The 57,671-nt window shown below is 69.7% G+C and carries 46 protein-coding genes and 1 tRNA gene (2 of these 47 cut by a window edge); 23 read left to right on the forward strand and 24 right to left on the reverse strand.

The window, feature by feature from the left end:
• From OWM54_RS33010 to OWM54_RS33025, 4 genes are all read right to left on the reverse strand, one after another.
• Positions 1–751, reverse strand: the 5' portion of a protein-coding gene (locus OWM54_RS33010; RefSeq protein WP_267700047.1) for an Hsp70 family protein. 2,027 nt of this gene lie to the left of the window's left edge; the window shows 751 of its 2,778 coding nt (coding positions 1–751); it begins with the start codon at positions 749–751; its stop codon lies beyond the left edge, outside the window.
• A 25-nt stretch (positions 752–776) separates the two neighbouring features.
• Positions 777–2,639, reverse strand: a complete 1,863-nt coding sequence (locus tag OWM54_RS33015) for an Hsp70 family protein (RefSeq protein WP_223781952.1) — start codon at positions 2,637–2,639, stop codon at positions 777–779.
• A gap of 61 nt (positions 2,640–2,700) precedes the next feature.
• On the reverse strand, positions 2,701–3,309 hold the full coding sequence (locus OWM54_RS33020) for a DUF2760 domain-containing protein (RefSeq protein WP_223745380.1): 609 nt from the start codon (positions 3,307–3,309) through the stop codon (positions 2,701–2,703).
• A gap of 106 nt (positions 3,310–3,415) precedes the next feature.
• A tRNA-Ala gene (locus OWM54_RS33025) sits at positions 3,416–3,491 on the reverse strand.
• Positions 3,492–3,684: 193 nt separating this feature from the next.
• On the opposite strand from OWM54_RS33025, the gene OWM54_RS33030 reads away from it, so the two are divergent.
• From OWM54_RS33030 to OWM54_RS33050, 5 genes are all read left to right on the forward strand, one after another.
• Entirely contained in the window at positions 3,685–6,048 is a 2,364-nt protein-coding gene (locus tag OWM54_RS33030) for a tetratricopeptide repeat protein (protein WP_267700048.1), read from the forward strand.
• Between the two features lie 289 nt (positions 6,049–6,337).
• Positions 6,338–7,222 (forward strand): heme o synthase, encoded by an 885-nt coding sequence (gene cyoE, locus OWM54_RS33035; RefSeq protein ID WP_223745382.1) that lies wholly within the window; start codon positions 6,338–6,340, stop codon positions 7,220–7,222.
• Between the two features lie 31 nt (positions 7,223–7,253).
• A complete protein-coding gene (locus OWM54_RS33040) occupies positions 7,254–8,243 on the forward strand; it encodes an ABC transporter ATP-binding protein (protein WP_223745383.1) in 990 nt (329 codons plus the stop codon).
• Positions 8,240–9,097, forward strand: a complete 858-nt coding sequence (locus OWM54_RS33045) for an ABC transporter permease (RefSeq protein WP_223745384.1) — start codon at positions 8,240–8,242, stop codon at positions 9,095–9,097. The genes OWM54_RS33040 and OWM54_RS33045 overlap by 4 nt, the downstream gene beginning before the upstream one ends.
• Before the next feature lie 83 nt (positions 9,098–9,180).
• Complete coding sequence (locus OWM54_RS33050) at positions 9,181–10,020, forward strand: carboxypeptidase regulatory-like domain-containing protein (protein WP_267700049.1); 840 nt, start codon at positions 9,181–9,183, stop codon at positions 10,018–10,020.
• 117 nt (positions 10,021–10,137) lie between these two features.
• Here OWM54_RS33050 and OWM54_RS33055 read toward each other — a convergent pair whose 3' ends face one another.
• Genes OWM54_RS33055 through OWM54_RS33070 form a run of 4 tightly spaced genes read right to left on the reverse strand, consistent with a single transcriptional unit; the run spans position 10,138 to position 13,222 of the window.
• Positions 10,138–11,733 (reverse strand): sensor histidine kinase, encoded by a 1,596-nt coding sequence (locus OWM54_RS33055; RefSeq protein ID WP_324289158.1) that lies wholly within the window; start codon positions 11,731–11,733, stop codon positions 10,138–10,140.
• On the reverse strand, positions 11,733–12,413 hold the full coding sequence (locus OWM54_RS33060; protein WP_046715302.1) for a response regulator transcription factor: 681 nt from the start codon (positions 12,411–12,413) through the stop codon (positions 11,733–11,735). The genes OWM54_RS33055 and OWM54_RS33060 overlap by 1 nt, the downstream gene beginning before the upstream one ends.
• 14 nt (positions 12,414–12,427) lie before the next feature.
• Positions 12,428–12,670: a hypothetical protein gene (locus tag OWM54_RS33065; RefSeq protein ID WP_267700050.1), complete on the reverse strand. Its 243-nt coding sequence runs from the start codon at positions 12,668–12,670 to the stop codon at positions 12,428–12,430.
• 36 nt (positions 12,671–12,706) lie between these two features.
• Entirely contained in the window at positions 12,707–13,222 is a 516-nt protein-coding gene (locus OWM54_RS33070; RefSeq protein WP_267700051.1) for a periplasmic heavy metal sensor, read from the reverse strand.
• Between the two features lie 351 nt (positions 13,223–13,573).
• Here OWM54_RS33070 and OWM54_RS33075 point away from each other — a divergent pair, with 351 nt between their 5' ends.
• Positions 13,574–13,777 carry a cold-shock protein gene (locus OWM54_RS33075; protein ID WP_046715299.1) on the forward strand — a complete coding sequence of 68 codons (204 nt, stop codon included), beginning with the start codon at positions 13,574–13,576 and terminating at the stop codon, positions 13,775–13,777.
• Positions 13,778–13,980: 203 nt separating this feature from the next.
• Complete coding sequence (locus OWM54_RS33080) at positions 13,981–14,349, forward strand: cupin domain-containing protein (RefSeq protein ID WP_267700052.1); 369 nt, start codon at positions 13,981–13,983, stop codon at positions 14,347–14,349.
• A 9-nt stretch (positions 14,350–14,358) separates the two neighbouring features.
• Here the strand turns inward: OWM54_RS33080 and OWM54_RS33085 are convergent, their stop codons facing one another.
• Positions 14,359–14,787: a hypothetical protein gene (locus OWM54_RS33085; RefSeq protein ID WP_267700053.1), complete on the reverse strand. Its 429-nt coding sequence runs from the start codon at positions 14,785–14,787 to the stop codon at positions 14,359–14,361.
• A 166-nt stretch (positions 14,788–14,953) separates the two neighbouring features.
• Here OWM54_RS33085 and OWM54_RS33090 point away from each other — a divergent pair, with 166 nt between their 5' ends.
• Complete coding sequence (locus OWM54_RS33090; protein WP_267700054.1) at positions 14,954–16,087, forward strand: hypothetical protein; 1,134 nt, start codon at positions 14,954–14,956, stop codon at positions 16,085–16,087.
• 21 nt (positions 16,088–16,108) lie between these two features.
• Here the strand turns inward: OWM54_RS33090 and OWM54_RS33095 are convergent, their stop codons facing one another.
• A complete protein-coding gene (locus OWM54_RS33095) occupies positions 16,109–18,343 on the reverse strand; it encodes a hypothetical protein (protein ID WP_267700055.1) in 2,235 nt (744 codons plus the stop codon).
• Positions 18,340–19,086: a hypothetical protein gene (locus OWM54_RS33100; protein ID WP_267700056.1), complete on the reverse strand. Its 747-nt coding sequence runs from the start codon at positions 19,084–19,086 to the stop codon at positions 18,340–18,342. Before OWM54_RS33100 ends, OWM54_RS33095 begins: the two co-directional genes overlap by 4 nt.
• Before the next feature lie 149 nt (positions 19,087–19,235).
• Between OWM54_RS33100 and OWM54_RS33105 the strand changes: the two genes are divergently transcribed.
• A complete protein-coding gene (locus tag OWM54_RS33105; RefSeq protein WP_223781956.1) occupies positions 19,236–20,144 on the forward strand; it encodes a hypothetical protein in 909 nt (302 codons plus the stop codon).
• 267 nt (positions 20,145–20,411) lie between these two features.
• Positions 20,412–20,768, forward strand: coding sequence for a putative metal-binding motif-containing protein (locus OWM54_RS43445; protein ID WP_223745393.1), 357 nt, complete (start codon positions 20,412–20,414; stop codon positions 20,766–20,768).
• Between the two features lie 62 nt (positions 20,769–20,830).
• On the opposite strand, the gene OWM54_RS33110 is transcribed toward OWM54_RS43445, so the two are convergent.
• On the reverse strand, positions 20,831–25,936 hold the full coding sequence (locus OWM54_RS33110) for a CARDB domain-containing protein (protein WP_267700057.1): 5,106 nt from the start codon (positions 25,934–25,936) through the stop codon (positions 20,831–20,833).
• Positions 25,937–26,063: 127 nt separating this feature from the next.
• Positions 26,064–27,605 (reverse strand): gliding motility protein, encoded by a 1,542-nt coding sequence (locus OWM54_RS33115; protein WP_267700058.1) that lies wholly within the window; start codon positions 27,603–27,605, stop codon positions 26,064–26,066.
• A 183-nt stretch (positions 27,606–27,788) separates the two neighbouring features.
• Here OWM54_RS33115 and OWM54_RS33120 point away from each other — a divergent pair, with 183 nt between their 5' ends.
• From OWM54_RS33120 to OWM54_RS33130, 3 genes are all read left to right on the forward strand, one after another.
• Entirely contained in the window at positions 27,789–28,070 is a 282-nt protein-coding gene (locus OWM54_RS33120; RefSeq protein WP_223745396.1) for a hypothetical protein, read from the forward strand.
• 211 nt (positions 28,071–28,281) lie between these two features.
• Entirely contained in the window at positions 28,282–28,629 is a 348-nt protein-coding gene (locus OWM54_RS33125) for a hypothetical protein (RefSeq protein WP_223745397.1), read from the forward strand.
• 129 nt (positions 28,630–28,758) lie between these two features.
• On the forward strand, positions 28,759–29,091 hold the full coding sequence (locus OWM54_RS33130; protein ID WP_267700059.1) for a hypothetical protein: 333 nt from the start codon (positions 28,759–28,761) through the stop codon (positions 29,089–29,091).
• Between the two features lie 17 nt (positions 29,092–29,108).
• On the opposite strand, the gene OWM54_RS33135 is transcribed toward OWM54_RS33130, so the two are convergent.
• Positions 29,109–29,393: a hypothetical protein gene (locus OWM54_RS33135; RefSeq protein WP_267700060.1), complete on the reverse strand. Its 285-nt coding sequence runs from the start codon at positions 29,391–29,393 to the stop codon at positions 29,109–29,111.
• A gap of 235 nt (positions 29,394–29,628) precedes the next feature.
• Between OWM54_RS33135 and OWM54_RS33140 the strand changes: the two genes are divergently transcribed.
• The 6 genes from OWM54_RS33140 to OWM54_RS33165 all read left to right on the forward strand — a co-directional run bounded on the left by OWM54_RS33140 (position 29,629) and on the right by OWM54_RS33165 (position 37,410).
• A complete protein-coding gene (locus OWM54_RS33140; RefSeq protein WP_267700061.1) occupies positions 29,629–30,345 on the forward strand; it encodes a hypothetical protein in 717 nt (238 codons plus the stop codon).
• 154 nt (positions 30,346–30,499) lie between these two features.
• Positions 30,500–30,991 (forward strand): hypothetical protein, encoded by a 492-nt coding sequence (locus tag OWM54_RS33145; RefSeq protein ID WP_267700062.1) that lies wholly within the window; start codon positions 30,500–30,502, stop codon positions 30,989–30,991.
• Positions 30,992–31,078: 87 nt separating this feature from the next.
• Entirely contained in the window at positions 31,079–32,710 is a 1,632-nt protein-coding gene (locus OWM54_RS33150; protein ID WP_267700063.1) for an LVIVD repeat-containing protein, read from the forward strand.
• 228 nt (positions 32,711–32,938) lie between these two features.
• Positions 32,939–34,777 carry a DUF1549 domain-containing protein gene (locus tag OWM54_RS33155; RefSeq protein ID WP_267700064.1) on the forward strand — a complete coding sequence of 613 codons (1,839 nt, stop codon included), beginning with the start codon at positions 32,939–32,941 and terminating at the stop codon, positions 34,775–34,777.
• Entirely contained in the window at positions 34,777–35,820 is a 1,044-nt protein-coding gene (locus OWM54_RS33160) for a hypothetical protein (RefSeq protein ID WP_223745404.1), read from the forward strand. Before OWM54_RS33155 ends, OWM54_RS33160 begins: the two co-directional genes overlap by 1 nt.
• Before the next feature lie 12 nt (positions 35,821–35,832).
• On the forward strand, positions 35,833–37,410 hold the full coding sequence (locus tag OWM54_RS33165) for a DUF1501 domain-containing protein (protein WP_267700065.1): 1,578 nt from the start codon (positions 35,833–35,835) through the stop codon (positions 37,408–37,410).
• On the opposite strand, the gene OWM54_RS33170 is transcribed toward OWM54_RS33165, so the two are convergent.
• From OWM54_RS33170 to OWM54_RS33180, 3 genes are all read right to left on the reverse strand, one after another.
• Positions 37,377–38,267 carry an alpha/beta fold hydrolase gene (locus tag OWM54_RS33170; protein WP_223781963.1) on the reverse strand — a complete coding sequence of 297 codons (891 nt, stop codon included), beginning with the start codon at positions 38,265–38,267 and terminating at the stop codon, positions 37,377–37,379. The genes OWM54_RS33165 and OWM54_RS33170 overlap by 34 nt on opposite strands.
• Before the next feature lie 42 nt (positions 38,268–38,309).
• Positions 38,310–39,434, reverse strand: coding sequence for a hypothetical protein (locus tag OWM54_RS33175; RefSeq protein ID WP_267700066.1), 1,125 nt, complete (start codon positions 39,432–39,434; stop codon positions 38,310–38,312).
• 100 nt (positions 39,435–39,534) lie between these two features.
• A complete protein-coding gene (locus tag OWM54_RS33180; RefSeq protein WP_267700067.1) occupies positions 39,535–41,376 on the reverse strand; it encodes a bifunctional metallophosphatase/5'-nucleotidase in 1,842 nt (613 codons plus the stop codon).
• Between the two features lie 159 nt (positions 41,377–41,535).
• Here OWM54_RS33180 and OWM54_RS33185 point away from each other — a divergent pair, with 159 nt between their 5' ends.
• Positions 41,536–42,528 (forward strand): S1 family peptidase, encoded by a 993-nt coding sequence (locus OWM54_RS33185; protein WP_267700068.1) that lies wholly within the window; start codon positions 41,536–41,538, stop codon positions 42,526–42,528.
• A gap of 538 nt (positions 42,529–43,066) precedes the next feature.
• Here the strand turns inward: OWM54_RS33185 and OWM54_RS33190 are convergent.
• Both OWM54_RS33190 and OWM54_RS33195 read right to left on the reverse strand, forming a co-directional pair.
• Entirely contained in the window at positions 43,067–45,871 is a 2,805-nt protein-coding gene (locus OWM54_RS33190; protein ID WP_267700069.1) for a TonB-dependent receptor, read from the reverse strand.
• 29 nt (positions 45,872–45,900) lie between these two features.
• Entirely contained in the window at positions 45,901–46,842 is a 942-nt protein-coding gene (locus OWM54_RS33195; RefSeq protein WP_223745409.1) for a hypothetical protein, read from the reverse strand.
• A 200-nt stretch (positions 46,843–47,042) separates the two neighbouring features.
• Here OWM54_RS33195 and OWM54_RS33200 point away from each other — a divergent pair, with 200 nt between their 5' ends.
• Positions 47,043–47,777, forward strand: coding sequence for a PaxA (locus OWM54_RS33200; RefSeq protein WP_223745410.1), 735 nt, complete (start codon positions 47,043–47,045; stop codon positions 47,775–47,777).
• 23 nt (positions 47,778–47,800) lie between these two features.
• Here OWM54_RS33200 and OWM54_RS33205 read toward each other — a convergent pair whose 3' ends face one another.
• Complete coding sequence (locus OWM54_RS33205; protein WP_223745411.1) at positions 47,801–49,552, reverse strand: NBR1-Ig-like domain-containing protein; 1,752 nt, start codon at positions 49,550–49,552, stop codon at positions 47,801–47,803.
• 212 nt (positions 49,553–49,764) lie between these two features.
• Between OWM54_RS33205 and OWM54_RS33210 the strand changes: the two genes are divergently transcribed.
• Positions 49,765–50,811 (forward strand): type IV pilus twitching motility protein PilT, encoded by a 1,047-nt coding sequence (locus tag OWM54_RS33210; RefSeq protein ID WP_223745852.1) that lies wholly within the window; start codon positions 49,765–49,767, stop codon positions 50,809–50,811.
• 54 nt (positions 50,812–50,865) lie between these two features.
• On the opposite strand, the gene OWM54_RS33215 is transcribed toward OWM54_RS33210, so the two are convergent.
• Positions 50,866–51,531, reverse strand: a complete 666-nt coding sequence (locus OWM54_RS33215) for a hypothetical protein (RefSeq protein ID WP_267700070.1) — start codon at positions 51,529–51,531, stop codon at positions 50,866–50,868.
• A 398-nt stretch (positions 51,532–51,929) separates the two neighbouring features.
• Here OWM54_RS33215 and OWM54_RS43285 point away from each other — a divergent pair, with 398 nt between their 5' ends.
• Positions 51,930–54,032, forward strand: coding sequence for a S8 family peptidase (locus OWM54_RS43285; RefSeq protein WP_324289159.1), 2,103 nt, complete (start codon positions 51,930–51,932; stop codon positions 54,030–54,032).
• 58 nt (positions 54,033–54,090) lie between these two features.
• On the opposite strand, the gene OWM54_RS33225 is transcribed toward OWM54_RS43285, so the two are convergent.
• The 3 genes from OWM54_RS33225 to OWM54_RS33235 all read right to left on the reverse strand — a co-directional run.
• The gene (locus OWM54_RS33225; RefSeq protein WP_223745413.1) at positions 54,091–55,674 is read right to left on the reverse strand and encodes a hypothetical protein; all 1,584 of its coding nucleotides are present in this window, start codon (positions 55,672–55,674) and stop codon (positions 54,091–54,093) included.
• Between the two features lie 100 nt (positions 55,675–55,774).
• Positions 55,775–56,905 (reverse strand): cysteine desulfurase family protein, encoded by a 1,131-nt coding sequence (locus OWM54_RS33230; protein WP_267700071.1) that lies wholly within the window; start codon positions 56,903–56,905, stop codon positions 55,775–55,777.
• Positions 56,906–56,933: 28 nt separating this feature from the next.
• Positions 56,934–57,671: the 3' end of a hypothetical protein gene (locus OWM54_RS33235; RefSeq protein WP_267700072.1), read on the reverse strand. The gene runs 1,059 nt beyond the window's last position; the window shows 738 of its 1,797 coding nt (coding positions 1,060–1,797); its start codon lies off the right edge, out of view; the stop codon is at positions 56,934–56,936.

Consider the following 57,671-nt stretch of genomic DNA (forward strand, 5'->3'; position numbering starts at 1 on the left):
GCATCAGGTGGTCGCCCACGGCGAGTCGCCGCAGCATGGGGCCCTCGGGCGACACGCCCGCGTGCACCAGCGTGAAGTCCGTGGTGCCGCCGCCCACGTCCACCACCAGCACCAGCCGGACGTGGGAGAGCGTCTGCTCCAGGTCCGAGCGGTGGCGCGCGGTGTAGTCGTAGAAGGCCGCCTGGGGCTCCTCCAACAACGTGAACTTCTCCAGCCCCGCCTTGCGAGCCGCGCTCACCGTGAGCGCGCGCGCGGCCTCGTCGAACGAGGCGGGGACCGTAATCACCACCTCCTGCCGCGACAGCGGCGCTTCCGGGTGCGCGAAGTCCCACGCGCGCGCCAGGTGCGTGAGCAGGAGCGCGCTGGCGTCCACGGGGGACAGCTTCGCCACGTCGGCCGGCGCGCCCCACGGGAGGATGGGCGCGGAGCGGTCCACACCCGGGTGGCACAGCCAGCTCTTCGCGCTGGCAATCAGCCGGCCCGGCACGCGCGAGCCCTGCCAGCGCGCCAGCTCTCCCACCACCCACGGCCCGCCGTCGTCACCCCAGGGCAGGCGCAGCGACTCGGCGCTCAGCTCGTGGCCCGCGGGCACGTACACGGTGGAGGGAAGCAGCGCGCGCGGCGCCACCTCCCCCTGTCGGACGAGCTGCGAGACGGGGAAGTCCTCCACGGGCGCGCTCGCGCCCCGGGCGGGGTCCACGGACGCCACCGCGCAGTGGGTGGTGCCCAGGTCGATGCCGACGATTCGCATACACCTCCGGTTGCCGGTCGGCGTTCTACTCCTTCATGCGGACGTTGAGCTCCAGCTTCCAACGCCCGTCGCCACCTTTCTCCAGGCACCGCAGCTCCAGCGTCCCCACCTCCGTCACCGCCGCCTGCAGATTGACGGGCGTCAGGTCGCCGAAGGCCGCGGGCTGTCCGGGCATGGTGGTCTCGATGGGGGCCAGCTCCTCCATCTCCCCCTTCGCCAGCTCGTCCGCCACGTCCTCCACCATCGTGCCGACGCGGTCGTCGCGCCGCATCGAGGAGGAGAAGAAGCGGAAGCTCGTGGGCTCCCCCGTGACGAGCCCGAACTCCTGCGGCGGCACGTCCGCCTGCGTGCCCTCCTCCATGCCGAAGGGCGCCACGCACAGCGCCTTCACCGGAGGCTCGAAGCCCGGCACCGCCGGCATCGACGACTCCACGCCCACGTAGTACGCGCGCGCCGTGCCGCCGCGGATGCGCAGGCCGTTCCCCTGCCGCACCCAGCCGTAGTACGCCGCGCCGCGCGCCACCGACAGGTCCAGGTCCGCGCCCTCCAGCTCCTTCGCCGGCTCGCCGCCGTCCGCCCTCAACCACAGGTTGAGCACCTCCATGACGCGCGCCTTGAGCGGCCCGGCCTTGAAGACGCCACCGTTGAAGAGCACCGCCGTCGGGTGCAGGAAGGACTTGTCGCCGACGTCCACCGGCGCGTCGTGGCTGGACTTCAGCGCCTGCGCCTGCCGGGTGAGGAACGCCGCCAGGTGCCGCGACACGCCCGCGTCCTGCGCGTAGGGCAGCGCCATCTGCGCCAGGCCCGTGCGCCGCGCCGTGCGAGGCAGCTCCGACAGCGGCGTCACCGGGAAGAAGCCGTCGGTGAGGACCCGGTCCAGCTCCTCGCGCGTCAGCTCCGTGCGCAGCGTGCCGCCGATGAGCGACGAGCCCCGGCTGGGGATGGAGATGGGCACCTTGTCCAGCGAGGTGTCCGCGTACAGCGTCTCCTTCGCCTGCCGGCATCCATGGGTGAGGGCGTTGAACTGCCACGGGTCCAGCTTCTTGCCCTCGGCCGCCAGGCGCTGGTTGAGCGTGTGCGCCAGCGCCAGGTCCATGTTGTCGCCGCCCAGCAGGATGTGGTCGCCCACCGCCACGCGCAAAAGCTCCACCTCGCCGTCCCGGTCCTTCACGGTGATGACGGAGAAGTCGGACGTGCCGCCGCCCACGTCCACCACCAGGATGACCTCGCCGGGCTTCACCTGCTGGCGGAACGTCTCGCCCATCGCCTCCAGCCACGCGTACAGCGCGGCCTGCGGCTCCTCCAACAAGGTGAGGTGCTCGATTCCCGCCGCCTTGGCCGCCTCCAGCGTCAGCTCGCGCGCCGCCGCGTCGAACGAGGCGGGGACGGTGACGATGACGTCCTGACGGGCCAACTGGTTGTCGGCCTCCTCGCGCCCCGGGGCGAAGGTGGAGTCCCACGCCTCCTTGAGGTGGCGCAGGAACCGGGCGGACGCATCCAGCGGGGACACGCGCTGCACGTCCTCCGGCGCCTGCCAGGGCAACAGCGGCGAGCGCCGGTCCACGCCCGGGTGCGACAGCCAGCTCTTGGGCGAGGACACCAGCCGCGTGGGCACCTTGGCCCCGTGCGAGCGCGCCAGCTCTCCAATGACCGAGGACGCGTCCGGGTTCCACGGCAGCGCGAGGCTCCCTGGCGGGAACTCCTGCGCCGCGGGCAGATACAAGAAGGAGGGCAGCAGCGGACGGGCCTCGAGGGTGCCGGGCGCCGTCAGTTGCGGGATGGGCAGCATGGACTGCGAGCGGCCCCGAGGCTTGCCGTCCTCGAGGTTGAAGTACGACACCGCCGAGTGGGTGGTGCCAAGGTCGATGCCGATGGAATAGCGGGCCATATCGGGCTTGAACTCCTGGGGGGCTCCCTTTTGTCCGGTCTGCCTGTCCGCCGGGTGACGCTCAGGCGAGCTCGACTTCCGCCGGGGCAAGCACTCGCGGGTCCATGGCGGTGCTCACCGCCGGGAACTTCACTTCCGTCGTCACCCAACCATGGTGGCGCAGCGTCCCGTGGTGGGGCGGGGTGCCCGTCACGTTTCCGGTGAGGCGGATGCGCTGGGCGTCGAAGCCCGCGGGCACCGTCACCGACGCGCCCTCCGACTCGGGCAGCACCGGCTTCACCGTGAAGTACTGGCCGAGCACCTTGCGGCACCCCTCATGGACGGTGCGGCACGCGGCCCCCACCTCGGCGTCCGAGTAGGCGGCCACGTTCTCCTGGAGGAAGTCCACCAGCCGACCCTCCCGCTGCAGCATCGCCAGCAGCGTCAGGGCGCTGGCGTGCTCGCGCTCGGGCGGCAGGGCAGGGGGCGGCTCGGGGGGCTTCACCGCCGGGGGCGGGGTGGCGGGCGTGGCCTCACCGGAGGGGAGCAGGTTCAGCTGCCCGGCGTCGTAGGCCCGGCTGGCCGGCAGAACCGCGCGGGCGAAGTCTCCGGAGACGAGGCAGCGCCAGAAGCAGAGCCAGGCGAGCCAGAACCGCGCGAAGAACGACAGGGAGGCGGACGGGTCAGTCATCGGCTCCGGATAACAAAGCCCGCCTGCTTTGCAATTCGGCAGTTGCTCGAAAAGCCCCAAATGCAAAGGGCCTCACGGTTTCCCGTGAGGCCCTTCGTTTGCTGCATGGTGGAGGTGGACGGGATCGAACCGACGACCTTCGCATTGCGAACGCGACGCTCTCCCAACTGAGCTACACCCCCACAAATGGCCCTGCGTGCTGCGCCCCGGCGTTTTGGGCCGCCGAAGGTGAACGGGCTAGTACCGGACCCCTTCCCTGCTGTCAAGCGCAAGCCTTCAGGTCTCATCCGTGCGATTGACGTGCCGCGCAGCGGATGCCATAAAAACCCCTCTTCTCAGGCGTACCCTTTCCGCCCGGTGTCCCTCCCCCCGGTAATGTCTACCTCCCCTTCGAAGACGTTGAGCCCGGCCGAGCTCGCGAAGCTCGAACACGCGTTCGCTTCCGACCCCTCGTCCGCCGCCTACAAGCCTCTAGCCGAAGCGTACCTGAGCATGGGTCGCTTCATGGAGGCGATGGTCGTCTGCAAGAAGGGCGTCAAGGCGCATCCGAACGCCGCCGACCCTCGCTTGTTGCTCGCCCGTGTGTACGCGGAGCAGGGCAAGGACAAGAAGGCCCTGGAGGAGGCGCTCGGCGCGCTCCAGGTCCAGCCCGAGGACAAGGGCGCGTTGCGCATGGCCGGCGCCCTGCAGCTGAAGACGGGCGAAGCCGAGCCCGGCAAGGCGAACCTCCTCAAGGCGTACAGCGTGGACCCGGGAGACCCGGACACCGTCACGCTGCTGCAGCAGCACAAGATCGACCCGCCGCGGCCGGCCGCGCCCCAGGCGCCCGTCGCCGCGCCGCCGGTGCTCGCGCCCAGCGCCACGCAGCAGTCCGCCGCGTCGCTGGCCAGCGGTGTCGCCGCCACGGCCGAGCCTGTCTCCGCGCCCAAGCCCGCGGCCACGCCGCGCGCGCCCTCGGGCTCCTCGGCCCCGGTGCGTGCCGAGTCGCCCGCGCAGCGTCCGGCCCCCGCCCAGCCCCGCCGCCCCCAGCCGGTGGTGGTGGATGAGGTGGAGGACGACGACGAGGACGACTCGCCCCGCGGCCGTCGCAATTCGTCTCAGGGTGGGGGACGCGGCAAGTGGGTGACGGTGGCGCTGCTGGGCGCCCTGGTCCTCTTCATCCCCGGCTACATGATGTACACGCGGCACACGCGCAACGTGGCCCGGGAGCTGAAGAAGCACCTGGAGGCGTCCGCGGAGCTGCTCAAGCGCGACTCCTTCGACAGCTACAAGAAGGCGTGTGAGGCGGCCGACAAGGCGCTGGAGGTGAACTCCGACTCCGGCCTGGCCCACGGCTACCTGGCGTACGCCTACGCCATCCGTTGGGGTGAGCACGGCGGCGGTGACGACGCGCGCCGCCGCGCCGAGGAGCACCTGGCCGCGGGCATGAAGGCGGGCGACGTCAGCTCGCACCTCATCGCCGCGGAGGCGCTGGTGCAGACCTACGGCGGCAAGGGCAAGGAGGCCCTGGGCAAGCTGGAGGAGACGGTGAAGGGCCTGGACGCCCAGGGGCGCTCCAGCTCGCTGCTCTACCTGACGCTCGGCCTCATCCAGATGAACGCGGGTGACCTGGACCGCGGCCGCGACTCGCTGGAGCGCGCCCAGGTGCTCGCGCCCGACGACCCGCGCATCTACTCGGGCCTGGGCGCGGTGTACCGCCGGCTGGGCCAGGACAACACGGCCTGGAAGAACTACGACCTGGCCCTGCGCTACGAGAAGGACCACCCGGAGTCGCTCCTGGGCCGCTCCCTCCTGATGCTCGACCAGGACTCGCCCAACTACCCCCTGGTCCAGTCCATGCTGAAGAAGCTGCTGGACGCCGAGCCCCCGCCCTCGCCCCGTCAGCTGGCCGCCGCGCACCTGGCGCGCTCGCTCCTGGTCAGCCGCGTCTCCGCGTCGCTGCCCAACGAGAAGCCGGACATGCAGCAGAAGCTGGTGGAGGCCACGGGCGTGCCGCTGGACGCCCAGAAGGCGCGCGCGGAGATGCTCAAGAGCGAGGAGACGGGCTTCACGCTCGACAAGCAGAACCCGGACCTGCACCTCATCAAGGGCCGCCGGCTCTTGACCGAGGGCAGCTTCGACCAGGCCGCCGAGGAGATCCGCAAGGCCATCCGCGTGGACGGCTCGCGCGCGCAGTTCCACGTCGAGCTGGCCAAGGCCCTGATGGGCAAGCAGGGCGGCGAGAAGGAGGCCGCCGAGGCGCTCCAGACGGCCCTCAAGACGATGGGCGACAGCCCCAAGCTGGTCGTCATGCTGGGCAACGCCTACCGCCGCCAGGGCAAGCTGGATGAGGCCCTCAAGCAGTACGAGCGCGCGGTGAAGGACCCCAAGGCGAAGAACCCCGAGGCCCGCCTGGCCATGGGTGCCATCTACCGCGAGCGCTCCGACTGGACGAACGCGCAGACGCAGCTGGAGAAGGCGAGCCAGGAGTTCGTCGGCCAGCCCGAGCGCTCGGCCATCGCGCTCACGGAGCTGGCGCGCGTCTACCAGGGCAAGGGCGACGCGGCGAAGGCGGACGAGACCTACCAGCGCGCCCTCAACGCCGACGAGGCCTTCTCCCCGGCCTACTACTTCTACGCCACGCTGCTCTCCAAGGACGCCAAGCAGGGCCCCAAGGCGAAGATGCTGGCGCAGGAGTACCTCAAGCGCGACCCGAGCGGCGAGCACGCCACCGCGGCGCGCACCCTCACCGGGGGCTGAGCAGGTCGGACAAGTGGGGCTGATGCGCGCGGCCAGCAGGGCGCGCACGGCCCCGGCCCCCCCCGGGTTGATGGCCCCCGCGAGTGGGGCTATGCCCCGGGTGTTTGCCTTCCCGAACCCTTCAAGACACGAGGACGCGAGCCCGAGCCACGGTGTGGGGCCGGGCGGGCGGCCGTTCGTGGCCGGCGCGTCGTGGTGACGTGTCCTTGCCCACCCCCCGGTGGTGCCTGTATGGGAGGGCGGTTCCCGCGTCGGCAGCGTCCCTGTCACGCTCTCCCCTGGAGTCCGCTTGAGCGCGCGTGCCGAGTCCGTGTCGACGACCGCGTCCGACCTGATCTCCCTGATGAAGCCCCGGCTCTCCAGCCTGGTCCTCATCACCACGGCCGGCGGCATGTGGCTGGCCCCAGGTCCCCTGTCCACGGGCCATGCCCTGGTGACGCTGCTGGCCACGGCCGGCACGGTGGGCGCGGCCAACGCGCTCAACTGCTACTGGGAGCGCCACAGCGACAAGTTCATGGCGCGCACGCAGAACCGGCCGCTGCCCTCCGGACGCATGGAGCCGGCGGTGGCGCTGTGGTTCGGCATCTCCCTGGCGGCGGTGTCCCTGCCGGCGCTGGCCCTGGGCGCCAACCTCCTGACGGCGGCGCTGGGCCTGCTCGCGCTGCTCAGCTACGTGCTGGCGTACACGCCGCTCAAGGCGCGCACCTCGGCGGCCATGCTGGTGGGCGCCGTCCCCGGCGCGCTGCCCCCGCTGATGGGGTGGACGGCGGTGACGGACCGCATCGACGCGGGCGGCTTCGCGCTCTTCGCCATCCTCTTCCTGTGGCAGATGCCGCACTTCATCGCCATCGCCCTGTTCCGCAAGGAGGAGTACGCGGCGGCGGGCCTCAAGTCCGTGCCGATTGAGCGCGGCGACGAGTCCAGCCGCGCGCAGATCGTCCTCTACCTGGTGGCGCTGGTGCCCATGACGCTGCTGCCCTTCCAGCTCCACATCGCCGGCTCCTGGTACCTGGCGGCCGCGGTGGGCCTGGGGCTGAGCTTCCTGGGAGTGGGGGCGTGGGGGTTCTTCCGCCGGCTGGGGAAGCCCTGGGCGCGCCAGACGTTCATCTTCTCGTTGATCTACCTCACCGGATTGTTCGCGGCGCTGAGCCTGGACCGCGTTCCCCGCGGCTAGGCGCGCGGGGCAGCCGGCGGAAAGCCCGCCCATGCCTGATACCTCGGTTCACACCCCTCCACCCGCGCTGCTCCACCTCGAGGGGCTGACCCGACGCTTCAAGGACCGCGTGGCCGTGGACGGCCTCACGCTGTCGGTGCGGCCCGGCGAAATCCTGGGCCTGTTGGGCCCGAACGGCGCCGGCAAGTCCACCACCTTCCAGATCCTGGCGGGCCTGCTCGCGCCCGACGCGGGGCAGGTGCGCTTCGCCGGCCGCGAGCTGTCCCTGAGCGACCCGGCGCTGCGCCGGCAGATGGGCATCATCTTCCAGCGCGGCAGCCTGGATGACCTGCTCACCGCGCGGGAGAACCTGATGCTCGGGGCCCGGCTGTACGGGCTGACGGGCGAGCGGGCCCGCGAGCGCGTGGAGTCCATGCTGGGGCTCATCGGCCTGCTGGACCGGGGCGACGAGCGGGTGGGCACGTGGTCCGGGGGCATGCGCCGCCGGCTGGAGCTGGCCCGCGCGCTGGTGCACCAGCCCCGCGTGGTGTTGATGGACGAGCCCACGCAGGGCCTGGACGAGGCCGCCTTCCGCACCTTCTGGGCGCACCTGAAGCGGTTGCGCGACGCGGAGGGGCTGACGGTGCTGCTCACCACGCACCGGGCCGACGAGGCCGAGGTCTGCGACAGGCTGGCGGTGCTCGACGCGGGGAAGCTGGTCGCGTGTGACACGCCGGCCGCGCTGGCCGCGCGCATGGGCGGGGACCTCCTCACGGTGGAGGCGCCCGAGCCGGAGACGCTGGCCCGGGAGGTCCGCGAGAAGCTGGGCGTGGACGCGAAGGTGGTGGAGGGGCGGGTGCAGGTGGAGGCCCGGCAGGGCCACGCGCTGGTGCCCCGGTTGGTGGAGTCCTTCCCGGCGGGGCGGATGACGTCCGTCGCGCTGCGCCGCCCCACGTTGGCGGATGTGTTCCTGCAGCTCACCGGGCGCGCGCTGGGCGCCGACGTGCCGGCCGTGGAGGCCGCGCCGAGGAGACGCCGATGAACGCCGAGGTTTCCACCGCGCAGCCGCCCCCCGTGGCCGAGGACGCGCGGGCACCGGGCGCGCCGGGCACGCTGGCGCTGCAGTGGGCGACGGTGCGGGTGCTGATGGCGCGCGACGTGGTGCGCTTCTTCCGTCAGCCCAGCCGCGTGGTGGGCGCGCTGGCGCAGCCCATCCTGTTCTGGTTCGTCATCGGCTCGGGCTTCGCGGGCTCGTTCCGCGTCGAGGGCGCGCAGGGGCTGGGCTACCAGCAGTTCTTCTTCCCGGGCGTCGTCACCATGGTGCTGTTGTTCAGCGCCATCTTCGCCACGATTACGGTCATCGAGGACCGCCGCGAGGGCTTCCTCCAGGCGGTGCTCGCGGGGCCGGGCTCCCGGCTGGCGGTGGTGCTGGGCAAGGCGCTGGGCTCGTCCGCGATTGCCCTGATGCAGGCGTCCTTGTTCCTGCTGCTGGCGCCGCTCGCCGGCGTGAGCGCGGCCACCCTGGACCTGCCGCTGCTCGTGGCGGTGATGGTGCTGTCGGCGCTGGCGCTGACGGGCATGGGCATGTCGCTGGCGTGGTGGGTTCGCTCGAGCGCGGGCTACCACGCGGTGATGAGCATCGTGATGCTGCCCATGTGGGTGCTGTCCGGGGCCATGTTCCCGCTGAAGGGCGCGGACACCTGGCTGTCGTGGGTGATGGTGCTCAACCCGATGCGCTTCTCCGTGGAGGGCGTGCGGCGCGCGCTGTACGGCGCCGAGGCGTCCGTGGCGGTGGGCTCGCCCCTGTCCGGCGCGGGCTGGGAGGTGCCGGTGCTGCTGGCGTTCGCGGCGGTGTTCCTGGGGCTGGCGGCGGCGAGCGTCAGCCGGCGCGAATAGCGCGGACGGGCCGTTGGACAGGTCCGCGTCCTTTGACTACGAGGGAGCGCGGACGAAGTACCGGTTCACCGAGGAGATTGCACATGACGCTGCGCACGCTCGGCCTGTCGATGCTGGGAGCCGCGGGGCTGTTGGCCCTGCCCGCTTGCAAGAAGGAGGAGGCCCCGGCCACGCCTCCGCCCGCCGCGCCCGCCCAGGCGGCTCGCGCGCCCGAGGAGAAGGCGCCGCACGCCGCCACGCCCATCCAGGCGCCGGGGCAGACGACGAACGTCCCCGTGGGCAAGGGCGAGGTGAAGGGCACGGTGACCTTCACGGGCACGGCGCCCGCCGCGGCGGACCTGCCGCCCAGCGCGGACCCTGCCTGTGAGGGGCGGGCGTCGAAGGACGAGGCGGTGCTGGTGAAGGACGGCAAGCTGCGCAACGTGCTGGTGCGCGTGCGAGGCGCCGTGCCGGGGGCCTCCACGGTGCCGAGCGAGCCGGTGGTGGTGGACCAGTCGAAGTGCACCTACGTGCCGCGGGTGCAGGGCGCGGTGGCGGGGCAGCCCGTCGTCTTCAAGAACAGCGACGGCACGCTGCACAACGTGCGCGGCGTGGTGGGCACCAAGTCGGCCTTCAACGTGGCCCAGCCGCCCTCGGGCGCGCCGGTGCAGAAGTCCGTGCCCGCCGCGGATGACGTGCTGAAGCTCAAGTGTGACGTGCACCCGTGGATGACCGCGTTCGTGGTGAGCAACCCGAACCCGTTCTTCGCCACCACGGGAGAGGACGGCACCTTCGCCATCCAGGGCCTGCCCGCGGGCACGTACACCCTGGAGGCGTGGCACGAGACGCTCGGCACCAAGAGCGCCGAAGTCACGGTGAAGGACGACGCGCCGGCCACCGTCGCCTTCGCGTTCACCGCCGAGGACGCGTCCGCGAAGAAGTAGGGGTGGCAGGGGCGCCTTCCGCGAGACGAAAGGCCCCTCGCGGCGCGGGCCTCGCGCACGACGCAGGGTCCGCTTCGATGGAAAGGGCTCCTCGCCACGTTCGCGAGGAGGCCCCGCCTACGCCGCGGGCTGCTCCAGCGAGCCCGGCGGCCCCGCCTTCTTCACCGTGAAGCCCACGCGGGCGCCACCGCCCTCGCGGTTCTCCGCGAACGTCTCGCCACCGTGGGCCTTCGCGATGCGCTGCACCAGCGCGAGCCCCAGTCCCAGTGAGCCCGCCTCGCGGGCCTCGCCGCCCCGGTCCTTCCGGTAGAAGGGCTGGAAGATGCGCTCCTCCTCACCCTGGAGGAGCCCCGGACCCCGGTCCTCCACGCAGAAGCACATGTCCTCCTCGCGCTCCTCCACCCGCAGCGTGCTCGCGCCGCCGCCGTGCTTGCGCGCGTTGTCCAGCAGGTTGACCAGCGCGCGCCCCAGCAGCGTCGCGTCGCCCACCAGCACCGCCTCCGGCAGCTCCGAGTCGAGCAGCTCGGGCGGCAGCCCCGCGCGCTCCAGCGCCTGACTCGCCAGCGTGCGCCCATCCAGTACCCGGGGCGTGAGCTGTCCGAAGTCCAGCCGCGAGCTCGCCAGCAGCTCGCCCACCAGCGCGTCCAGCTCCACCACCTCGCGGTCCACCTGGTCCAGCGTCTTGGGATTCCCGCCGCCGTCGCGCAACAGCTCCGTCAGCACGCGCATCCGCGCCAGCGGCGTGCGCAGCTCGTGCGACACCGCCGCGAGCAGCTCGCGCTGGTCCGCCACCTGCTTCTCGATGCGCCCCGCCATGTCGTTGAAGGCGACCGCCAGCACGGTGAACTCACCCGTCGCGTGGGGGAGGACCTCGGCGCGAGCGTCGAGCCGTCCGGCGCCCAGCGCCTTGGTGGCCTGCACCAGCGCATCCACGGGCTTGGCCAGCCTGCGCGCCATCTTCCCCGAGGCCATCCACAGCATGAGGCACGCGGCGACCAGCGGGAGGATCAACTTCATCTTGTTCTTGGCGCGCTCGCTCCCGTAGCACAGCCGCACCTGCCCCAGCGTGGTGTCTCCGCGCACCACCGGGAGGGACATCTCGGTGCTGTTGCACAGCCCTCCGGCCAGCACGAGCAGCTTGCCCGACGCGTCCTTCAGCTCCACGTCGATGTCCAGGTCCCGCGCCACCGACTGCGCCAGCGCCTCCCTGCGCGCGGGCTCGTCCCAGACCTCCTCGAAGCGGTGGCTCGCGAAGTTCTTGAGCCGGACCATCTCCTGCTTCCAGGTGGTGCCTCCGACGATGTTGAACACCAGGCCCACGACCAGGCCCGTCAGGGAGATGGTCAACCCGAACCACATGAACAGGCGCCGGTGCAGCCGGGAACGCACGAAGTGGCCCAACCGGCTCATGCGCCAGTGACTCCATCGCGCCTGATGGTGTCGCCGCCACCGCTCGATGTGCTCGTGCCGGGGATGCTTCCCCCAACCCCCGGAACGTCGTCCCCAGCCCGGACGCTTGTCCGACGAGGAGTCGTCGTTCGCCCACTGTCCACCTTGTCCCTGGGCCCGTGCCTCCTCCTCCTCGCGGTGGAGCCAGCGTGAGAACTCCTCGGCCTCCTCGCAGCTCAAGTCCCACGGGCCGCAGTCGTCGCGGCGCCAGGGGGAGGAGCGCCTCGGCTCGCCCTTGCCACCCTTGTCGTCCCGGTGGCCCATCAGAGGCCCTCTTTGGCGAAGACGTAGCCCACGCCGCGCACCGTCTTGATGAGCCGCGTGCCGATGTCGCCCAGCTTCTGCCTCAAGTGGGAGATGTGCACGTCGACCGTGCGCTCGCCCACCACCGTGTCGCTGCGCCCCGCCTCACCCAGCAGCGCGTCCCGGGGGATGACGCGGCCCGCGCGGCGCACCAGCGCCACCAGCAGGTCGAACTCCAGCCCCGTCAGGTCCACCAGCTTGCCCTCCGCTCGCACCTCGCGCCCGGCCACGTCGATGGACAATCCGCCCGCCTCCAACCGGTCCGCCACCGCCGACGGCTGCGAGCGCCGCAGCACCGCCCTCAAGCGCGCCAGCAGCTCCCGGGGACTGAAGGGCTTGGGAAGATAATCGTCCGCGCCCAGCTCCAACCCCACCACGCGGTCCGTCTCGTCACCCTTCGCGGTGAGCATGACGACGGGGATGCGGCTCTTGGCGCGGATGCGCTTGCACACCTCGAGGCCGTCCATGCCCGGCATCATCACGTCCAGCAGCACCGCGTCGTAGGCACTGGCCTCCAACGCGGCGAGCCCCCGCCCCCCATCCGGGGCATGCGTCACACTGACGCCGTTCTGCCCGAGGTACTGCGCGAGCAGTTCATACATGCGGGTGTCATCGTCGATGAGCAGGACGCGTGTGGACATGGACGGAGTCGATACTAACGCGGCCCGGGCGCTGGAGCCTGGGTCGTGGGGGAGGACGGCGAGCCGGCGGTCGCGGTGGCGTCCGGGGGGCACTCGGGCCCGTTGGCCGCAGGCGCTCGACGTCCCCAGCGCTCCGCGCCCCTGTCGCCGGGACAGGGACCGTGGTGGCGCGAGAGGCTCTGGAAGCCGGAGATGAAGCCTCCGATGACTCCCAGGGTGAGGACGACGATGAGGATGCCGCGGCGGGGTCGCATCATGAACATGGGGTTCCTCGATTCGTGTGTGAGAGGGTTTCAGACCATCGGGTGGTCATCGCCTCGCCAGCCCTGGTGCCCGCCGCAGCGGCGCCCGTGCCACCCGGGGCCCGCGCCGTGGCCATGGCCCCAGCCGTGCTCGAGCACGTCCGCCAACTCACGGCGCTGGCGCGGGTCCAGTGCCTCGTGCACCTGCGACAGCGCGCCCTGGAGCGTCTTGCGCGCGTTGTCCACCGCGACGTCGTGGCGAGCGAAGAGCTCCCGCAGCGCGGCGCCGTCGAAGTGCTCCCCCCTGAGCGCGGTGCCAATCGCGGCGCGGCTGGGGCGCACCTCGTCACGCAGCTTGTCGAAGGCCTCGGTGAGCTCCTCGGTCGCCTGGACGATGACCTTCTCCTGGCCCGGAGAGGTCTCCAGCCGCTCGAACAGCCAGCGCAGGCGCATCCGCCAGCCGAAGCGACCTCCCCGCCGAGGTCCATGCTGGCGCCAGCCTCGGCCACCCCGCACGGTGTAGATGAGGCCGGCCAGACAGGCCGAGCCGAACAGAAATCCGAACATGAAGGTCCTGCTCCTTCCCAGCGGAGCGGGCCGGGATGGCGCGCCTCCGTCTTGGATGGGCAGGAAGGTAGAGGGCGGGTGTGAAGCCAACGCCCGGGGCCCCGTGAAGAAACGTGAAGGGCTTTCGCACCGTCCCGGGATGAAGGGGCGAATGTGGCCTGTTGACCTCTGGAGCGATTTTCAGCCCCTGGGACTGTCCTCTGGCCGACGACCGCCTGCCCGCTGGGTGGGGGTCGGGTGGACAAAACGGTCCTTGAGGTAGATTCTCGCTTCAGTGTCGGAGCGATGTCCGCCCCGCACTGGCGGTCCGGCTGGTCCCGGGTCGCCGTCTAGCAGAAAGAAGAAGGTCACATGGCATTCGGTACTGTGAAGTGGTTCAACGACGCCAAGGGTTTCGGCTTCATCGCGCAGGACAGCGGTGAGGACGTGTTCTGCCACCACACCGCCATCAACATGGATGGCTTCCGCACCCTGCAGGAGGGGCAGAAGGTGGAGTTCGAGGTGACCCGTGGCCCCAAGGGGCTGCAGGCCCAGAACGTCCGCGCGGCGGGCTAATCGCGTCATCCTGGCCACCCTTGAGTGAGCCCGAGGCCCGGTCTTCCCTAGGGGAGGCTGGGCCTTCGTCTTTGCGGGCTCAGGGCCGCGGGGCAGGCGGGCGTGGGCGCCAGCCGCGTCGGGCCGGGCGTCGGGGCTTACCTTCGACGGGAACGCGCGGCGCATCCGCCGCCAGACGCCCGAGGGCGAAGGGGACGCGAGCCATGGGGGATACCAGCGTGAAGAAGGTGGAGAGCCGGCACTCGCCCCGGGGAGAGATGGGGCAGAAGTACCTGGCCTCCGGCGTGCGGCTGTCCATGCGGCTGTGGGAGGACGAGCCGCCAGGGGAGCCCAAGCCCGCCGCGCCGCGTGACTACGAGACGGTGGGCTTCGTGCTGAAGGGCCGCGCGGAGCTGCATCTGGAGGGGCAGCTCATCCTGCTCAACCCCGGTGACTCGTGGCTCGTGCCGCGCGGCGCCAGCCACACGTACAAGATTCTGGAGACCTTCTCCGCGGTGGAGGCCACCAGCCCTCCGGCCGCCGTGCATGGCCGCGACGAGGGCGCGCACGAGCAGAAGCCCGCGAAGGCGTGACGGAGGGGCTCAGGGGCCTGGCGGGGCCTCCTCGAGGGGCACCGCCGCCTCCAGCGCCACATCCGAGGTCGCCCGCGCGGCGTCGCCGCACTGGATGGTGCCCTTCACCCAGTGCCGCCGGTTCACGGGCGAATCCGTGACGATGATGGACGTACTGGAGCTCTTCCCGACGAAAAGGAGCGGCCCGCCCTGGCTCCCCGTGTCGAAGGACCAGTCGTACTCGCGCCCCCCACAGAGCTCCGCGGCCCGCCGGTGGAAGTAGCCTTGCAGCGTGCCCAGGTGTGTCTGCGGATTGCCGCGCACCTCAATCTGGATGACGCCCGGGGCCACCTCCATGTCGTGATAGCCGCCCGAGCCCGTCATCGGCTGGTAGGGCGTGACGCAGCCCGCGCAGAGCAGCGGCACGCAGGCGGTGAGGACTCGGCGCGAGAGGGGCATCCCCTGTCTATTCGGAAGCAGCCTCGCTTCCTGGTCGTGCACCGCTTCTTCGGAGGTGCTGCTCCAGGAGGGAGAGGATGCGCGTGAAGGTCCTCGCGCCGTAGCGGTTCCAAGGATTGTATCCTCGCGCCGAGGCGGGGTCCCCCAACCGCCACCTGGAGACCCCATGCATCCGAAGAGGCGTCATCGATGGTCTGCTCGCTGCGCGGTGCTCGGCTTGAGCGTCGCGCTCATCGTCGCGCCGGGCTGCTCGAGCGACGACTCGCCCGGCGTGGATGTCCCAAACCCGCTGACCAATCCCAAGGACGGTCCGCCGGCCGGCAACCCGAACGCGGAGGCCACCTGCGGCGTGCCCGCGGAGGCGGGGCTCGCGGATGTCTCCAGGCCCACCACCGTCGTCGGCACGGGCACGCCCGCGAGCTGCACGAGCGCCGCGTTCATCGACGCCGTGGCCAAGGGCGGCGTCATCACCTTCGACTGTGGGCCGGAGCCGGTGACGCTCACGCTCGACCGGACGGCGAAGGTCTTCAACGACAAGGGGCCGGACATCGTCATCGACGGAAAGGGATTGGTGACGCTCAGCGGCGCGGGCCGGCACCGCATCCTGTACATGAACACCTGTGACAGGAATCAGGTCTGGACCACCGCGCACTGCGACAACCAGGACCACCCCCGGCTGACGCTCCAGAACCTCACCTTCATCGACGCCAGCTCCAAGAGCGAGACGGAGTTCGACGGCGGCGGCGCGGTCTGGGTTCGCGGTGGCCGCGTGAAGGTCATCAACTCCCGCTTCTTCAACAACGCATGCGCGGATGTCGGCCCCGACGTGGGCGGCGCCGCGCTGCGGGTGTTCGACCAGTACAATGACTTGCCCGTGTACGTGGTGAACACGACCTTCGGAGGCAAGGCGGGCTATGGCGGGGCCTGCTCGAACGGCGGCGGCATCAGCAGCATCGGCGTGTCATGGACCGTCATCAACAGCCTGTTCTCCCACAACCGGGCCATCGGCAACGGCGCCAATCCCTCGCGTCCGGGGACGCCGGGTGGCGGCAGCGGCGGCGCCATCTACAACGACGGCAACAGGATGACGCTGTCCCTGTGCGGCACGCGAATCGAGCACAACGAGGTCAACGCGCACGGCAGCGCCATCTTCTTCGTCAGCAATGACCACTCGGGCGACATCCGCATCGACCGCTCGGTCATCCAGAACAACCTGGGCGGCTCCTGGTACGTGACGCACCCCCAGATTTCGAATCACTCGGACACGCCCATCACCGTCACCAACTCCACGATTCAGTGACGGACCGGCCGTGACGGGGCGCTAATAGACATAGGGCACCTGCTGGGCCCAGGTGCTCTTGCCGTAGTGCCGGTGCAGATGACGGAAGGCGGCCATGGCCTCGGGGGTGTTCTGGTTGCAGACCCGCTTGCTGGCGCGCACGGCGCGGTACAGGGCGATGGGCGAGCGAGGGTCCTTCGGGTGCTCCTTGGCCCATGCGAGCGCGACCTTCGAGAAGTACACCACGGCGCTCCCCGCCTCGACAATCCGTTGCCATTCCGAGACCGCCGTCACGCGCTCCTCCTCACTCACGAAGGAGAACGGTGTCGCCTGCACCGGGTACAGTGTGCACCACCAGTTGTCCTTCCCGGAGGTGAAGGTGGTGAGGCCGGGGTGCCAGATGCGCCTCGGGTCGGTCACCAGGGTGACCGAGAGCACGGGCAGCCCCATCACGAGCAGCCGCGCCTCGAACATCCGCTCCTCGACGGTCGTCCTGCCGAGCATCGCGCGCAGCTCGCTCCGGGCGGTGGGCTCCGACTCGGCCAGCATTGTCGCCAGGGCCTGGAGGGTCTCATCATCGCCCAGGATGGCGGCTCGCACGAAGGCGGTCCATCGCAGTTGCTGGCGATGGGCCGGGGGCACCCGCTCGTCAGAGCTCAGCGCGACCAGGCGACGCGCGGTGATGGGCGTGTTGAGGAGGGAGAGCGCCGCGTAGCTGAAGGCCGCGGGCTGCTCCAGCCGACCGTCGGCCAGGGTGGGGCGGGTCCACGGTGCTTCCTCGGCGACGCGCTCCAGGGCGATGCCCAGGAAGGCCTCCCAGCTCGTGGCGAGCAGGAGCCGCTCAGCGTGGACGAACTTGTTGCTCGTGGGACGTGCCCGCACCTGCTCGAGTGGCACGGCGGCCAGGCGCTCGCGTGCCGCGTCCAGCAATCGCTGCTCCCGCAGCAGCCTCACGGTGTGCAGCGCGAGGGTCAGCCCTTGGGGGGCGGAGAGGGGCACCCGGGCCGCCGCGACGAGCAGCGCGCCCACCTCCGGAGAGTCTCCCCGCGCCTTGAGCATCGCGGCGACGAGCCAGGGGGCGAGGTGGGTCTGCTTCCATCTCGCGAGCGCCACGACATAGGCCTCCCGCTTCTGCTGCTCCTGCTCCGGGGTCCAGGTCTCGGCGGCCTGCTGCATGACGTGAATCCACTGGAGCAGCTCCTGGGTGGGCGCGGGGCTCGACGGACACTTGCGACCCGGCTCGAACGACAGGTCGAAGTCGCCCAGCTCCGCCGCGAGCGCGGACCCCGTGCCGGGCTGGAGCACGAGCGTCGGCAGCGTGCAGGCCCACGCCTCGCGTTGCGTGCGGGAGCGGACGAGGCTGCGCAGGCGCCGGGTCTGCGCATGGACGGCGCGCAGTCGGGGCCTCGCGAGGATGCGGGTGATGGTCGCATCCGCCTCGTCGAGGCGAGCCATGAAGCGGGCTTGCTCCTCGGGCTGTCCGCTGCCCCAGGGGCTGTGCTCCTTGAGGGCCCGGCGCACCTGCGTGCGGGCCACGAGATACGCGGCGCGGGCCCGGTAGGGGGTGTCGCGGTGTCCCTCGATGGCCTGGAACGCGGCGAGGGCCTCGTCGAAGCGGCTGCAATACAGGTGCGAGGCGGCGACCTGGTAGTCGCGCTCGGCCTGCCGGCGGGCCTGCACCGACGCGGAGGGTTTAACGGGGCGCCCGACGTCATCGAGGTCCCCGGCGCTCAGCGCGGGCAGGGGCTGGCAGGAGCCCGCGAAGATTGCGTTCTGGGCGTCGACCCACTCGAGCAGCAGCGCCGGGTGCTTTCGCCACAGCCGGGACAAGGTCCCCACGGTCTCCGCGGCGCGCTCGAACGCGTCGCCGTGGATGTGACGTTCCTCCTCCGGGATGTCGGAGCGGGGGGATGTGAGTCTCGCGGAGTCCAGGCCGAGGGAGTGCAGGGCCAGCGACCTGGCCTCGTTCCAGACCCCCTGCTCCTTCGAGGTGTCACCGCGCTCCAGCTCGCCTTCCATGCGCTTCCAGGTGTCCACCACCGCGCGCTGTTCCTCGGGCGTGGTGGGCACCCCCATCATCCAACGCCACGCATAGGCGAGGTGCATGGGGTGGTGTGTGCCCGCGAGCATCTCCAGGTGCCCCGCGGCGAAGCGCTCGAAGGGGGCGTCGGGATGCGAGTACATGCTGGCCTGATCACCCCCGGGACCACATGCCTCGGCCGGAGGGGCGGGCCACAACAGGAGGAGCCACAGGCAGAGCGCGAGGAGGGGCTTCATGGCGTCAGGTCCTTCAGGGCCTGGGCGAGCGACTCCGACGTCCAGGGGCGGGGGTTGAAGAGGTAGAGCGTGTCCACGCCGGAGGGCGCGCGGTGTCGCTCGTCGAGCGCGAGGCCCACGCTTCGGCCACACGGCGCCGCGCCGCCGCGCGCGAACCGGGCGCGCCACGTGGGCCCCTCCGGGCCCATGCGGAACAGCTGGGGGACGACCTCGTCCACGGGGGCCTGCTCCAACCAGCTCCCCTGCGTGCACCACGAGGCGAGCCCGGTGATGGACAAGGGACGCGAGGCGCCCAGCAGCTCGCGCGTCTGGCGCAGCAACGCCAGATACGCCGCCTGCTCCGACTCGCGGGCGTCGAAGTCGATCTGGAGCATGGACACGTCCCGGGCGCGGGCCAGGTCGACCAGGCGCTGGGCCACCCCGCGCAACTGGGCGGGCGAGTAGTGCGCCAGTGAGGCGCCGTCGCGCATCTCCAGGCGGATGGTGCCGCGAGGGCGCTTGCCGGCCGGAAGCCGGATGGGCTGTTGGCGCGAGTGGGTGCGCCATCGCGACGCACGCAGCTCCAGCGTCGCCAGGAGGACGGACACCTCGACGGAGGGATTCGCGAGGAAGCTCAAGTCCTCGGGGCGCTCCCACGCCCACAGGACGACGCGGGGGGCGAGTGGGGGCGTCGGCTGGAGCGGACACGACACGGCCAGGCCCAGGAGCAGGAGCAGGGCGGCGAGACTGCCACGGCGTGGCATTGAGGCCTCATGCGGGATGGGGGAATGACGGGCGAGCGTGGCCACGGGACCGCGCCCCTCACAATAAAGCAATGCCAGTGCCAGACGGCGGCGAGGCTCGTGGCGGGCGGGGCTATCGAAAACACCCGCGCACGCTTGATGATGGTGTCATGCCCAGGTCTCTGGAATGCCGCGTCACGTTGCTGGTCGCCCTGTCCATGCTGGTGCCAGGGTGGGCCGTCGCGGCGTCCCCGACCGGGGGGAGCGCGCCGGTGACGCTCCGCTGGAAGGTGCCGCCGTCCTCGCTCGGCTATTCGTACACGATGGACACGATGTCCCCGAAGTCGAGCACCATGAAGGTGGACATCTCCGGCGTCCGGCTGCGGGGCGAGCCCGCCGGCAAGCGCAAGAAGCTCTTCGAGATGGCGCAGCCGACCCAGTCCGCCATGGCGCTCGTGCTGTCCCCGAAGCCCTCGGGTGACGTGGCCGCGCGGGTGGTGGTGACGAAGATGGAGATTCCCAAGACGAAGCGCGCGTCGAAGGAGGCCAAGGAGCTGGCCCGGCAGCTGAAGGCCATGGAGGGCGGCGTGCAGATTCGGGCCACCCTCACGCCCTCGGGACTGGTCACCAGCGACTTGAAGCGCGAGCACCGCAACCTGGTGGCCTTCATGGTGGAGCTGCCGTCGCGCCCGGTGTCCGTGGGCGACGTGTGGACCCACAGCGCCGACCTGGTCGACATGGGGAAGAACTGGAACGGCGAGAGCGACGCCATCAACCGCGTGGAGCTGGTGTCCCTGGAGCGCGAGGCCGAGGGCACCACGGTGGCCGTCATCGACTTCACCGTCGCGGAGCGCCACGCCGGCCGCTACGAGAACCCCGCGCTGGCCAAACCCATCCCCGCCACCATGGAGATGTCCTATGTGGGGCGCGGCGAGTTCCTTGTCGAGGAGGGCCGCTGGCGCCGCGTCGCGGGGGAGATGGCCACCCTTGCCAAGGGCGTGGTCTCCGTGGACTCCGCGCAGCGCTTCGTCATGGTGCCGCTGGAGCCCATCCCTCCGGAAGTCCTCTCGGCCCAGTAGCGCGCCTCGGCGCTCCTTCCACACCGGGTCATTCGGAACTGGGGGACTGACACCTGGCTCGGGTGTCACGGCTCACCCGTGTTTCATTGTTGATGCTTGGGTTACGGTCACCGGCCCTCCCATGTCTTGATTCCCCCACGGATACCCCGGTCTCGGGAGGAAGGCCGAGGTGTGTCAGGAGTGGCGCTCTTGAAACGCAGACAGTGGCAGCAGGACCCCCAGGGTTCCGCTGGTGTCGGGCGGCCTTGTTGGCATTGGGGATGGGTTGTGGCGAGACGCTGCCCATCGACGCGTCGGAGTCGGAGTCGCGGACCCAGCGCGGTTCGCTCGCGGGCGGGCAGTCGGTGGCGCGGGTCGCGGCGGGGGCGTACCACTCGCTACCAGGACGGGGACGGCTACGGGCACGGCGGCCATTGGCAGTACGCGTGCAACCGTCCGAGGGGCTACACGAACAACGGCATCGACTGCCACGACAGCAATGCGTCCATCAACCCGGGACAGGCGGAGTCCTGCTGGGACACCATCGACAACAACTGCGATGGGTACATCGCCCCGTACTGCGGCGGGCCGACGAACCCCAATCCCAACCCGTGCAATGGCGACCCCTTGTGCCATGAGCCCTGAGTGAGACCCTCCGCCGGGCATCCCGTGTCGTGGGATGCCCGGCGGTGCTTCAGTGTCGCGCGCTACGGGGTGACGATGAGCCCGGTGACGCGGGTGTTGTTGTCCTCACGCAGCTCGTGCAGTGACTCGGTGGCATCCACGAATGCGCCCAGGTGGTAGGCGCCGGCCAGTCCCATCGCGCCGGGCGGGAGGTTGGCCGACACGGTCAGCGGCTGGGTGCTGCAGCTGTTCGGGTTCAGCGAGTTGAGGCTCGCGACCCCGAGGAGGGCCTGGTCCGGCGCGGGCTGCACCGAGTCCGGGGTGAGCACCGTGCCGAGCGAGGTGTAGAGGTGCACGCTGCTCGGGTCGCTGGGCTGGGTGCCCTGGTTGCAGACCGTCACCGTGGCGGTGAAGGAGTTCCCCATCCGGACGAAGGAGGGACCCGTCAGCGCGGTGACCACCAGGTCCGCCTTGTTGCCGACGCCCACGAGCCCCTTGATGAAGATGTTGTTGTCCTCGCGCAGCTCCTGGACGTTCGCGTCCTCGTCGACGATGGCGCCCACGTAGTAGGCGCCCTCGGTGTTGTAGGCGTCCGGAGGCAGATGGGGCGTGAGCTGGGTGGACACCGTGGTGCAGTTCCCAGGGAGGAGCGAGGGCACGGGGACGTAGCCCAGCGGCGACTGGTCCATCGGCGGATAGGGCGGCGAGTTGGCGCCCATCGCCGTCAGCGCGTCGTCCATGGACAGGTACAGCTGCACGTGGCTCGGCGTGCTGCCCTCCGTGCCCTGGTTGCACACCGTCACGGTGCCCGTCACGGTCTGCGAAGGGAACCCGTCCAACTGGAAGCTCGGCGGCACGCTCATGCCGGTGATGACGAGGTCCGCCTTGCTGCCGATGCCGACGAGGCCATGGATGAACGTGTTGTTGTCCTCGCGCAGCTCCTGGACGTTCTCGTACTCGTCGACGATGGCGCCGATGAAGTACGCGCCGTCATGGCCCTGCGCGTCCGGAGGCCGGTTGGGCCAGATGTCCGTGGTGATGGTGGTGCAGTGGCCGGAGGCCAGGTTCGGCACCCAGGCGCTGCCCGCGTACATCTGGTCGGTGACGGGGTAGGGCGGCATGCTGGGGCCCATGGAGGTCAGCTGGTCGTCCATGGAGATGTAGAACCGGACCTCCGTGGAGTCGCTCAGGGAGGTACCCTGGTTGCAGACCGTCACCGAGGCCGTCGGGGTCGGCGAGGAGGGGCCGCTGGTGCGCAGGCTGGGCGGCACCACCATGCCGGTGATGACCAGGTCGGCCCTGTGGCCGACACCGACGAGGCCGTGGATGAACGCGTTGTTGTCCTCGCGCAGCTCCTGCTCGTCTTCCTGCTCATCGACGATGCCGCCGACGTAGTACGCGCCCTCGAGGCCCTGCGCCGCCGGAGGCATCACGGAGGAGAGCGGGACGCTCACGGTGGCGCAGCGTCCGGCGAAGAGCGAAGGCACCGGGGCCATTCCGAGCGGCGCCTGGTCCATGACGGGGTAGGGCGGCATGTTGGGTCCCATGGCAGTCAGCGTGTCATCCATGGAGAGATAGAGCCGGACCTGCGTCGACCCGCTGTCCTGCGTGCCCTGGTTGCACACCGTCACCGAGGCCGACACGGAAGAAGCAGGACCGTTCCGGAGGCTCGGCGGCACCACCATGCCGGTGATGACCAGGTCGGACCCGTTGCCGACGCCGACGAGGCCATGGATGAACGTGTTGTTGTCCTCGCGCAGCTCCTGGACGTTCGAGTCCTCGTCGACGATGGCGCCCACGTAATATGCGCCGTTGTTGCCCTGCGCGTCCGGAGGCGGCTGGGGCGCGAGCTGGGTGGACACCGTGGCGCAGTGTCCGGGGAAGAGCGAGGGCACGGGGACGAAGCCCAGCGGTGACTGGTCCATGGGCGGATAGGGCGGCGCGTTGGGGCCCATCGCCGTCAGCACGTCATCCATGGACAGGTACAGCCGCACCTGCGTCGACGTGCTGTCCTGCGTGCCCTGGTTGCAGACCGTCACCGTGCCCGTCGCGGGCTGTGACGAAGGAGACCAGCCGGTGCGGAGGCTGGGCGGCACCTTCATGGCGGTGACGACGAGGTCCGGCTTGCCGCCGATGCCGACGAGGCCGTGGATGAACGCGTTGTTGTCCTCGCGCAGCTCCTGGACGTTCTCGTACTCGTCGACGATGGCGCCGAAGAAGAACGCGCCGTCATGGCCCTGCGCGTCCAGTGGCCGGTTGGGCCAGATGTCGGCGGAGGCGGTGACGCACTGGGTGGGGTAGAGGTTCGGCACCCAGGCGCTGCCCGCGTACACCTGGTCGGTGACGGGGTAGGGCGGCATGCCGGGGCCCATGGGCGTCAGCTGGTCATCCATGGAGATGTAGAGCCGGACCTCCGTGGAGTCGCTGTGGGAGGTGCCCTGGTTGCAGACGGTGACCTTTGCCTTCGGGGGCTGCGAGGAGGGGTAGCCGCTGGTGTTCAGGCTGGGCGGCACCTCCATGCGGGTGATGACCAGGTCGGACTTGTTCCCGAAGCCGACGAGGCCGTGGATGAACGCGTTGTTGTCCTCGCGCAGCTCCTGCTCGTCGTCCTGCTCATCGACGATGCCGCCGACGTAGTACGCGCCCTCGAGGCCCTGCGCCGCCGGAGGCAGCGAGGCCGCGAGCGGGGTGGACAGGGTGGCGCAGCGTCCGGGGTAGAGCGAGGGCACGGTGGCGAAGCCCAGCGTGGACTGGTCCATCGGCGGATAGGGCGGCGGATTGGGCCCCATGGCCGTCAGCGTGTCATCGACGGACAGGTACAGCCGGACCTGCGTCGACCCGCTGTCCTGCGTGCCCTGGTTGCACACCGTCACCGAGCCTGTCTGGGGTTGCGGGGACGGGTAGCTCTGGGAGCGGAGGCTCGGCGGCACCACCATGCCGGTGATGACCAGGTCGGACCCGTTGCCGACGCCGACGAGGCCATGGATGAACGCGTTGTTGTCCTTGCGCAGCTCCTGGACGTTCGCGTCCTCGTCGACGATGGCGCCCACGTAGAAGGTGCTGTCCGTGTAGGAGGCATCCGGAGGCAGCTGGGGCGTGAGCTGGGTGGACACCGTGGCGCAGCGCCCGGGGAAGAGCGAGGGCACGGGGACGAAGCCCAGCGGCGACTGGTCCATCGGCGGGTAGGGCGGCATGTTGGGGCCCATCGCCGTCAGCACGTCATCCATGGACAGGTACAGCCGCACCTGCGTCGACCCGCTGTCCTGCGTGCCCTGGTTGCACACCGTCACCGTGCCCGTCGCGGGCTGCGACGAAGGATACCAGCCGGTGCGGAGGCTGGGCGGCACCACCATGCCGGTGACGACGAGGTCCGGCTTGTCGCCGATGCCGACGAGGCCGTGGATGAACGTGTTGTTGTCCTCGCGCAGCTCCTGGACGTTCTCGTACTCGTCGACGATGGCGCCGATGAAGAACGCGCCGTCCTGGCCCTGCGCATCCGGGGGGCGGTTGGGCCAGATGTCGGCGGAGGCGGTGACGCACTGGGTGGGGTAGAGATTCGGCACCCAGGCGCTGCCCGCGTACACCTGGTCGGTGACGGGATAGGGCGGCATGCCGGAGCCCATGGAGGTCAGCTGGTCGTCCATGGAGATGTAGAGCCGGACCTCCGTGGAGTCGCTGTGGGAGGTACCCTGGTTGCAGACGGTGACCTTCGCCTTCGGGGCCGGCGAGGAGGGGTAGCTGCTGCCGCGCAGGCTGGGCGGCACCTCCATGCGGGTGATGACCAGGTCCGCCTGGACTCCGAAGCCGACGAGGCCGTGGATGAACGCGTTGTTGTCCTCGCGCAGCTCCTGCTCGTCGTCCTGCTCATCGACGATGCCGCCGACGTAGTACGCGCCCTCGAGGCCCTGGGCCGCCGGAGGCAGCGCGGGCGAGAGGTTCGTGGAGACGGTGGTGCACTGTGAAGGGAAGAGCGAGGGCACCGGAGCATGTCCGAGCGGCGCCTGGTCCGTGACGGGCTGCGGCGGCGCGTTGGGGCCCATGGCGGTCAGCACGTCGTCCATGGAGAGATAGAGCCGGACCTGCGTCGGCCCGCTGGGCTGCGTGCCCTGGTTGCACACCGTCACGGAGCCCTTGGGCTGCTGCGACGAAGGGTATCCGCTGTTGTGCAGACTGGGCGGCACCACCATGGCGGTGATGACCAGGTCGGACCCGTTGCCGGCGCCGACGAGGCCGTGGATGAACGTGTTGTTGTCCTCGCGCAGCTCCTGGACGTTCGCGTCCTCATCGACGATGGCGCCCACGTAGTACGCGCCGTTGTTGCCCTGCGCGTCCGGAGGCAGCTGGGGCGTGAGCTGGGTGGACACCGTGGCGCAGCGCCCGGCGAACAGCGAGGGCACGGGGACGAAGCCCAGCAGCGACTGGTCCATGGGCGGATTGGGCGGCGCGTTGGGGCCCATCGCCGTCAGCACGTCGTCCATGGACAGATACAGCCGCACCTGCGTCGACCCGCTGTCCTGCGTGCCCTGGTTGCAGACCGTCACCGTGCCCGTCACGGGCTGCGACGAAGGATGCCAGCCGATGTGGAGGCTGGGCGGCACCTTCATGGCGGTGATGACGAGGTCCGCCTTGTCGCCGAAGCCGACCAGGCCGTGGATGAACGCGTTGTTGTCCTCGCGCGTCTCCGCCACGTTCTCGAACTCATCGACGAGGGCGCCGAAGTAGTAGGCCCCCTGGAGGCCATTGGCGTCCGGCGGCAGGTGGGGCCAGAGGTCCGCGGTGAGCGTGGCGCACTGACTGGGATACAGGTTCGGCACCCAGGCGTTGCCCACCTGCGCCTGGTCCGTGACGGGGACAGGCGGCGCGCTGGGCCCCCGGGACGTCAGCACGTCGTCCATGGAGATGTAGAAGCCCACCTCCGTGGAGTCGCTGTGGGAGGTGCCCTGGTTGCAGACGGTGACCTTCGCCTTCGGCGCCTGCGAGTAGGGATAGTTGCTGGCGCGGAAGCTCGGCGGCACCACCATGTCGGTGATGACCAGGTCCGGTCCATTCACCAGGGAACCCGTGCTGGTGCCCAGGTGGGTCGCTGGTGACGCCCCATCACCGCCGGAACAGCCGGTGCTCCCTGTGACCATCAAACCCAGCATCAGCAGACCGCTGCTGGCGGTCGTTCTCCATGCTGCCCTCTTCATGTCGTCTCCCTTTGCCGCGACGGATGGGGTGCCCCGAGGCCTTCCAGGGCGTGTCTCCCATTACGTGCGCGGCGTCTAAGGTGAAAAGACAGAAAACCATGGAGAACAGGGCGGGTGCCAGGACCCGCTAGAAGTCGCGCACCGAGTCCATCACCGCCACGAGCGCGTCGCGGTCCAGGGGGACGACGGACGCGTCACCGGCGGCCCTCAGCTTCCCATCCACGGCGTCGAGGATGCCCATCAGCGCGTCGTGGATGTGCTCTCGCTCCACGGTGAAGATGAAGGCGTGGCGCGCATCCAGCGTGTTGAAGCCCTCGGTGTAGTCCTTGACGATGGGGGTGAGCGCGGAGACGAGCGCGGACGGTGAGCCGCCGTGCTGGGGCGTGGCCGCGAGCGCGGCCGAGCGCGCCTGGCGATACAGCGCCGCCGCCTTCTTCGCCTTGGCCGGGGGGATGTTGTCCTCGCCGTCCCAGTGGCGGAAGGGATTGTCCAGGTTCTCCGCCAGCCACTCGGGCTTGCGCGGCTGTCGCACCGACACATCCACGCCCCGCTGCGCGGCGGCCTTGTAGGCCTTCTTCACGCTGGCGGCGACGTCGGCGGGGAGGCTGGTGAGCCACAGCCGCCCCAGGTCGGGGAAGCGCTCCGGCCCGGGGAACTCCTCGGGGGACATCCCGAACACCTCGTTGAACATGAGCACGCGAAGCCCGGTGAGCGCGCCCAGCTCCGCCGTGTCGCGCAGGTTTCCCGGCGCGCCCGTGGCCCGCAGCTCCGTGAGCTTGGGGAAGCGGCGGACGATGCTCCCGGCATCCAGCTCCCGGAAGGAATGCACGTGCAGCTCGTCCAGGGCATCCAGCCCGGACCAGACCCAGGAGGTGTCCTTCGTGTGCAGGTGCAGCCAGCGCCCGTCCGCCTCGGCGTGGATCCTCAGCCCGGGCGAGGCCTCTCCGAGCAGCGACAGCGTCTCCAGCTCGTCGTTGAGATACACCTCCTGGACCCCCGTGACGTCCAGCACGAATCGGCTCAGCCGCGCCCCGCGCACGTCCACCACGCGCTGGCCGTGGTTCGTCACCTGGGACTCGTAGACGAAGGGCCTGCGCCGGATGAAGTCGAACAATCCTGTGACAGGTGCATCCGCGTTGACCGATGTCAGGATGGGCAGCGCCTCGAACACCGCCAGGTCGGAGACGGCGCGGAGCCGGTCCGTGTCGAGCCGCTGCGTCGTGCGGCGCAGCTCCAGGCCGCCCAGCGTCACCAGCTCGCTGCGGTCCTCCTTGGCGATGGTCTGCTTGAAGAGGTCCCGGGTGGCCTGGGGAATGGTCTCCCAACGATGCTGGCTGAAGATGTGGCGGCCCGTGGGCCAGTGGCTGTAGCTGACGCTCTTCTCCGTGAGCAGCGGCGGCCGGTTGCCCACGTGGACGAAGCCATGCGGCACGTCGATGGGCGCCCAGACGTGGACGTGGTGCTCCTTCCAGAAGAAGAAGTTGACGACGATGGGCTTCATCGCCGCCACCGCCGCCGCGTCCGGGAGCTCGGGCCCCACCCAATCCAGGGACAGCACACAGGCCAGCTCGTCCTTCCCCTCCTGCTTCAACGCCGTGACCTGCACCGCGGTGTAGGCCGCGAGCCGAGGGGTGTAGACGACGAAGATGTCACCGACGGTGGGCTTCATGTGCGAGCGAATCCGAGGACAGGGTGGAGTGGCCCCAGTGTAGGTCGCGCCCTCGCTTGAAACAGTCCGCGCGGCCACGGTTCACCCGTGTTTCACGGCCCTCTCCGGGTAGACGGGGCGGACCCGGACTCGATATCGTTGTTACTGCAACTTCGACACAGTTCTCACGACAAGGGGCCCCGGATGACGCTGTCTCGTTGGGTGATTGGATTCTCCGCGTTGCTGCTCGGCGCTTGTGGTGGACCGGCCGAGATGGAGGAGGGTGTTGCTCCGGAGACCACGGCCTCGGTGGCGCAGCGCTCCGAGCCGCCGGGAGGGGGGCGCCAGGGCTTCCACCGGACGTACTACCACGACGCCGCGAAGACGCGGTGGGCGGGGGCGTTGCATGGGGACTGCCTGGGTTACATCACCCAGTCCGGCGTGGTGACGTCGTACTACGACGAGTACGCCTTCCTCTGTGAATGAGTGGTCGCGGCTCCGCCCTCGGGGCCGCTGGGCTCCGGGGGCGGGTCCTCGACGTCGTGGTGCCTCGGAAAACTGAGAGGGGCGGGCGGGGGCCGTGGATTTCCACGTGGCCGGACGCGAGGCCACGTGACGTTCGTGGTGCGCTCCGGACGAGGGCAGCGGCCTCCGGCCGGAGTTCGTTGCTGGCGTCTGTCTTGCTTTCGCGACGCGCATGACGTCGAGCAAGGGTCTCTCGAGGGTGCCGGGCAGGTCTGTTCCGGGATGGACGTGGCTCGTGGCGGTGGTGTTCCTGGCCGGCTGTCGTGGCCCCGAAGGCGAGCCGCCCCCGTCCTCCCACTCCCCCTTGTCGTTGAAGGGTGACCAGGTCCTGGGGCCGGAGTGCGAGGGCGTGGAGCTCACCTGTCCGGAGGGCTACGCCTGTGCCTGGTTCGACCTGGGTGCGGGCCGTGACATCCGCTGCGTCCAGTCCCCGGCCATCTGCGACCTGTTCACGTGCAGCAGCGGCGAGTGCATGGTGCTGGAGAGCCATCCGCTCCAGATCCGCTGCAGCGGCTCCTGACGGCGCGTCCCCGGCTCCAGGTGGGTCGAGCGCAGCTTCCTCGAAGTCCCGTCCGTCGCCAGCCCTCCGGTGCTCGACACCACGCGTCCACCAGCCCCGGTCTACAGTGCGCGGGTGACAGGAGCGGACATGCTGGAGCTGCAGGAGCGGTTCATCGAAGCACTGTTGGAGTCCGTCCCCGAGCCCTGGGAGCGCGTCGAGGTGCACTACGAGCGCTACGCGTGGGGCGGGGACACCTCTGAAATCTACGTGGCCAATGGCTTCCTTCACGAACAGCGCTCCGACGTGGACCTGACGCTGGAGGCGTTGGAGGCGCTGCGCACCTTGCAGGAGCACACCCCCGCGGGGCAGCGCGAGGCGTGGACCTGGCTGCTCTTCCGCCTCGACGCGGAGGGCAGGTACCACTTCGACTATCGCTATGGCGTGCCGCCCCTGGTGGCCCAGGAGATGGCGGCGCAGTGAGGAAGGCCCGCCCTCGCTCATCGCGGGGCGGGAAGGTCCTCCTCCTGGAGCAACAGGCGGGGCGCTCGGGGCAGGGCGCGGGCCTTCGCGAGCAGCTCGGTGCGGCTGCGCGCATCCAGCCGCTTGTGGAGGGCCTTGCTGGAGTCATGCACCGTCGCGGGGCCGACCTGGGCGCCCACGAGCGTGCTCGTCCCGGCGACCAGGTGACGCCTCCACGCCAGCGTGTCGTGACTCAGCTGCCCCAGCTCATCGAGCAGGCGGAAGGCGTTGCGTGCGTCGCGCCACGTGACGAGGTCCGACATGCTCCCGAGGCTATCCCCTGTTCAGGGGAATGGTCATCTCCTCGGCAGCCCCTATCCTGTGTGAACCGAGGCGCTGGATTCCCGAAGGACGGGGCCTGTCTCCTGGTTTCTCGACATTCGTCAAAGCCCTCGCGGGATGGTCCCTTGCGCCGACGCATCGTCTCGCGGGTCTCCATCCTTTGTTGTGTCCACCCAGGAGAGACTCATGCATCTGGTTCGTTGGTGTCTTTGTGTTGTGTCTGTGTTTGTCTCGGCCTGTGGGAGCGTCGAGGGCGCCTCCGAGGCCGTGGGGCCGCCGGAGGTCGTGGAGGCGCAGTCGGCGGAGCTGCGCGCCTGTTCGACGTCGCTCGACTGCCGCGCGAACTGTGTCTGCACCAACGGCATCTGCTCGGGAGGGGGCTTCGGTCCGCCTCCGCCCGCGGGGTACTGCGACGTGGCGCCGGTGCGCGCCTGCAACACGGGGGCGGACTGCACGACGGGCTGCTCCTGCTCGAGCAACGTCTGCGTCAACACGGGTGGCTTCAGCCCCCCCGCCAACTGCCTGCTCGCGCCGCCGGATGCGTACGAGAGCGACAACTCCCACACCACGGCCTCGTCCTACGTGGGGACGCCGCAGCTCGGGCACACGTTCCACAAGGCGCAGGACGCGGACTGGGTGCTCGGGGCCACCAACGTCCACCAGCTCCTGACAGTGGAGGTCTACAACCTGCGCAACGTCGGCCCGCTCCGCGTGGATGTGCATGCCTACGACTACGCCAACCGCGCGCTGGGGGCCCTGCTGACCAGCACCCAGACGACGGTCTGCTCCGACTTCACGCCTGCCTGCATGATGTTCCGGGCCTCGGTCAACGTGGCGCCGGGCGTCTACGCCGTGAAGGTCACCGACACGCGCACCGTCCCCGCGGGCTCCGACTGGCGGCCCACCCCGACGTATGACTTGAAGATGTACTGAGCAGCGCCATCGAGGGCGGAGCCCTCCCAGGAACGTGGGATTGTTCCGCCCTCGCGCGCGCGTGCAGACTCCGTGTGCCTTCGACGCTCATCGGTACGCGTGGGAGCGTCGGCGTGTGTCATTGACCATTCGATGAGGATGGGAGGGTGCCTGCATGCGGATGCGATTCGATGTGCCCCTGGCGGGGGTGGTCTTCCTGGTGGCGACGTTGACGGCGTGTGGCGGCGACGCCCCGACCGGGGACGAACTCGTGCTGGAGAGCAGCGAGGCGGCGGTGTCCTGTCAGGTGACGCAGCAGTGCACGAACACCGCGGTGTCGTGCAGCTCCGCGAGCGGCATCTGTGCCTCGGGGGCGGACAATGGGGGCTGGGTGCAGTGCGATGGCGTGCGGACCTGGTGTCCCGCCGTCACCGCCTGCACCTGTCAGCCCGAGAGGTACTCGGTCGCGGGGGGCGGCACCCACCCCAGGTGTGCCGGGGCCTATCTCAGGGCCAGCGACGACGCCCGGGCGGCCGCGGCGGCGCAGTGTCCCCGGGGTGTCTGCAACGCGGTGGAGGAGCGAGGCGAGTGCTTCGCGACACGAGAGTCCGCCTCGGCGGAGGTGTTCTTGACCTTCTCGTGCATGGGACCGCCGAACTGTCAGTAATAAATTCCCTGAGGGGGGATGAGGGGCCGTGACGTTCCTCCCGGAAGGCCGCCGCTGTCACGTGGCGGCCTTCCGGGAGGCCCTCACATGACGCCGTCACTCCGCGCCCTTCTGTCCACCTGTCTCCTGCTGTCGTCGCCGGGCCTCTCCGGCTGCGACGACGACTCCGACCCGAGGCCGCCCGCGGACGCCGGCACCCCCGACGCCGGCTCCGACGCCTGGGATGGCACCTACACCGAGCTCGAGGAGCACGGAGACTTCAAGGACCCGGGCCCCTATGCCCCGTGCACCGTCGATACCCGGGACGCGGGGGGCCTGGCCTGCACGGAGCTGTCTCGCTTCGACCTCTCCGGCTGCGACCTGGGCACGCTCACCGACGTCGAGCCTGGGGCCATCTACCTCGCGCCGATGCGGGACGGGCGGCACGTGCCGGACGGAGGCTACCGACTGACCGACATCGGGGGCATCCGGTTCACCGAGGATGGCGGCACCATGTTCGCCCAGCCCCTGGCCGTGAAGGACACGGGCCCCGGGCGCTTCCACGTCCGCGGCGCCTCGGCCAACGGGCTCGCCACCGTCACCTATCTGGGCTGTGAGCAGAAGTCGCCCGACCTCATCACCGGCTGCTTCGCCTACTGCTACCGCAACCGGTTCGCCCGCGCGGGTACCTTCGAGGCCCACCGGGTCTCCCACTGGGGCGGTGAGCCCGAGTCCTCCGGCGGCCTCGCGCTGCACGGCGAGGGGTACACCCCCCTGGGCCACCCCCTGGACCTCTACGTCACCAAGGAGCACGCCTATGTCGTCTCCATCCCCAAGCAGGTCCGGCTGGGCGGCCTCTCGGTCTTCGACGTCAGCAACCCCGCGGCCCCCGTCCTCAAGACCACCCTCTCCCTGCCCCACGACAACTACTGGAACGCCGTCTGGGCCAAGGGCGATGCCCTGTACGTGGCCAGCAACGACTCGGGGACGCTCGTCTATGACATCTCCGAGCCTGCCAACCCCCGCTTCGTCCGGAGCTTCACGACGGGCGCCACGGGCACGCACACGGTGCTCGTCGACGGCGACCGGCTCTACTCCATGGCCCCCAGCCTCGGCACGTTCGTGCACGACATCTCCGACCCGCTGGCGCCCGAGCTGCGGACCGTCATCGCCTCGCCGGAGGTGGCCACGCTGGGCGGTCCCCATGACGCCTTCGTGTACGAGAACCGCCTCTACGTCAGCGAGTCGTATCGCGGCTACTTCGTGATGGACGTCACGAACCTGGACGACGTCCGCGAGCTGGGCGGGTACGTCCGTCCGGACTTCAGCTTCGCGCACCACAGCGCGGTGGGCACCTTCGCCGGCCGCACCCTCGCGTTCGAGGGCGGTGAGTTCCAGCACTCCCACCTGCGCGTGCTCGACGTCACCGACCCGGCGCGCATCGTGAAGATCGGCGAGTTCCGCACCCACCGGCCCTTCACCTCCATCCACAACATCATCCTGCGCGGCAACCTGCTCTACGTCGCCTGGTACCACGACGGCGTGCGCGTGCTGGACGTGTCCAACCCCACCAGGCCCCGGCAGGTGGCGCACTACAACTCCTTCCGAGACTCGGACCCGGACCGCACCGACAGCCCCTTCGAGGGACTGCTCGGCATCCGCGTCCCCGGCGACGGGTATGTGTACGCGGCGGACTCCTCGCGAGGCCTGCTCGTCTTCCGCGAGCTCCCCCAGCCGTAGCGACTTCGTCCCCTCGGAGTGCGCGAGACACACCTCCACGCACTCCGGGGAGCGCGGGCCCGGAGCCCCAGGTGTGGTGGGGAGTCCACCTCAGCGGGGGCCCGGCTCGCGTCCGGGGGGGCCGGAAAGACAATCAGGTGTGGAGGGCAGTCCACCCCTCATTCTCGCTGAATGACAGACAGGGTTCTGCTGTGTGTCGTTGCGACAATCGATGCTACCGTCGCACGCATGCACTGGCACCTGCACCTGAAGAGCGCGGCCCTCGCGGGCGTGCTGTTCGCGATGTCCGGGCTCATCGTGTCCGACGCGCATGCGCAGCAATGTGAGCCCGAGCCGACGGCCCCGGAGGACCCTCCCGAAGACCCGATGAGCGACACGCGCGTGCTGCGGCGCATCGTGCTCGGTCTCACCGGGACCACCCCGACCCTGGAGCAGTACGAGGCCATGGAGGCGGCGGCGACGCCCGCGGCCCGCGCGACGCTCCTGCGCTCCACGCTCGACGAGGTGCTCGCCTCCCCGAAGTTCTACGAGCGCATGGTCCGCTTCGGGCACGAGTGGATTACCGTGGGCGCCTACACCACCGGCGCCCAGGGGGACGCGTACCAGGGCGACATGTCCGGGCACCTGCACCGCTGTGACGCCAACAGCCTGCACCCGGGCGCGTACTACGCGGTCAACGAGTTCGAGACCGGCAGCCCGAATCAGCAGTGCCAGGACAAGGATGGCGCCGGCAACCCCTCCGTCCCGGAGGTGCACACCGTCGAGCCCTGGTGGGCTCCGGGCACCACCGTCCAGGTGCTGGGCAAGGCGGGCGGTGACACCAAGACCGTCACCGACACCCGCACCGGCAAGGTGCTGGACTGCGGCGTCGCCTCCGGCGGCTATTACGACCCGGCGCTGAACCGGGGCTGTGGCTGCGGACCGAACCTCATCTGGTGCTCGCCGCTCGCGGGCCTCGGGTCCGGGGGCACCGGCAGCCTCAACGGTCAGCGTCGCCACCCCTACGAGGAGCCCGCGCGCCTGTTCGCGCACCTGGCGTGGCATGACCGCCCGCTGTCGGACCTGGTCGTCGGCAACTACACCGTCGGCACCAACTGGCTCCGGGCGCTGTACGTCCGCTTTGGCCGGCAGATGGGCAACGCCGTGGTGGACCAGAACACCACCTGGTGGCGCCCGGACGTGGGCAACGAGCCGCGCGACCCGATGCACCCCACGCCGAACGACCCGCAGGCGTGGCGGGAGTTCGTCGTCGAGCAGCTCGAGCCCTTCCACCTGGCGCTCACGCCCGACAAGTCGCGCTCCGGCAGCATGGAGCGCACCTACCGCTTCGACCCGCGCACGACGACGGAGGCGCCCCTGGGGCTGCCCGCCGCGGGCGTGCTCACGATGATGGGCTCCATGTCCTCGTTCCCGCGCGAGCGGGTCCGGGCGGCGCGCTTCCTGGAAATCTTCGCCTGCCAGAACTTCTCGCCGCCCCCCGCGGACGTGCACTTCCCGCCGCTGGAGATCGACCCGGCCACGGGTGGCACGTGCCTGCACTGCCACAAGACGCTGGACCCCGCGGCCATCGCCTTCAAGCGCTGGGACTTCACGCCGTTCCCCAGCTACTACGTCCCCTGGCCCTTCATCGGCGGCATGGGCAACCAGCGCGTCACCGCGGAGTGGCTGTCGGGCAAGTACCCGCACACCGGCAACGCGCCGGGCCAGCGGTGGAGGAACGCCTTCCTGCCCAACACGGTGCTCACGCCCGTCACGCCCGAGGAGCTCAAGGCGAACCCGGAGGCGGTGCTGCTGGACACGATGCCGGAGTCGTACACGCTGCTGGGCCAGCACGGCGACGGCACCATGGGCCCCCTGGGCTTCGGCAAGCTGCTGGTGCGCTCGGGTGAGTTCGACCGCTGCGCGGCGCGCAAGCTCTACGCGATGTTCATCGGCCGGGAGCTGAACCCGGCCACGGAGAAGGGCTTCATCGACAAGCTCGCGCGCGAGTTCGTCGCGGGGGAGCGCAAGCTGCGCCCCTTCATCCGCTACCTGTTCGAGCAGTCCGAGCTGCGGAGGGGCCTGTGATGCGCACGCCGACTTCTTTCGTGTGCGCCGCCGCGCTGGCGGTGCTCGCGCTCAACCTGGGGGCCTGCTTCGGTGACAGCTCGTACCGTCAGGGCAGCTCGGATGAGCCGGATTCGGGGACCTGCGCCGCGGCGAGCGACAACGACGCGGTTCGCCTCGCGCTCGCGCCCGCGTGCGAGGGCTGCCACATCAACGGCAACAAGCCCTTCTTCGCCTCGCTCGCCGCGTTCGAGAGCGGGCTGGTCTACGACGAGCGCTTCGTGAAGCGCGGCGACCCGGAGGGCAGCCTGCTCATCAAGATGCTCAAGGGCAACGCCCCGGGCAGCTACGCGCAGATGCCGCCGGGCCAGCCCTACGAGCAGCTGGTCGCCAATGGCCGCGTCACCATGACCATCGCCCAGGTGGAGGACTGGATTCGGGACCTGAAGGCGCCGCCCGAGCCGATGGACACGCCGTCACCCAAGGAGTTCCAGGTCCGCCGGCTGGCCGCGGACGAGATGGTGGTGAGCCTGATGGACCAGTTGGGCCTGACGCTCGAGGACTTCGTGAGCACGAGCAACCCCGACTGGCGCAACCGGGCGTACGTGGTGAACTGGAACAAGTTCTTCGTGTGGCCCGGGGACTGGGCCCCCGGCATCTCCGGCGAGTACGTCTCCGACTCGCGCGCGCCGGAGCGCTACGAGGCCCTGGGCGGCGGCAACTCCCTGGAGTACCGCAAGAAGAACCCGATGTTCGGCCCCTCCGCCGGCCAGGCGCTGGTGCAGATGTCCCAGGCCTGGTGCGGGCGCGCGGTGGACAAGCAGAACAACAAGGCGGTGCTGCGCTACGTGACGCTCGCGGACACGTCCACCCAGAACCCGGACGCAGTGCGGAAGAACCTGCGCAACCTCTACCTCCGCATGCTCGGGCAGCCGCCTACGGACGCGGAGCTGAAGGAGCTGTACGAGCAGGTCTACCTCCCGCTGGAGGCGCAGAACACGCGCCTGGCCTGGGTGGGCACCTGCGCGGCGCTCATCCGTCACCCGCTGTGGATTACGTACTGAGCCGAGGACCCCATGCTGAACACCTCTCGACGCACGTTGCTCAAGTGGGCCCTGGGCGCAAGCCAGCTGGCGCTCCTGGAGAAGGCGGGGCTCCTGGGCTCCGGCACCGCGCACGCCGCGGACGCGGATGTCCCCTCGCGGCTCGTGGTGCTCTATGTCCCGGGCGGCTTCCGTCCGGCGTACTACTTCACGCCGATGGAGGACGCGGAGATTCCGCTCTGCGTCCCGGCGCCCGCGGGCTTCAGCAGCGAGCCCGTCTTCTTCGATGCCAGCAAGGTGGTGGACCTGGCGGCCCCCAACGGCCCGTACAAGCCCTTGCGGACCTGGCAGTCGTGGGACCCGGCGAACCCCGCCGCCCGCGGCTCGTTCAGCCCGCTGATGTATGGCTATCAGCACTATGCGCTGCACGAGCAGCTGAGCGTGCTGCACGGCATCGACCAGGGCACCAATGACCACGCGAGCGCCTTCATCTCCGCGATGTGCGGCGTGGCGGGCGCGGACTACCGGGCGCCGGCGGTGCACTCGGTCATCGCCAACCACCTGTACGAGCGGCACCGGGAGAGCCGGCCGCTGCCGTTCGTGGTGGTGGCGGGCGAGCGCGGCATGCCGTCCGGCATGGGCCTGCCGTCGCACGCGGGGCCCGTGGGGGTGCCGTCCATCGACGCGCTCAAGCCGATGCTCTCCGGCAAGGCGGCGGACAACGCCTGGTGGAACGGGCTGGAGGCGCGCACCGAGGGGCCGGAGCTCAACGCGAAGGGCGAGCCCACCGGGGCCCAGCTGAAGACGACCACGGTGGAGCGCTACTCGCTGGGGCAGGCCAGGCCCCGGCTGGGCCGCTCGACGGCGAAGGTGGACAACTACCTGGAGGGGCTGCACGGCTCGCTGAACAGCGTCTCGCGCGTGCTGGCGACGGACGTGGTGTCGGTGCTGGAGAAGACCAAGGGCATCGACGCGCTGAAGACGAACCGGCCCTCGTACCTGTCGAGCTATCTGAGCGAGTCCTTCACGTACACGTTCGGCAACGCGAACTTCCACCTGGTGGGGTTGGACCCGCGGATGGACATGGCGCTGCGCCTGCTCAAGTCGGACCTGGCCACGTCGGTGCACGTGTCGCTCAGGCTCGACTTCGACACGCACAACGGCGGCGGGCATGCCTACAGCTGCGCGCATGGCCGCGGGTTGATGGACTGCGTGGCGCGCTTCCTGGGCGAGATGAAGGCCACGCCCGCCCCGGGCAAGCCGGGCAAGACGCTGCTCGACGATACGCTGGTGCTGGTGATGAGCGAGTTCGGGCGGAGCTGGGCGTCACGCGGCAGTGACGGCAGCTACAGCCTGCCGGACGACCACCACCCGTACACCTCGGTGGTCTTCGCCGGTGGCAACGTGGCCCACAACCGGCAGGTGGGCACGTACACGACGCGCGGGCTCGGCACCCCGGTGGACATCATCGAGGAGACGGGACAGACGCAGAAGCGCGTGCCCCGCTCCGCGGACGTCGTCACCACGGCCCTGCGCATCATGGGCATGCAGACGCACCAGTTCTTCATCCCCGGCGGCTACGGCGAGGTGGTGGGGTTGCGCAAGGGGTAGGCCGCCGCGGCCTCCACGTGGCCCAGGAGCGCCTGGGCGAGCGCGGGGACGATGGCCTTCGGAATCGTGTGCCCCATTCCCTCCAGCGTCACCAGGGTGGAGTGGGGCAGCGTCCGGGCGAGGAAGCGCGAGTTGGACGGAGGGTTCGTCGGGTCCTCCGGGCTGTCGATGACGAGCGTGGGCACGGTGACGTGGGGCAGCTCGGCTCCGCGCGCGAGCCCGGTGGGGTCGACCCTCGCGTGTGCAGTGGACGTGTCGTGGCGGCCGGCGTGGTCGATGAGGCGCCGCTCGAGCGCGCGGAACTCCTCGGCGTCGAAGGGGAGCACGGTGCCGTGGAGCCGGCGCCAGTTCTCCACGCGCCACTCGATTTGGGCCTCGCGCTCGCGGGGCGCGAACATCTGGCCCCAGAACTCGAACAGGCGGGGGTCGATGGGGGCTCGCGCGGGCAGGTCCTGGAGCTCGGGCGCGCCCTGGAGGGCGGCGGAGCCGAGGAGGGCAGCGCTGAGCAGTCGCTCGGGATGGGCGACCATCAGCCACTGCGTCAGGATGCTGCCGAGCGACATGCCCACGACGTGGGCGCGGGAGATTCCGAGCGCGTCGAGGATGGCGAGCGCGTCCTCGGCCATGCGCGTCGCGGAGTAGGGGTGGGTGTCGAAGGCCCACGTGGACGCGCCGGTGTCCCGGTGGTCATAGCGGATGACCCGGTGGTGTCGGGCCAGGGCGTCCATCAGCGCGTCGGGCCAGACGAGGCCTGACGCGGTGGAGCCCATGATGAGCAGGATGGCGGGCGCGTCTTCTGGCCCGCGTGACTCGACCCACAGCGAGACTCCCTCGGCGACCTGGACGAAGCGTTCCATGGCGGGAGCATCGCAGGTCGCCGGGGAGCAAGCCCAGACAGCTCACCCGCCGCAGCGGTTGAAGTTCTGGTCGACGTAGTAGAGGCAGCAGCCGGCGTAGGCGCCCAGGCACGTCTGGGTGCCGAGGGCCTGGGTGGCCCACTGCGAGGCGGTGGCGTACGTGCCCGCGCAGGCGTCACCGCACAGGGTGTTGGAGATGGAGGAGATGGTGCCGTCCAGGTTGTAGCAGGTGGTGGCGTGGGCGCGGGCGTAGACGGTGCACGGCTCCTGCGCGGGCGGCGGGGTGGAGGACGACGTGCTCCAGATGGTGCTGAGGTACACGCGGTCGGAGCTCTGGTCGATGCCGGCCCAGCGCGAGCGCGGGCCCGTGTCCCAGGTGACCATCATGTAGTGGCGGGCCTGGAGGGTGGTGCTGTAGTTCACCTTCCATTCACAGCCATCCCAGGGCCAGAAGCCGCAGGACTTGTACTGCGTATAGAAGTACGCGGTGGAGTCGAAGCCGGCCGCGAGGCCCACGGCGCGGAAGTAGACGGTGTTGTCCTTCGCGCCGCTGTACGAGCCGTACCAGTAGTCGGTGATACAGGTGCGGCCCTGGGTGGCGGTGGTCGCACAGAAGTTGCTCGTGAACCACTGCTTGTCGCCGACCCAGTCCCAGGTGTCGTTGAGGCTCGCGGCAAAGGGGCCGCGCTCGGTGTTCAGGGCGGAGGGCCCCTCGGCGAGCGGGGCGTTCGCCGCGGCGCGGCCCTCGCTCCGGGCGGCCTCGCGCTCCTGGAGGTGGCGCGCCATGGCGACGCGGCCCTGGGCGGCGACGAGGGCGGCGGGGACGTCCTCGCGGGTGGCTCCGGGCACGAGCGCGAGGTAGACGTCCGCCAGCTCCTGGCCCTGGGTGGAGCCTGTCTTCATCGCCTCACGGAGGTGGGCGGCGTCGAGGTCCATGTGGCCCGACTCGGCGACGAAGACCTCGCCCGGGGCGGACTCGATGAAGCGCACGCTGCGGGTGTTGCTGAGCTTGAGCTCGTGCAGGACGGTGCCCTGCTCGGTGGCCTCGGGCGCGGGGGCCTCGGCGGGAGGCGCCTCGGTGCCCTGGGGACCACAGGCGGCGAGCAGCAGGGTGCACAGGGCGGAAGACAGCATGGCCCGCGAGCGCGGGGCGGGGTGGCTCGACATGTCGGGGGACTCCTCGTTCAGGGCTGCAGCCACCTGAACGGGGGGCGTGAAAAGCCTTCGGTGGGGCGCCGCTGACGTCGCGGCGCCCTCCCTCACGCCCTCAGTCCCGGCCCGAGGCCTTCACGGCGCAGTCCGCCGCCGCGCTCTTGCGCAGGATGCGTCCGGGCGTCGGCGCCACCAGCGGCTTGCCCCGCTTCCTCCAGTGCTCCACGAGCGCGTCGCGCAGCGTCAGCGCCTGCTGCTCGCCCAGGTTGACGCTCCCGGGCGGCAGCGTCTTGAGCACCTCGTCCATCCCACTGCCACCCCGCGCGAGGAAGTCCGGCATGGCCACCTGGAAGAGCTTGTTGGGCTCGATGGGCTTCCCGTTCGCCTTCGTGACGGAGACCATCCGCGTCACGCCGTTGCACTGCTCCAGGTTCACCTTCAGCCCCGCCACCTGGAGCGTGCCTCCCTTGCGCGAGTAGGCCCCCTCCAGGAGCTTCGTCAGCTGGGCCCCGGTGAGGGTGACGACCGAGAGCGTGTTGTCGAACGGGAGCACCTCGAAGACGGCCCCGTACGTCAGCTCGCCCGCGGGCAGGTCCGCGCGCAGCCCGCCGCTGTTGATGACGGCGATGCCCGTCATGCCCAGCTGGTTCAGCGCGTCCGCCAGCACGTTGCCCAGCGGGCTCTCCGCGTCGTAGTCGCGCGTCAGCTTCGCCGGCACGTTGACGCCCAGCGGGCGCTTCTGCATCTCCTCCACCTTCGCGAGCGCCCCGGCCAGCTGCGTCCCCAGCGCCGCGTCCGCCACCACCGGCTGCCCACGGAACGTCGCCGGCACCAGCTCCACCTTGTTGCGGTCCTTCAACTTGCGCTCGTCGCACGTCCCGAGCGTCGCCTCCACCCGCTCGCACACCGGCACGGAGCCCTGCAGCGTGGTGCGCTCGGTCAGCACCTTGCGCGTCGTCGGGTCCACGAACAGCTCCACCAGGCCGAACGCCCGGCCCCGGCCCGACGTCTCGATGACCGGCGTGCCCCGCACGAAGTGCCCCACCGGCTGATGGGTGTGCCCGGCCACCACCGCGTCCAGCGTGCCCTCCGGCAGGGCCTCCAGCATCTCGATGATTTCGCTGTCGCCCCGGTCGCACGACGAGATGTCCCGAGGGTCGTCCTGCCGTTTGCACACAGCGCCCGCGTGCGCAATCGCGATGACCACCTCCGCCCCGCGCGCACGCAAATCGTTGGCCGCCGCGAGCGCTGAGGAGACCAGCGGCGCGAAGCGCAGGCTCGCCACATTCACGGGGTTGGTGACCTCCGGCGTGTGCGGCGTCGCCAGCCCCACGATGCCCACCTTCACCCCGCGCCGCTCCACCAGCAGCGTGCCCGTGTTCCCCAGCCACGTGGGGCTCACGCCCGTCTGCGCGTCGGTGACGTTCACCCCGAGAATCGGGAAGCGCGCCTGGGTGATGCGCGCCTTGAGCGCGCCGAACGGGTCATCCCCCTCCATCGCCACCGAGCGCGGCCCCACCGGGCCGTAGTCGAACTCGTGGTTGCCCAGCGCGGAGGCCACGTACCCGAGCGTGTTCATCGCGTCGATGACCACCGCGCCCTCGGTCAGGTTGGACGCGAGCGTGCCCTGGAACAGGTCGCCGCCGTCCAGCAGCAGCACCCCGTCCGGGTTCTCGGCGCGCAGGATGGACAGGTAGCCCGCGAACGTGGCGAGCCCTCCCTGCTCCACGGCCGTGCCGTCCGCCAGGCTCCCGCGCGACGGCATCACCCAGCCGTGCAAGTCATTGGTGCCCACCACGCTCAGGCGCACCGGCTCGGGCGCGACCGTGGCCTGGCTCGGGCTCGTGGGCGACGGCGCCGCGAAAGCGGCCTCCGGGACGGGGGCCTTAGAGGCGCAGGCGGCGAGGAGAGCGGAGGACAACAGCCCGAGGGCAAGCGAACGGATGGTGGAGGTCACACCTCCCTCTAGACCAACGGCACCATGGAGTTCAATGCCTGCACGCACGGCAGCTTGAACGGCTACAGCCGCATTGTCAGAATGGTCGAGGAGTTCATGGAATAGTCGCGGTCTGCAATTGGAGTCCGCATCCCTTTCCTCATGGGAGTTCAAAGAAATATGAATCTGAAGCCAGCGATGTTCACGGCAGTAGTCGCGATGGTGCTCGGCGGATGCGGTGGTGTGCAGCCGGAGCATCAGTCATCCAGCGAGGACGACCGGCTGTTGTCGCAGTCAACGGAAATCATCAATGGGACCATCGATGATGGTCACCCCTCTGTAGGCTTGGTCTTTCCATCCGGCTGTACCGGAACACTCATTGGTCGTCGCACGGTTCTCACTGCAGCACATTGTGTTGATAGCCAGAACCAACCCGGGAGCTTTTGCAGCAACGGCACCTGCATGGACGGCACTTACGCTTTTCACCCCAACTTCAACTCGAACAACTTTTCGAATGATGTCTCGGTGCTGCGGCTGGCCTCTGACTTCCAAGCCGCCAGCGGCATTCGCCCGAGTCCCATTGCCACCAGTGCTCCATTCGCTGGTTTGCCCATCAACATCGTTGGCTTTGGATGCACCCAGTGGGGCACCAGCGTCGGTTACGGTGTCAAACGCCAGGGTTGGAACGAGATCGATGATGTGGATTCGCTCAACATCAAGTGGGACAATGCCTCCGCACGCATCTGTCAGGGCGATTCTGGCGGGCCGGCGTTCTGGGGCAACTGCCTCATTGGTGTGCACAGCCATCGACTGACCTCGTCGGGCGGAAGCGATGATGTGGCCACCCGCGTCGACGTCGCCTATTCCTGGATACGTGGAAGCGCTTCGGACAATTCCATCCGGTGGTGCGGACAGACTATCTGCGGCGATGGCTACTGCGATGCTGGCGAGGACAACTTGGGCTGTTCCATTGATTGTCTGCCGGTCTGCGGCAACCTCGTGTGCGAAACGAATGAGGAAGTCACCTGCAGTAGCGATTGCGCTGTCTGTGGGAACGGCAACTGCGAACTTCCGGAGCGCGGAGGCTCATGCGACGTGGACTGCGGGTACTGCGGAGACGGCATCTGTCAGTACTACAATGGGGAGCCGTGGGACTGTATGGATTGTATGTAGGCTCTGGTTGGAGTCGCTCGTCAGGGGGATGTCGGCGTGTTGAGGGTTCTAGCACCGGACCAAGGTGCACACCGGCGGGGTCGCTTTAGGCGTTGACGGCGCCGGGCAGGTGGGTACCTACCTCCACCTCGTATTAGAAGGTGGAGGTGTCTCAAGAGAGGCTGTCCCTGCGCAATCCGAGCGAGTTGTCGAGGTTGTGACTTGAACTGGTCTGGCCAGTTTATCGACGGTGCGACAAGCGGGTGTGCGCAGTTGCCGACTCCGGTCGACCCTCTACGGACAGGCCTCTCGGGAGCTTCGGTCGTGTAGGTAAACACAGCCAGCGGCAAATCGCAGCGGATGCGCACGGTGTGCTCGGCATGGCGCATCGCCTATCGTCAGAGGAGCTTGCCTTGACCGATGATTTGCTCCCCTCCGGTTCAGTGCCGGTGGGCTTTAAGGCCGAAGTGAGCCGAGCGCTGTTTGTCGTGGCGAATGGGGATGACGAGCTTGTCACGGCTCCCGGCGTTTCATCCCGCCGGGAGCGTGGGCCGCACAGCTAGTTGCGAACTCGCAACAGCAGCTCAGCCTGCATCGGGCTGCGGCGGCTGGTCGCCGTGCCGAAGCGGTTGTTGCTGGCGCGCCACTGCTCCTGCACGAAGGTCACGTCGCTGTTGTTGAGGACGTTGAAGAAGATGAGCGTGAGCTCCATCTTCGTCTCCTTCGTCTTGATGACGCGGTTCAGGTCATACCGGGCCTGGACGTCGAACAGGAACTGGCTCGGCTGACGCAGCTCGGAGATGGCCGCCGGGTCATTGAAGTCCGGGATGCCCGTGCTGGTGTTGTACGAGTGACCGGTGCCGCGGTCCGAGCGCACCACGCGCTGACGGTCCACGGAGCCTTCCTGGAACATCCACATGGGCGCGCCCGTGCGGTAGTTGAAGCGCACACCAAAATCGAGGCCGAACTGGGTGGTGTACCCGATGGCGCCCTTGAGCGTGTGGCGGATGTCCTCGGGGGACGGGCCCTCGAAGAAGTGCTTGAAGCGCGGGTTGGCGCCGTAGCCGTCGAAGTAGTCACCCACCGTGCCGTTGCTGAACCCCAGGGTGTAGCTCGCCAGCAGGTCCCACGGACCCGTGCGGCCCTGCGCCCACAGGTCCATGCCGCGGTAGTCGCGCCACGCGTCGTCCGGGTTGTGGATCTTCACGATGGTGTGGGGCACCTTATCCACATAGTCCACCACGCGCGTGCCGGACGGGTCCCAGATGCGGTTGACCTCCTCGTCCACCCACATGTTGGAGTACTTGCGGTAGGTGAGGTCCATGCCGATGACCGCGCCCTCGTTGATGGCGTGGTGCAGGCCGAGCGCCAGCTCGTCCACGTGCGGCGGCGTGTGGTTGGTCTTGTCGAAGAAGCGGCCCGACGCCCCGCCCGCCACGCTGCACTGCGGGTTGCCCACGGTGTCCGGCGTACAGTCCGCGAACGCGCCGTTGGCGAACGTGGAGCGCACCTGGAGCAGCTCCGGGTTGGCGTGCTGCGCGATGAACACGTCGCCCACTTCGTTGGAGCGGCCGTAGTGCGCCTTGATGAGCGTGGTGCGGTTGCCGAACGGGTCCACCGTCGCGGACAGACGCGGGCCGATGCCCACCAGGTTGGTGATGAACTGGTTGTTGTCACCGTACAGCCGGCCCACGTCGGCGCGCAGACCCGCCACCAGCGTCAGGTAGCGGTTGACGTTCCAGCGGTCCTGCACGAACGCGCCGGAGATGAGCGTCCCGGCCTCGGTGGTCAGCGGGCCGCGCACGCCCTCGCTGTTGTAGAAGTCGATGCGCTCGTTGCAGAAGGCGAACGTCTCCGGGTCGTCCGGGTTGCACTCGCCGTTGCGGTCGTTGAAGCGCTGGTTGCCAATCACCTGCGCCGTCTTGTCGCCGCTCAGGTAGCTCAACTGGAAGCCCGCCTTCATCTGGTGGTTCTTCACCTTGAAGAGCAGCGTCGGGTCGAACTGGTAGCGCATGCGCTTCTCGGTGACCAGGTTGCCCACCTCGTTGCGCAGCGCGCCGGCGTTGCGGTACGTGGTGCTGTTGTAGATGTGGGCGATGTCCTGCGAGTCCTCGTTCATCGGCCCGTTCCAGATGTCCTTGTAGGTGAGGCCCGTCTGGAGCTGGAAGAGGACGTTGTCGGAGATGTTGCGGTCGTAGTTGACGATGGCGAAGAAGCCGCCGCGGTCGACCTGCGTCTCCGCCTCCGGCGTCACGAACGTGGTGGAGACCTGGTTGGTGATGGTGTTGTTGTCGTAGTTGAACGCCAGGGACAGGCGGTCCTTCGTCGTGGGCTGCCAGGTGAGCTTCAGGCGGGCCAGGCGCGTCTGGGTGTCGGACGTGCGGCTCTCCTCGCCCAGCGGCGTGTCACGCTTGGAGAAGTTCCACTGACCGGAGACGTAGAACCACAGCTTGTCCTTGATGATGGGGCCGCCCACGCCCACCAGCGGGCTGTAGAAGGCCGTCTCGGAGAGCGGCACCTCGTTCTGGGTGTAGTTGGCCACGTTGGGGTTCTGGTTGGCCGCGCCCCGGTACTTCGCGTTGGCCCACGCCGGCGACAGAATCATCGTCACGTCGTAGGTGAACTTGTTGGAGCCGCTCTTGCTGACGACGTTCTGGATGAGGCCCAGCGAGTTGTACTGCGCGTCCAGACCGCCGGTCATGACCTCGAAGTTCTCCACCGCGTAGAAGCTCATCGGGGAGCTGATGCTGCCGTCCACCACGTCGGACGTGTCCATGCCGTCGATGAAGAACTTGCCGTAGCGCGACAGGCCGGCGCGCAGGCTGGGCGCGTTGCCGTTGCCCACGCCGGCGACCAGCTGCGGCATGGCCTGCACCTGGGTGAAGACGGGCGAGGTGGCCGCCTTCTCCGCCGTCATCACCGCGCCCATCTGCGCGGAGTCCGGGTTGATGATGGGGTTGACCTTCTCCACGATTTCGTAGGTGGCCACCGCCGCCTGCTCGGTGAACACCTCCAGCTTCACGTCCACCTGCGTCGCCTGGCCCAGCAGGACGGTGATGCCCGCCTTCTTGATGGGGGCGAAGCCCGGGACGTTCACCTCGAGGACGTAGCCCTCGCCCGGGGGCAGGGTGTCGAACTCGAAGCGGCCGTCCTCGCCGCTGGTGCGCGACTGGGGCTGCTGCAGCGCGGGGCCCGTCACGGTGAGCGGCACCTCGGCGAGCGGCGCGCCCGTCGGGTCATACACATAGCCGGCCATGCGGCCGTAGTTCTGGCCGGCGGCGAGCGCGGGGGAAGGGAGGCTCGCGACCAGCGCGAGCAGCAGCAGCGCGAGCGCGCCACCGGCACGGCAAACAAGCGTCTTCATGGAGGGGCTCGGGACAGGGGAAGGGGCGCTCACAGGGAGCTCCCGACGGCGAAGAGCACGCCGGAGTACCGGGTGAGGGTGCTGATGTTCAGCTCCGTCTCAGCGCACACGTCCGTGCACAGGCCGGTGTAGCTGGAGGCGGGCTTCGCGGTGGTCGCGGTGAAGGTGCGCAGGCGCACCACCGGGGACCAGCCCTCCTCGCCCGGGAGCGCGGAGAACAGGTACACGGGCGTCTCCGACGTGGGCGCGCCCGTCGGCGGGCTCACCAGCACGCCGTCCATCACCTTCAGGTTGCCCTGGTCATCCACGGGGATTTCGCCGCCGTCCAGGTACGCCAGCTGCAGGCCGCGGTACCAGCCGCCCTGGGACGTGAAGGCGGAGTCGGCGCGCAGCGGGTTGAGGTTCGCGGACACGTCGATGATGGCGCGCAGCGCAATCGTCGTGTCGCCCGCGCCGCCGCCGAAGTTCCCCTTGGTGAGGGAGGCCGCGTCCTTGATGGCGTTGCACTGCTCGGAGGACGTGCCGTTCCAGCGCGTCACCTTCACCAGCGGGACCACCGGCGGCGTCGTGTTGCCCGTGACGGTCAGCGGCAGGTTCGTGAAGACGGGCCACTGCACCGTCTCCGGGTAGTTGTCGGTGCGGACGTCGAAGTCCGCCTTGCCGGTGACACAGCCCTCGGCGAACTCATAGGAGGTGTTCACCGCGCGCGCGGCGGGCACGTACGGCCGGCCGTCCGCGTCCACGGGGACGCCCGCGTTGGTGATGACGCCCCGGTCGTCCTTGCGCTCGGTGGCGACCTGTCCCAGGTTGTAGAAGGGCACGTTGGTGCCCCGCACCCGGGCCGTCGTGGGCCGGTAGTTGCCGCTGGTCGGCCGGAACTTGGTGTCGAGCGTCGAGGCATCGATGACGCCCTGGTAACGGTCGCCGACCTCATCGGTCGACTCACCACAGGACACACTCAGGGCTGCCACGAGCCCGAGCGCGCACTTCATTTTTGTCTGCACGGAAAATACCTCTGGGGATGGGGACGAGGTGGCGGCCCTCTAGCACGAGTGGCCGGTCCAGAGGTATCAGTTGCGTGCCGTCTCCATGACACTCACACGATTCTGCTGATGCAGCAGGATTACATCCCGACGACTCTTGTCGGGCTTGTGGTAAGGCGTGCCCCGGCATGTTCGCGCAGCAGACCGACCCTCATTCCTCACGCATCCTCGGCTTCGCCGCCTTCTCCGTCGCGGTCCACGTCGGAGTCGTGGCCGCGCTGGTGTTGTTCGTGAAGCCCATGGTCCTCGAGACGGAGGAGCCCATCGACGTGGTGCTCAACCTCGTCAAGGCCCCTCCTCCGCCCCCTCCGCCTCCTCCGCCCCCCGCGGCGCGCAAGACGACGCCCCGCACGGAGGTGAAGAAGCCCAAGACGGAGCTGCGTCAACCGGTTGAGGTCAAACCCGTTGTCGAGCAGAAGCCGGTCGAGGTGGAGCCGGAGCCCGAGCCGGAGCCCGCGGCGCCAGAGGAAGGCGGCGTGGAGGGTGGGGTGGAGGGCGGTGTCGCCGGAGGCGTGGTGGGTGGGGTGGTGGGCGGCGTCGTGGGCGGTGCCGTGGGTGGCACGGGGCCGGCCGAGCCGGTGAAGCCCAAGAACGTCCCGCCCTTCGTCATCCAGCGGGACGTGGTGCGGCAGACGGCGCCGCGCCTGTCGGAGGTCTTCAAGCAGGGCCACCGGGGGCAGACGCTGCAGGGCATCTACAAGGTCTGCGTGGCCACCAATGGCAGCGTCTATGAGGTTACGCCGGTGAAGTCCGTGCCCGGCGCGGATGAGGACATCATCAAGGGGCTCAAGTCGGGCTGGGAGTACAAGCCCCAGAAGGTCCCCGTGTGCTTCCTCTACAACATCCCCATCACCATCCAGTAGGCGCGGGGCCCCTGGCGCGGGCCTCAGGGGACGTCGACCGTGAAGGACAGCGGTGGGCCGAAGGCCTGACCGTCGCGGTGCAGCCTCCAGCGGTAGGTGGTGCGTCCCGGTGACGTCGGCGCGGTGTGAGTGAAGACGAACGTCTTCCGCTGCCCCAGGTGGATGGCTTCCCCCGGGGAGAGTCCCAGGTCCGCGGTCTGGTCGAGCGACGTGGCGCGCAAGCCGCCGCGGTCGCTCCAGGCCGTGGTGCCGGTGTTCTCCAGCGTCACCGTTCCCTGGAACGGCTGGCCGGCCTGGACCTCGAGCGCCCCTTCGGTGGTGACGACGCGTGCGTCCAGCGCGGGCGTGTCCAGGAAGGCGCCGAGCAATTGCTGGCGGAAGGGGAGGAAGGCCGTCGTCAGGGACGGGGACAGGGGGTAGTGCGAGTCCGGTCCGGGCGTCGGCAGTGGGGACAGGATGTCCTGTGTCTGGACGAAGCGCAGGAAGGCGAGAGGGAAGACGCCCGGGGCTCCCCCCAGCTCCGTGCCCCGGCTGAGGTCGTGGCAGCCGCCGCAGGACAGCGCCTGGGCGCGGGCCACCAGGTGACGGGGCGTCAGCGGGCTGCCGATGCGCAGCAGCTCGGCCTGGAGCGCGTCGGTGAAAGGGGTGGGCGCGGCGGTCTTGTCGAACTCGGCGAGGAAGTCGTCCACGCTGCCGAAGGACGGCATGGAGCTGCTCTGCGCGGCGTTGAAGACGTCCGGGACGGCGTAGTTGAAGCGGTTGAAGTCATCCACCGCGAGGGCCTCCACCTGGGTGACGAAGAAGTCCCGGAAGGCCACCGCGAGGGGGTGGGTATTCTGGAGGTTGAAGAAGTCTCCCCGGGGCGTCGACTTCACCGTGGTGGGGAGGAATCGCAAGGTGCAGCCCGTGGCGTCGCACTGCCGCTTCAGCTTGAACTCGCGCAGCATCCACGGGTTGGGCGCGCCGATGCCCGCCTGCATGAACATGTTGACGCGCACCTGCCCGAGGCCCGCGGGGTTGTCCCCATAGTGTTGGGGGTGGATGACGGGCGGGATTCCCGGGGCCAGGCCCTCGAAGAAGAGCGCGTCCAAGAGCGCCCGCCGCTCGGCGGCGTCCTCCAGGGTGGAGAGTGCTGCCCACGCCTGGGCTACCGGACGGCAACCCTCCAGCCCCAGCTCGGGTGAGGGATTGGGGAGCGCGCCCTCCAGGATGAAGCGGTTGCGGGAGCGCACCTGCGGGGCCGGGACGAACCGCGCGAAGGACATGCGGTACTCGCCGCAGTGGGCGCCGTCCACCGGGGCCAGGTCGAAGCGGTTGAAGAGGCCCACGAGCACATACCGGTCGAGCGCGGCCGTCGTGGTGCTCGCCTCGGTGCCCTCGAGGGTCCGGCAGGGATAGGGCGCGCCGTTGACGGTGTTCCCGTCGTCGGAGCAATGGGGACCTCCGGGAAGGTCCGGCTGGCCGGGCGCGGGGTTCTGCGTGTCCCAGAGCTGGCGGAAGAGCTGCTCCGCGGTGAAGCCCGTACCCCCGGCCTGCCGCACCAGCTGCTCGAACACGCGGCGCGCGGTGATGGGCGACACGGTGGCGTGGTCGGAGATGGCCAGCGAGCGCAGCGGGTCCAGCGTCGTCGCGGTGAGGGATGCGCGATGGGCGAGCGGACTGGTGTGGAGTCCTCCGCGCTCGGAGTGCAGGGATTGGGCGAGCACGGGCGTGGCTTTGAGCAGGAGGAGGCCCGCCACGAGGGCAGGTGAAGTGAGGCGTTGAAGGCTTCTCATGCGAGGGGCTCCAGGGGAGGGCGGGGTGTCTGGGTCATCATTCGGGAAGGGCGAGGCCTTGAAATCTTCCCCAACCCAGGCGGGTCAGCGCTGACAAGGGCGTCTGGCGCGCACCGATGCCCACCGTGGGCAAGGTTTGCGGGTTCGCCTAGAGTCAAAGCCTTCCACATCCGAGAGGTCTTCACCTGGACCTGGCAACACTGAACAAGCTCCTGACGGTTGGCGTACAGAACGGCGCTTCGGACATCCACTTCAGGCCCGGCGACCCGCCCATCTACCGGGTGAACGGCGTGTTGCGCCCGCTGAAGATGGAGAAGCTCCACGCGGACCACACCCGCCAGGTGGCCATCCACGTCATCTCCGACCCGGCCATCAAGCCGCAGATCGACCAGTTGCAGGAGTGCGACGCCTCGTACAGCCTCCCGGGGGTCGCGCGCTTCCGCGTCAACATCTACCGGCAGCGCGGCTCGCTGGCGTGCATCCTGCGCATCATCCCGGATGAGATTCCCACCATCGACGGGCTGGGCCTGCCGCAGGTGCTCAAGAAGATCGCAGGCAACGAGCGCGGGCTGGTGCTGGTGACGGGCGCGACGGGCTCGGGCAAGAGCTCCACGCTGGCGTCGATGATCGACCACATCAACCGCACGGAGAACCTGCACGTCCTCACCATCGAGGACCCCATCGAGTTCATCTACAAGAACATCAAGTCCTCCATCTCCCAGCGGGAGATCGGCCCGGACACCAAGGGCTTCGCCATCGCCCTGCGCGCGGCGCTGCGCCAGGACCCGGACGTCATCCTGGTGGGCGAGATGCGCGACACGGAGACCATCGACATCGCGCTGAAGGCCTCGGAGACGGGCCACCTGGTGCTCTCCACGGTGCACACCACGGACGCCTCGCGCACCATCAACCGCCTGGTGTCGGTGTTCCCCGCCGAGGAGCAGACCATGGTGCGCATGCGCCTGGCGGACTGCCTCAAGGGCACCATCTCCCAGCGCCTGTTGCCCCGCGCCAGCGGCAAGGGCCGCACGGTGGCGCTGGAGATCATGGTGCAGACCAAGACGGTGGAGCAGTACATCCGGGATGACCGCGCCAGCGAGCTCAAGGATGTCATCGAGAAGGGCCGCGACATGTTCGGCATGCAGTCCTTCGACCAGCACCTGACGCAGCTGTACCGCGAGGGCATCATCACCCTGGAGACGGCGCAGAGCGCGGCCTCCAACCCCGCCGACTTCCAGCGGGCGCTCGAGTTCGATTGACGGCCGTGCGCGGCAGCGCCCGGAGCGGGGTGGCTCCGGGCGCTGGAGTGGACCTCAGGGCGCGGTCCAGATGGCGGCGATGCCTTCGTTCTCGGAGGCGCCACCCGTCGTGTCGACGAAGAGGGACCGGATGGGCTTGCTCGACTGGAAGCCCACGAACTCGAAGGTGTGGGTGTTCGTGTCGAGGGCCGCGTCCTCGATGACCTCCTGGGTGGCGTCCGTGAAGGTCAACGTCACCTTGTGCACCGCCCGATGGTTGGTGAGCAGCTCCAGTCCCACCGCCGAGACGGGCCTGAGGAAGGCCAGCTCGAAGTCGTCCTCGCCGTTGACGATGAGGGTGGGCTTCACGGGGAGGGGGTTGGTGTTGTTGTGGTTCCAGCCGGGCCCGACGAAGCAGAGCCAGTTGTTCGTGCTGGCGCGGGGCGCCAGGACGTTGACGGTGGGCGCGCTGGCGCCCCACGGCAGGTCGACCCCCGGCGGCGTCCGCACGCAACTGGAGGCGGCGCCCGACGGATGGTCGGGGTACGCGTCGAACGCATTCACGGGGAATGGCAGCAAGGTGGCCCCGGTGGCCGCGGTGAAGTCCACCTGCTGGGTGAAGACCTGGGACAGCCCCCCTCTCCGCGTGGCGAGCGGTTCCGCTTCCTCGTCCTGCATCGGAGCCCCGCATGAGAGCAGGATGCCACAACCCAGAATCCACATCGAACCGCGAACGTTCATCGCCGCTGCTCCTTGGAGGGTGTCTGAAGATGGGTATTGCGTGGCTCAGCCTGCGAGAGAACCGGTGCCGCGACAAGGTGCTGGATGCATGTTCTCCCGGGTTCCGAGGTGACGGTGTGTCTCCTCGCCGTATCGAAGGTGGCGCTCCTGGCCGCCGTGGAACAGACCCGGGAGGCCTCACGCCGAAGCACGGCTTGACCGGGGCGCCGCCCCTCGGGGGGCGCGACTTGAGGGATGGTCGGATGGCTGTGATTGGACGCGACCTGGGACGTGCCATGCCCCGTTCGGGGTGAGGGGCCCTGCTCTGGATGATAAGGATTTCCACCCTGGCGCGGGGTTGACCCACGTCGTGTCCGTCTGGCTTGGTGTCTCTTCCATCCCCTCTCAGTGGAGGTCGAGTGACGAACCTGGCACGCGTGTGTCTTGTCCCGCTGGTGCTGACATCCCTCTTGTGGAGCGCCTGTGGCGCCGAACCCGCCGCGCCCCCGGAGGCGCCGCCGGCTCCGAGCGCCGCGAAGCGACGCTTCGTCCCGGGGCAGGCCATCGTGAAGCTAAAGGACTCGGTCCGGGGCCTCTCCGGTGACGCGCTCCCCACCGTGCGAGGGTTCCGCTCCACGCACGTCCAGGCGCTCTCGAGTGGCGCGGTGGTGATGTCATTGGAGCCGGAGGCGGGGCGCCCGGCGGCGTCCATCGCGGAGGAGGAGGCGCGCACGCTGGAGGCCATCGCCGCGCTGCGCGAGGACCCGGGCGTGGAGTACGCGCACGAGAACCTGTACCTGGAGTTCTTCGCCACGCCGTCGGACCCGCTCTACCCGCTGCAGTGGAACGCCCCGGCCATCGGCCTGCCCTCGGCGTGGAACACCGTCACGGGCAACGTGAAGATCGCCGTGCTGGACACGGGCCGGCTGGACCACCCCGACCTGCAGGGCGCGTGGACCCCGGGCTATGACTTCGGCGAGGGGGACGCGGACCCCTACGACACGAACACCTACCACCACGGCGTCCACGTGGCGGGCATCCTCGCGGCGCGCGCGAACAACGGCGTGGGCGGGGCGGGCATCTGCTGGGGCTGTCAGCTCATGCCCGTCAAGGTCTCCAACACGGGCAACGGCGTCACCCTGGCCACCGTGGACGAGGCCATCCGGTACGCGGCGGACCACGGCGCGCGCGTCATCAACATGAGCTTCGGCACGGCGTATGACGCCGGCAATCCCTCCGCCATCTATCCCTGCTCGAACTATCCCGACATCCAGAGCGCGGTGAGCTACGCCGTCTCCAGGAACGTGGTGGTGGTGGCCGCCGCGGGCAATGACGGCGTGCAGGGCTTCCAGGCCGCGAACGTCACGCCGGCCTCCTGCAACGGCGTGCTCGCCGTGGGCGCCACCACGAAGACGAACACGCGGGCGGCGTGGAGCAACGGGGGCTCCCGGGTGGACCTGATGGCGCCGGGCGGCACCGCCAGCTCCGGCTTCTTCGGCGAGGGCATCGGCTGTCCCGCCAATGACCCGAACACGTGGGACCCGTACTCGGGCACGGACCAGATTGTCGCGCCCTGGGCCATCGGCAAGCCGCACGGCGCGCTGCTGACAGGGGATTACTGCCACCGCTACCTGAGCGGGACGTCCATGGCGGCGCCGCACGTGGCGGGCCTCGCGGCGCTCATCCTGTCGCAGAAGCCGTCCATGACCCCCGCGCAGGTCGCCGCGCGCCTCAGGAGCACGGCGACGCTGGTTCCGGGCTGTGGCTCCCACTGCGGCTCCGGCCTCATCAACGCGGCCGCGGCCGTCTACACGAACCTGCCGCCGCGCCCCCAGCAGGGCACCTGGTACAACGCCTCGCGCCCGGGCAACGGGCTGGACATCCAGCACACCGCGCCCGATGCGCTCTACGTCACCTGGTACACGTACACCGCCTCGGGCACCCCCATCTGGTACGTGAGCCACCTGCAGGCCGAGCCCGGGGAGTGGCGGGGAGCTTTGCTGCGCGCGTCGTGGAATGGCTCGAGCGCGACGCTGTCGACGGTCGGCGGCATGCGCTTCACGCACAGCGCCGGAGCGTGGACCTTCCACTGGAGCCTGGGGGCGCTGTCGGGCAGCGAGCCGGTGCAGTTCTTCGCGTTCGCCAGCGGCACGCCGGTGATGAACCTGACGGGGGCCTGGTACCAGGCGACCGAGTCCGGCTGGGGCGCCACGGTCCACAGCATGGGCAACACCCACTTCGCCAACGTCACCGTCTATCAGGGCAGCACGCCCGTGTGGGTGCAGGGCGTGGCGACCAGCCCGTATACGACGCTGTCGTTCCCGCTGACATATGTCACCGGCACGAACCTCTGCCCGGGCTGCGGCGGCACGCCGTCCACGTCGTCCATCCCCGTGGGCACGCTCTCCGTCTCCGGCTCGGTGGGAGCGCCCGGCGCCGTGTCCTCGTCCCTATCGCTGAGCTTCCCGGGTGGGACGTGGAACCGCCCGTCGTTCACCTTCAGCCGGCTGACGGGGCCGTAGTCCCTGTGACACCTCCGCTCCGGAGGGACGGTGCCTTCCGGAGCGGGGCGTGTGGGCGCTACGGCCTGCAGTGGGATTGCAGGTCCAGGCCCAGGTCGAGGTAGGCGCGCGCGCCGCTCTTCCAGAACTTGCGCATCACGTGCTCCGCCTGGGGCATGGTGCGCGTGGTGCCCGAGCCGCAGACCTCCGTCTTGATGATGGGCGCGTAGGCCTCGAAGACGGCCTGGTCGAGGAACGCGCTGCCGTCCCCGGCGGACATGTGGCAGGTGCGGCAGTAGGGCTTCACGACGCCGTTGTAGAGCGCCAGTCCCTTCTGCTTCGTCTGCTTCCACTGAGGGGGCACGTAGGTGTCATTGGCCATCGCCGTCACGTCGCTCACCGCCTTGGGTGCGTACATGCCGGTGATGAAGTCGGTGATGGCCGCCGTGGGCGAGGTCCTGGTGATGAGGTCGTTGAGGGAGCGCAGCGCGTTGGCCTGCTCGGCGTAGGTGAAGCCCGGGGCGTTGGAGTACCGGAAGCTGAAGACGTCGAAGGGCAGGAACTTCGCCTGGCCGGACACGGAGTTGTTGACCGGGTTGTACGTCGCCCGGATGCCATGGCACGTCAGGCAGTTGCCGGGCACGAAGGTGTTGTCGGCCGCGTTGTCGAGCTGCGCCTTGGGGGCCAGCGCGCCCTGGGCGTCGTACACCATGAACTGGACGCTGTTGGCGGTGTTCGCGGGCGGGGTGAAGACCATGGCCACGGTGGCGAACTCGTTCGTCCGGCTCACCGCGTCCGCGAGCGCGATGGCGGAGCTGCCGCCGAAGACGGGCACGCCGTTGAGCTGCTCGGCGTAGTTGCTCACGTAGCAGGCGACGCCATTGGGCTGCGACGGCACGGGGAAGGAGCGGCAGTGCATCTCCCGGCCAATCCCCAGGTCACCGTCGTTGTAGTAGGTCGCGGTGACCTCGCTGTTGGGGAAGCCGAACTTCGTGCGGAAGGCGGCGAGCGTCGCGGGCGCCTGGATCTGCGCGTAGTACTGCAGCGTCTCCGCCTCCTCCGCGGCCGCGCTCGGGAGGTTGCTCTGCTTCTTGCCCAGGAACACCGTGCGCGCGCCCGGGGCCGCGTCGACGGGGCTGTTGCGGGTGGAGACCAGCGCGGAGCGGTTGAGGCCCACGCCCTGGCACTCGGTGCCGAGCACGTTCCAGGGCTCGTTGACGTTGGCGGCGAAGCAGTCCGGGTAGGTGATGTCGTCGAAGGTGTAGAGCGTGGTGTCGCCGTCGGGGTCCTTGGCCACCGCGCGCACCTTCACCAGGCCGCCGGTGGACCAGCGCAGCGAGAAGCCGATGTGCGGCACCGGCGCGGCGGTGACGCTCCAGTGGAAGAGCGGGTCGGTGCTGTTGAACGAGGTGGGGGTGGTGACCGTCGTCGCCGTGGCGAACTGGGTCCAGTTGGAGTCCAGGGTCGGGTCCAGGCCTGGATTGTTCATGACCTGGAGCGAGATGGGGATGTTGGGTTCGGGGTAGTAGCCCTCGAACCGGAAGGTCTCGCCAATCACCGGGTCCCCGGTGGTGGTGCCGTTGTGCGGGCCGGTCATGCAGGCCGTGGCGGCCACCAACGAGAGACACACGAGCGCGAGACGCCGGGATGGAATCGGCGACATGGACGGAAGCTCCTTCTCGGGGAAGGTGCCCGGAATGGGCTCGTCCCTTGTCCCTGAACGGAGCTGGCCCGGAATTCCCCTCACCGGCGCGTGCGGGACTTCATGTGCTCCCGGTGGACGTCGCGGGGCGGAGCTCCGACAGGGCCGAGCTCCAGGCCTCCAGCGCGGCGTCGAGGTCCTCCTCGGAGGTCTGGAGTCCCAGGCTGAAGCGCAGGGCGGAGTCCGCGCGCCATGGCGCCCCGGGGAACGCGGCGGCCACCACGGGAGAGGCCACCACGCGCGCCTGCTGACACGCGGAGGTCCTCGCCACGCACAGGCCGCGCAGGTCGAGCGCGGTCTCCATCCTGCGTGCCTCCACGCCAGGCACCGAGACATCCAGGATGGGGCCCACCCAGTCGGGCCCCGTGTTGTGGACGAGGTCCGGGCAGCTTCGCTGGAGCCCCGCGAGCAGCCGCTCCGCCTGGGCCCTCGCTCGCGGCAGTCCTTCGCGCAGGGCAGGGGCGCGGACGCGGCAGGCCGCGCCCATGCCGATGGCGGCAATCCAGGGCGGTGTCCCGGGGGCTTCGGGGAAGCGCGGCTCGCGTCGGCCCGCGGGAGCGAAGGCCAGCTCGCGAGGCACGCGCAGCACCGCGACACCCGGAGGTCCTCCGAGCTTCTGGGAGGCGCAGGCGAGGAAGACGCGAGGCGCGAGCAGGGGGCGGAGGTCTCTCCAGGCCGCCGCCTGCACCGCGTCCACCACCCACCAGGCGCTGGGAGCCAGCGCCAGCAGCGGCGCGAGGTCGGGGGCGGTGCCCAGCTCCTGGTTCATCGCGGACAGGGCCACCACGGCGGCGCCCTCGAGCAGCGGAGCGGCGACGGTGGGCGTCAGGCTTCCGCCCGGCTGGGACAGCCAGCGCACCTCACGGCCGGAGGACTCGGCTTCCTCGACGACGTTACGTACGGCGGGGTGCTCCAGGCGACTGGAGACGAGGGGGCCCGAGCAGAGGGACAGGGCCGAGCGCAAGGCGCGTCCCAGCGCGGCCGAGCCGCTGGCTTCCCACCGCAGCTCGGCGTGGAGGCAGCCCAGGTAGCTGGACACCTCGATGCGGGCCTGGTCCAGCGCGGCGCGGGCCTTGCGTCCCGCCGCGTGCACGGAGGAGGGGTTGCTTGCGCCCTCGCGCATCGCGCTCAGCATGGCTTCCAGTGCGGCTTCATACACGGGCGTGGAGGCCGCGTGGTCCAGGTACGTCATGCCGTGACTCTATCGCGCCGCCCCGCCGTCAACGCCAGCCGCGCTCCTTCACGAGGATGGACAGGCGCTCATGGTCACGAGGCGAGGTCGCCAGTCGGACGGTGGCCCCCTTCGATTCGAGGAGGATGTTCATGTCTTCCCATGCGCCCGCGCGGTAGGACCGTCCCGGTTCCAGGCCGGGCAGGTGCTTCACCGTCGCGGGAAGCTCCCTGGCACCCGGGCTCGTGCGGAGCGGGATGCTGTCGCCAGGGAGTGGCTCGAATGAGAGGGATTGAAGCCCCTGGGCGTGGGTCATCCAAGGGATGAGCGCGTCGAAGGTCCGGAAGACCAGTCGCTCCCCGGGACGCTGGGACCAGGCCTCGGAGGGGAGGGCCCACACGTCCTCGGTGAGCTGGAGGGTGCCGGGAGACAGTCTGGGAAAAGGCTGGGTGGCCCCTGGCAACTGGTCCGGTGAAGGCTTGCTCCGCCAGGTCGTGTGAAGCCAGTCGGAGAAGGCCAGGGAGAGCAGCTGCGTGCCCGCCCAGCTCAGGTAGTCAGGGGTGCTGGGCTCCAGCGTGCCCCGGTCCGCCGAGATTCCGAGCATGGAGGGCCGCTCGGGATGGGTCGACTCGTCGGTGATGGCGAAGCCGACGCCCTGAGGGTCTTCGTAGGCGAGCCGGAACTGTCTGGGGAGGTCCTCGAGGTCGAGCCGGAACGTGTCGCTCCAGGCGCGGTACTCGGTCAGCAGCCGCTTCACTTCCTTGCGGCCCTTGGCGAGCTCCGGCTC

Source organism: Myxococcus sp. MISCRS1, assembly GCF_026626605.1.
Lineage (GTDB): Bacteria > Myxococcota > Myxococcia > Myxococcales > Myxococcaceae > Myxococcus > Myxococcus fulvus.

Bases quoted from the DNA above. Each gene is read 5' to 3' on its own strand.
- OWM54_RS33030 (WP_267700048.1), top strand. From the start codon at position 3,685: ATGTCTACCTCCCCTTCGAAGACGTTGAGCCCGGCCGAGCTCGCGAAG.
- OWM54_RS33085 (WP_267700053.1), bottom strand. From the start codon at position 14,787: ATGCCCCTCTCGCGCCGAGTCCTCACCGCCTGCGTGCCGCTGCTCTGC.
- OWM54_RS33095 (WP_267700055.1), bottom strand. From the start codon at position 18,343: ATGAAGCCCCTCCTCGCGCTCTGCCTGTGGCTCCTCCTGTTGTGGCCC.
- OWM54_RS33045 (WP_223745384.1), top strand. From the start codon at position 8,240: ATGAACGCCGAGGTTTCCACCGCGCAGCCGCCCCCCGTGGCCGAGGAC.
- OWM54_RS33175 (WP_267700066.1), bottom strand. From the start codon at position 39,434: ATGTCGAGCCACCCCGCCCCGCGCTCGCGGGCCATGCTGTCTTCCGCC.
- OWM54_RS33055 (WP_324289158.1), bottom strand. From the start codon at position 11,733: ATGGGCCACCGGGACGACAAGGGTGGCAAGGGCGAGCCGAGGCGCTCC.
- OWM54_RS33080 (WP_267700052.1), top strand. From the start codon at position 13,981: ATGGGGGATACCAGCGTGAAGAAGGTGGAGAGCCGGCACTCGCCCCGG.
- OWM54_RS33215 (WP_267700070.1), bottom strand. From the start codon at position 51,531: ATGAACGTTCGCGGTTCGATGTGGATTCTGGGTTGTGGCATCCTGCTC.
- OWM54_RS33065 (WP_267700050.1), bottom strand. From the start codon at position 12,670: ATGATGCGACCCCGCCGCGGCATCCTCATCGTCGTCCTCACCCTGGGA.
- OWM54_RS33115 (WP_267700058.1), bottom strand. From the start codon at position 27,605: ATGAAGCCCACCGTCGGTGACATCTTCGTCGTCTACACCCCTCGGCTC.
- OWM54_RS33205 (WP_223745411.1), bottom strand. From the start codon at position 49,552: ATGAGAAGCCTTCAACGCCTCACTTCACCTGCCCTCGTGGCGGGCCTC.
- OWM54_RS33100 (WP_267700056.1), bottom strand. From the start codon at position 19,086: ATGCCACGCCGTGGCAGTCTCGCCGCCCTGCTCCTGCTCCTGGGCCTG.
- OWM54_RS33070 (WP_267700051.1), bottom strand. From the start codon at position 13,222: ATGTTCGGATTTCTGTTCGGCTCGGCCTGTCTGGCCGGCCTCATCTAC.
- OWM54_RS33190 (WP_267700069.1), bottom strand. From the start codon at position 45,871: ATGAAGACGCTTGTTTGCCGTGCCGGTGGCGCGCTCGCGCTGCTGCTG.
- OWM54_RS33200 (WP_223745410.1), top strand. From the start codon at position 47,043: ATGTTCGCGCAGCAGACCGACCCTCATTCCTCACGCATCCTCGGCTTC.
- OWM54_RS33120 (WP_223745396.1), top strand. From the start codon at position 27,789: ATGACGCTGTCTCGTTGGGTGATTGGATTCTCCGCGTTGCTGCTCGGC.
- OWM54_RS33170 (WP_223781963.1), bottom strand. From the start codon at position 38,267: ATGGAACGCTTCGTCCAGGTCGCCGAGGGAGTCTCGCTGTGGGTCGAG.
- OWM54_RS33130 (WP_267700059.1), top strand. From the start codon at position 28,759: ATGCTGGAGCTGCAGGAGCGGTTCATCGAAGCACTGTTGGAGTCCGTC.
- OWM54_RS33040 (WP_223745383.1), top strand. From the start codon at position 7,254: ATGCCTGATACCTCGGTTCACACCCCTCCACCCGCGCTGCTCCACCTC.
- OWM54_RS33185 (WP_267700068.1), top strand. From the start codon at position 41,536: ATGAATCTGAAGCCAGCGATGTTCACGGCAGTAGTCGCGATGGTGCTC.
- OWM54_RS33105 (WP_223781956.1), top strand. From the start codon at position 19,236: ATGCCCAGGTCTCTGGAATGCCGCGTCACGTTGCTGGTCGCCCTGTCC.
- OWM54_RS33125 (WP_223745397.1), top strand. From the start codon at position 28,282: ATGACGTCGAGCAAGGGTCTCTCGAGGGTGCCGGGCAGGTCTGTTCCG.
- OWM54_RS33075 (WP_046715299.1), top strand. From the start codon at position 13,574: ATGGCATTCGGTACTGTGAAGTGGTTCAACGACGCCAAGGGTTTCGGC.
- OWM54_RS33165 (WP_267700065.1), top strand. From the start codon at position 35,833: ATGCTGAACACCTCTCGACGCACGTTGCTCAAGTGGGCCCTGGGCGCA.
- OWM54_RS33015 (WP_223781952.1), bottom strand. From the start codon at position 2,639: ATGGCCCGCTATTCCATCGGCATCGACCTTGGCACCACCCACTCGGCG.
- OWM54_RS33145 (WP_267700062.1), top strand. From the start codon at position 30,500: ATGCGGATGCGATTCGATGTGCCCCTGGCGGGGGTGGTCTTCCTGGTG.
- OWM54_RS33155 (WP_267700064.1), top strand. From the start codon at position 32,939: ATGCACTGGCACCTGCACCTGAAGAGCGCGGCCCTCGCGGGCGTGCTG.
- OWM54_RS33135 (WP_267700060.1), bottom strand. From the start codon at position 29,393: ATGTCGGACCTCGTCACGTGGCGCGACGCACGCAACGCCTTCCGCCTG.
- OWM54_RS33225 (WP_223745413.1), bottom strand. From the start codon at position 55,674: ATGTCGCCGATTCCATCCCGGCGTCTCGCGCTCGTGTGTCTCTCGTTG.
- OWM54_RS33050 (WP_267700049.1), top strand. From the start codon at position 9,181: ATGACGCTGCGCACGCTCGGCCTGTCGATGCTGGGAGCCGCGGGGCTG.
- OWM54_RS33110 (WP_267700057.1), bottom strand. From the start codon at position 25,936: ATGAAGAGGGCAGCATGGAGAACGACCGCCAGCAGCGGTCTGCTGATG.
- OWM54_RS33150 (WP_267700063.1), top strand. From the start codon at position 31,079: ATGACGCCGTCACTCCGCGCCCTTCTGTCCACCTGTCTCCTGCTGTCG.
- OWM54_RS33020 (WP_223745380.1), bottom strand. From the start codon at position 3,309: ATGACTGACCCGTCCGCCTCCCTGTCGTTCTTCGCGCGGTTCTGGCTC.
- OWM54_RS33160 (WP_223745404.1), top strand. From the start codon at position 34,777: ATGCGCACGCCGACTTCTTTCGTGTGCGCCGCCGCGCTGGCGGTGCTC.
- OWM54_RS33090 (WP_267700054.1), top strand. From the start codon at position 14,954: ATGCATCCGAAGAGGCGTCATCGATGGTCTGCTCGCTGCGCGGTGCTC.
- OWM54_RS33060 (WP_046715302.1), bottom strand. From the start codon at position 12,413: ATGTCCACACGCGTCCTGCTCATCGACGATGACACCCGCATGTATGAA.
- OWM54_RS33230 (WP_267700071.1), bottom strand. From the start codon at position 56,905: ATGACGTACCTGGACCACGCGGCCTCCACGCCCGTGTATGAAGCCGCA.